The 57,671-nt window shown below is 39.4% G+C and carries 44 protein-coding genes and 1 pseudogene; 24 read left to right on the forward strand and 21 right to left on the reverse strand.

Features of this window, described 5'->3' with window-relative positions:
- Positions 1 to 841 precede the first annotated feature (841 nt).
- The 5 genes and pseudogenes from LI951_RS11365 to LI951_RS11385 all read right to left on the reverse strand — a co-directional run bounded on the left by LI951_RS11365 (position 842) and on the right by LI951_RS11385 (position 7,368).
- Positions 842 to 2,224 (reverse strand): glycoside hydrolase family 32 protein, encoded by a 1,383-nt coding sequence (locus tag LI951_RS11365; RefSeq protein WP_229442259.1) that lies wholly within the window; start codon positions 2,222 to 2,224, stop codon positions 842 to 844.
- Positions 2,225 to 2,247: 23 nt separating this feature from the next.
- A pseudogene (locus tag LI951_RS11370) lies at positions 2,248 to 3,633 on the reverse strand (sucrose-specific PTS transporter subunit IIBC); the annotation flags it as partial.
- Between the two features lie 167 nt (positions 3,634 to 3,800).
- Positions 3,801 to 4,790, reverse strand: coding sequence for a LacI family DNA-binding transcriptional regulator (locus LI951_RS11375; RefSeq protein WP_229442261.1), 990 nt, complete (start codon positions 4,788 to 4,790; stop codon positions 3,801 to 3,803).
- Positions 4,791 to 6,245: 1,455 nt separating this feature from the next.
- A complete protein-coding gene (locus LI951_RS11380) occupies positions 6,246 to 6,917 on the reverse strand; it encodes an MBL fold metallo-hydrolase (protein ID WP_202066217.1) in 672 nt (223 codons plus the stop codon).
- Entirely contained in the window at positions 6,904 to 7,368 is a 465-nt protein-coding gene (locus LI951_RS11385; RefSeq protein ID WP_202066219.1) for a MerR family transcriptional regulator, read from the reverse strand. Before LI951_RS11385 ends, LI951_RS11380 begins: the two co-directional genes overlap by 14 nt.
- Before the next feature lie 174 nt (positions 7,369 to 7,542).
- On the opposite strand from LI951_RS11385, the gene LI951_RS11390 reads away from it, so the two are divergent.
- From LI951_RS11390 to gor, 5 genes are all read left to right on the forward strand, one after another.
- Positions 7,543 to 8,010: a CtsR family transcriptional regulator gene (locus LI951_RS11390; RefSeq protein ID WP_202066221.1), complete on the forward strand. Its 468-nt coding sequence runs from the start codon at positions 7,543 to 7,545 to the stop codon at positions 8,008 to 8,010.
- 3 nt (positions 8,011 to 8,013) lie between these two features.
- Entirely contained in the window at positions 8,014 to 10,503 is a 2,490-nt protein-coding gene (locus tag LI951_RS11395) for an ATP-dependent Clp protease ATP-binding subunit (protein WP_202066223.1), read from the forward strand.
- Positions 10,504 to 10,779: 276 nt separating this feature from the next.
- A complete protein-coding gene (locus LI951_RS11400) occupies positions 10,780 to 11,700 on the forward strand; it encodes a peptidase U32 family protein (protein ID WP_229442262.1) in 921 nt (306 codons plus the stop codon).
- 132 nt (positions 11,701 to 11,832) lie between these two features.
- The gene (locus LI951_RS11405; protein ID WP_202066227.1) at positions 11,833 to 13,074 is read left to right on the forward strand and encodes a peptidase U32 family protein; all 1,242 of its coding nucleotides are present in this window, start codon (positions 11,833 to 11,835) and stop codon (positions 13,072 to 13,074) included.
- A 752-nt stretch (positions 13,075 to 13,826) separates the two neighbouring features.
- Positions 13,827 to 15,179: a glutathione-disulfide reductase gene (gene gor, locus LI951_RS11410; protein ID WP_202066230.1), complete on the forward strand. Its 1,353-nt coding sequence runs from the start codon at positions 13,827 to 13,829 to the stop codon at positions 15,177 to 15,179.
- A 287-nt stretch (positions 15,180 to 15,466) separates the two neighbouring features.
- Here the strand turns inward: gor and LI951_RS11415 are convergent, their stop codons facing one another.
- The 4 genes from LI951_RS11415 to LI951_RS11430 all read right to left on the reverse strand — a co-directional run bounded on the left by LI951_RS11415 (position 15,467) and on the right by LI951_RS11430 (position 20,060).
- Positions 15,467 to 16,453: a polyprenyl synthetase family protein gene (locus LI951_RS11415; RefSeq protein ID WP_229442263.1), complete on the reverse strand. Its 987-nt coding sequence runs from the start codon at positions 16,451 to 16,453 to the stop codon at positions 15,467 to 15,469.
- A gap of 22 nt (positions 16,454 to 16,475) precedes the next feature.
- Complete coding sequence (locus tag LI951_RS11420) at positions 16,476 to 17,030, reverse strand: Gx transporter family protein (RefSeq protein WP_202066234.1); 555 nt, start codon at positions 17,028 to 17,030, stop codon at positions 16,476 to 16,478.
- Between the two features lie 17 nt (positions 17,031 to 17,047).
- On the reverse strand, positions 17,048 to 17,464 hold the full coding sequence (locus tag LI951_RS11425) for a NusG domain II-containing protein (RefSeq protein WP_202066244.1): 417 nt from the start codon (positions 17,462 to 17,464) through the stop codon (positions 17,048 to 17,050).
- A 667-nt stretch (positions 17,465 to 18,131) separates the two neighbouring features.
- Entirely contained in the window at positions 18,132 to 20,060 is a 1,929-nt protein-coding gene (locus tag LI951_RS11430) for an NAD(P)/FAD-dependent oxidoreductase (protein ID WP_202066246.1), read from the reverse strand.
- A gap of 293 nt (positions 20,061 to 20,353) precedes the next feature.
- Here LI951_RS11430 and pplA point away from each other — a divergent pair, with 293 nt between their 5' ends.
- The 3 genes from pplA to menA all read left to right on the forward strand — a co-directional run bounded on the left by pplA (position 20,354) and on the right by menA (position 24,135).
- The gene (pplA, locus tag LI951_RS11435; protein ID WP_202066247.1) at positions 20,354 to 21,289 is read left to right on the forward strand and encodes an extracellular electron transfer flavoprotein PplA; all 936 of its coding nucleotides are present in this window, start codon (positions 20,354 to 20,356) and stop codon (positions 21,287 to 21,289) included.
- 797 nt (positions 21,290 to 22,086) lie between these two features.
- Positions 22,087 to 23,163, forward strand: a complete 1,077-nt coding sequence (locus LI951_RS11440; RefSeq protein WP_229442264.1) for an FAD:protein FMN transferase — start codon at positions 22,087 to 22,089, stop codon at positions 23,161 to 23,163.
- 12 nt (positions 23,164 to 23,175) lie between these two features.
- Complete coding sequence (menA, locus tag LI951_RS11445; RefSeq protein WP_202066251.1) at positions 23,176 to 24,135, forward strand: 1,4-dihydroxy-2-naphthoate polyprenyltransferase; 960 nt, start codon at positions 23,176 to 23,178, stop codon at positions 24,133 to 24,135.
- Positions 24,136 to 24,139: 4 nt separating this feature from the next.
- On the opposite strand, the gene LI951_RS11450 is transcribed toward menA, so the two are convergent.
- The gene (locus LI951_RS11450) at positions 24,140 to 25,117 is read right to left on the reverse strand and encodes a biotin--[acetyl-CoA-carboxylase] ligase (protein ID WP_202066253.1); all 978 of its coding nucleotides are present in this window, start codon (positions 25,115 to 25,117) and stop codon (positions 24,140 to 24,142) included.
- 194 nt (positions 25,118 to 25,311) lie between these two features.
- Here LI951_RS11450 and LI951_RS11455 point away from each other — a divergent pair, with 194 nt between their 5' ends.
- Positions 25,312 to 25,524: a zinc ribbon domain-containing protein gene (locus tag LI951_RS11455; RefSeq protein ID WP_229442265.1), complete on the forward strand. Its 213-nt coding sequence runs from the start codon at positions 25,312 to 25,314 to the stop codon at positions 25,522 to 25,524.
- A gap of 54 nt (positions 25,525 to 25,578) precedes the next feature.
- Here the strand turns inward: LI951_RS11455 and LI951_RS11460 are convergent, their stop codons facing one another.
- The 3 genes from LI951_RS11460 to LI951_RS11470 form a co-directional block, all read right to left on the reverse strand.
- The gene (locus tag LI951_RS11460) at positions 25,579 to 26,382 is read right to left on the reverse strand and encodes an ABC transporter ATP-binding protein (protein WP_202066263.1); all 804 of its coding nucleotides are present in this window, start codon (positions 26,380 to 26,382) and stop codon (positions 25,579 to 25,581) included.
- Positions 26,382 to 27,329: an ABC transporter permease gene (locus LI951_RS11465; protein WP_229442312.1), complete on the reverse strand. Its 948-nt coding sequence runs from the start codon at positions 27,327 to 27,329 to the stop codon at positions 26,382 to 26,384. Before LI951_RS11465 ends, LI951_RS11460 begins: the two co-directional genes overlap by 1 nt.
- Positions 27,330 to 27,435: 106 nt before the next feature.
- Positions 27,436 to 28,422, reverse strand: a complete 987-nt coding sequence (locus LI951_RS11470) for an ABC transporter substrate-binding protein (RefSeq protein ID WP_202066265.1) — start codon at positions 28,420 to 28,422, stop codon at positions 27,436 to 27,438.
- Between the two features lie 779 nt (positions 28,423 to 29,201).
- On the opposite strand from LI951_RS11470, the gene rpoB reads away from it, so the two are divergent.
- The 3 genes from rpoB (at position 29,202) to msrA (ending at position 37,916) form a co-directional block, all read left to right on the forward strand.
- Positions 29,202 to 32,819, forward strand: a complete 3,618-nt coding sequence (rpoB, locus tag LI951_RS11475; RefSeq protein ID WP_202066267.1) for a DNA-directed RNA polymerase subunit beta — start codon at positions 29,202 to 29,204, stop codon at positions 32,817 to 32,819.
- Between the two features lie 426 nt (positions 32,820 to 33,245).
- Complete coding sequence (gene rpoC, locus LI951_RS11480; RefSeq protein WP_267491396.1) at positions 33,246 to 36,899, forward strand: DNA-directed RNA polymerase subunit beta'; 3,654 nt, start codon at positions 33,246 to 33,248, stop codon at positions 36,897 to 36,899.
- A gap of 489 nt (positions 36,900 to 37,388) precedes the next feature.
- Positions 37,389 to 37,916 (forward strand): peptide-methionine (S)-S-oxide reductase MsrA, encoded by a 528-nt coding sequence (gene msrA / locus LI951_RS11485; RefSeq protein WP_229442266.1) that lies wholly within the window; start codon positions 37,389 to 37,391, stop codon positions 37,914 to 37,916.
- Between the two features lie 92 nt (positions 37,917 to 38,008).
- Here the strand turns inward: msrA and LI951_RS11490 are convergent, their stop codons facing one another.
- Entirely contained in the window at positions 38,009 to 38,719 is a 711-nt protein-coding gene (locus LI951_RS11490) for a prepilin peptidase (RefSeq protein ID WP_229442267.1), read from the reverse strand.
- A gap of 434 nt (positions 38,720 to 39,153) precedes the next feature.
- Here LI951_RS11490 and LI951_RS11495 point away from each other — a divergent pair, with 434 nt between their 5' ends.
- Both LI951_RS11495 and LI951_RS11500 read left to right on the forward strand, forming a co-directional pair.
- Positions 39,154 to 39,978 (forward strand): DUF5105 domain-containing protein, encoded by an 825-nt coding sequence (locus tag LI951_RS11495; protein ID WP_229442268.1) that lies wholly within the window; start codon positions 39,154 to 39,156, stop codon positions 39,976 to 39,978.
- Positions 39,979 to 40,092: 114 nt separating this feature from the next.
- Entirely contained in the window at positions 40,093 to 40,581 is a 489-nt protein-coding gene (locus LI951_RS11500; RefSeq protein WP_202066275.1) for a Dps family protein, read from the forward strand.
- A 109-nt stretch (positions 40,582 to 40,690) separates the two neighbouring features.
- Here the strand turns inward: LI951_RS11500 and argH are convergent, their stop codons facing one another.
- Positions 40,691 to 42,076, reverse strand: a complete 1,386-nt coding sequence (argH, locus tag LI951_RS11505) for an argininosuccinate lyase (RefSeq protein WP_229442269.1) — start codon at positions 42,074 to 42,076, stop codon at positions 40,691 to 40,693.
- Positions 42,077 to 42,398: 322 nt separating this feature from the next.
- Positions 42,399 to 43,604 (reverse strand): argininosuccinate synthase, encoded by a 1,206-nt coding sequence (locus tag LI951_RS11510; RefSeq protein WP_229442270.1) that lies wholly within the window; start codon positions 43,602 to 43,604, stop codon positions 42,399 to 42,401.
- 386 nt (positions 43,605 to 43,990) lie between these two features.
- Here LI951_RS11510 and LI951_RS11515 point away from each other — a divergent pair, with 386 nt between their 5' ends.
- Together LI951_RS11515 and LI951_RS11520 are read left to right on the forward strand one after the other, a co-directional pair.
- Positions 43,991 to 44,770: a helix-turn-helix domain-containing protein gene (locus LI951_RS11515; RefSeq protein WP_202066281.1), complete on the forward strand. Its 780-nt coding sequence runs from the start codon at positions 43,991 to 43,993 to the stop codon at positions 44,768 to 44,770.
- Between the two features lie 382 nt (positions 44,771 to 45,152).
- On the forward strand, positions 45,153 to 45,767 hold the full coding sequence (locus tag LI951_RS11520) for a DUF1054 domain-containing protein (protein WP_229442271.1): 615 nt from the start codon (positions 45,153 to 45,155) through the stop codon (positions 45,765 to 45,767).
- A 227-nt stretch (positions 45,768 to 45,994) separates the two neighbouring features.
- On the opposite strand, the gene lepB is transcribed toward LI951_RS11520, so the two are convergent.
- Together lepB and LI951_RS11530 are read right to left on the reverse strand one after the other, a co-directional pair.
- Entirely contained in the window at positions 45,995 to 46,537 is a 543-nt protein-coding gene (gene lepB / locus LI951_RS11525) for a signal peptidase I (protein ID WP_229442272.1), read from the reverse strand.
- Positions 46,538 to 46,582: 45 nt separating this feature from the next.
- Positions 46,583 to 47,140: a biotin transporter BioY gene (locus LI951_RS11530; protein WP_202066300.1), complete on the reverse strand. Its 558-nt coding sequence runs from the start codon at positions 47,138 to 47,140 to the stop codon at positions 46,583 to 46,585.
- Positions 47,141 to 47,317: 177 nt separating this feature from the next.
- On the opposite strand from LI951_RS11530, the gene LI951_RS15135 reads away from it, so the two are divergent.
- Both LI951_RS15135 and LI951_RS15245 read left to right on the forward strand, forming a co-directional pair.
- Complete coding sequence (locus LI951_RS15135) at positions 47,318 to 47,449, forward strand: hypothetical protein (protein ID WP_267491730.1); 132 nt, start codon at positions 47,318 to 47,320, stop codon at positions 47,447 to 47,449.
- A 22-nt stretch (positions 47,450 to 47,471) separates the two neighbouring features.
- The gene (locus LI951_RS15245; protein WP_324254788.1) at positions 47,472 to 47,603 is read left to right on the forward strand and encodes a hypothetical protein; all 132 of its coding nucleotides are present in this window, start codon (positions 47,472 to 47,474) and stop codon (positions 47,601 to 47,603) included.
- Positions 47,604 to 48,339: 736 nt separating this feature from the next.
- Here LI951_RS15245 and LI951_RS11540 read toward each other — a convergent pair.
- The gene (locus LI951_RS11540; RefSeq protein ID WP_202066302.1) at positions 48,340 to 48,666 is read right to left on the reverse strand and encodes a hypothetical protein; all 327 of its coding nucleotides are present in this window, start codon (positions 48,664 to 48,666) and stop codon (positions 48,340 to 48,342) included.
- A 233-nt stretch (positions 48,667 to 48,899) separates the two neighbouring features.
- On the opposite strand from LI951_RS11540, the gene LI951_RS11545 reads away from it, so the two are divergent.
- Positions 48,900 to 49,085, forward strand: coding sequence for a hypothetical protein (locus tag LI951_RS11545; protein WP_202066304.1), 186 nt, complete (start codon positions 48,900 to 48,902; stop codon positions 49,083 to 49,085).
- A gap of 143 nt (positions 49,086 to 49,228) precedes the next feature.
- On the opposite strand, the gene rpsD is transcribed toward LI951_RS11545, so the two are convergent.
- The gene (rpsD, locus tag LI951_RS11550; protein WP_229442273.1) at positions 49,229 to 49,840 is read right to left on the reverse strand and encodes a 30S ribosomal protein S4; all 612 of its coding nucleotides are present in this window, start codon (positions 49,838 to 49,840) and stop codon (positions 49,229 to 49,231) included.
- Between the two features lie 399 nt (positions 49,841 to 50,239).
- Between rpsD and LI951_RS11555 the strand changes: the two genes are divergently transcribed.
- The 3 genes from LI951_RS11555 to LI951_RS11565 all read left to right on the forward strand — a co-directional run bounded on the left by LI951_RS11555 (position 50,240) and on the right by LI951_RS11565 (position 52,379).
- Positions 50,240 to 51,037: a formate/nitrite transporter family protein gene (locus LI951_RS11555; protein WP_202066313.1), complete on the forward strand. Its 798-nt coding sequence runs from the start codon at positions 50,240 to 50,242 to the stop codon at positions 51,035 to 51,037.
- 218 nt (positions 51,038 to 51,255) lie between these two features.
- Positions 51,256 to 52,032, forward strand: a complete 777-nt coding sequence (locus LI951_RS11560) for a Cof-type HAD-IIB family hydrolase (protein ID WP_229442274.1) — start codon at positions 51,256 to 51,258, stop codon at positions 52,030 to 52,032.
- Positions 52,033 to 52,223: 191 nt separating this feature from the next.
- Positions 52,224 to 52,379: a hypothetical protein gene (locus tag LI951_RS11565; RefSeq protein WP_229442275.1), complete on the forward strand. Its 156-nt coding sequence runs from the start codon at positions 52,224 to 52,226 to the stop codon at positions 52,377 to 52,379.
- Between the two features lie 698 nt (positions 52,380 to 53,077).
- On the opposite strand, the gene def is transcribed toward LI951_RS11565, so the two are convergent.
- Complete coding sequence (gene def, locus LI951_RS11570; RefSeq protein ID WP_202066319.1) at positions 53,078 to 53,641, reverse strand: peptide deformylase; 564 nt, start codon at positions 53,639 to 53,641, stop codon at positions 53,078 to 53,080.
- Positions 53,642 to 54,080: 439 nt separating this feature from the next.
- On the opposite strand from def, the gene rpsO reads away from it, so the two are divergent.
- Positions 54,081 to 54,350, forward strand: a complete 270-nt coding sequence (rpsO, locus tag LI951_RS11575; protein ID WP_202066327.1) for a 30S ribosomal protein S15 — start codon at positions 54,081 to 54,083, stop codon at positions 54,348 to 54,350.
- A 640-nt stretch (positions 54,351 to 54,990) separates the two neighbouring features.
- A complete protein-coding gene (gene pnp / locus LI951_RS11580; RefSeq protein WP_229442276.1) occupies positions 54,991 to 57,105 on the forward strand; it encodes a polyribonucleotide nucleotidyltransferase in 2,115 nt (704 codons plus the stop codon).
- Positions 57,106 to 57,671 lie beyond the last annotated feature (566 nt).

The raw sequence follows: 57,671 nt of genomic DNA on the forward strand, positions 1-57,671 counted from the left end.
TTCCTTTCTAGTTGGTTTTGTGGTGATTCTATTCTAGCGGAAATGTTGTGTGTCTTCCTTGTTTTTTAATGAGAAAATAGGACCGATAGATTTTTTTCTATCAGTCCAATAAATTATAGAGCCCTTTTTTTAGTGAAACCAATTATATAAAAGTATTTTTCGCCTCAATCTTACCATTTGAATAATGGGACTATGGGACTGATGAATCATCTCTGGTATGCGCTACCTCTCTAGGACAATAAATGGTCGTTACCAGCGAAAATTACAAGTGTTGACACCAATAGAATACCATAACCAGTACTACAAAGCAGCTTAAGTTCTTGTATAAGTTTTATCTGATAAATTGAACTTATTTATCAGATAAAACTTATACAACAGTCAAATGATAGTGCGACAGTTGTTTCTTCAAATAAAGCAAAAAACTACCCTTCATAAATCGAAGAGTAGCTTTCAAAATCTTTAATTATTTCACTGTCCTCTTGACGGGTAGTTCACCACTCTGGCTCATCAGTTCCATAAATTATAGAGCCGAAAAAAAGAGTGTTCAGCCATACCTTGGCTTAAACACTTCTTTTCTCTCTTCTCTTTTTCTGGGAAACATTTGTTGTTTTATACGGTACCAGTGATTTAATATAGAGCTAAACCAATGACAGTTATTTTCTTCATCTCAAAACAAGTGTAGATGATTTTTTTCATAAACTGACTGAGATGGATTCTGTACTGGTAGTTGTCGGAAAACCAATCCTTTCCAGTAGCTTAAATTTTTCATCGTTAACCATGAAAAATAATTTAGTAGTACCAGCTTCTATTAAACCATACATATGCTATCACTTTCATATTTTCACATTACTTTTGCCAACTCATAAATCAAGATTTCATTTATCTTTTCACTGGAGAAGGTAATAGTTGCTGCTGATGTTTTTGGAAAAAAGCGGGCACTAGCAACATGCTTTCCTTCATTCAAAAACAATTCACTGGAAGTAGATTCTAAATACCATTGATACTGGTATAGAGGCTCATCCAGAATTAGTTCCCTAACTTCAATCTCTCCATTGAACCAATTTAAACGGTTTAACTGTACCTTTTTTTCGGATGCATCATAGTTAAAATATAGATTGTCATTTATACAATAAGAAAAGTTTGAGAACCCCTGATAATTTTCTGAAAGCAGCTCTAATCGGCAATTTGGAAATGTAAAGATTTCATTTTGAACATTAAATTTTGTTTCTGCAGTTCTTAGCTGCTGCAACTCTGCAACTGGTCGCTGAATCAAGTGATCGTCTTTAACCGTCAGCTCTCTGGGAATTGTCAGCATATGCAGCCACCCCTCTTCTATCGTAGGTACCGTTGTCTCCTGTTCAGGAAACATTGAACCCATCCAGCCCAAAGAAAGTACTCGCCCATCTGCTTTAAAGCTTTGAGGAGCATAATAATCAAATCCCCAGTCAATCTCGCGCATGTCCATGTCTGTTGAAAATATGCCGTTTTCAAATTTTCCACTACGATAAACAGTCTGATTCAAATTTTTATAGTGTATGTCACCTTCTTCAATTCCTTGAGGTGAATAAATAAAGATATCCTGCTCCTCAAAGTGAAGCAAATCAGGACATTCCCACATATACCCGTTTTGTTCAAGGATACGTTCATCACCGGCTCTCAGAAATAGTCTAGGTCCCTCCCACTCAATTAAGTCTTTGGAAAAGTAGACTAATGCTTCTCCTTGTTTTTCATTGGTTTGAGCACCCAATAACAGGTACCAGCCCTGTTGTTCAGGATCGTACCAAACCTTCGGATCACGAACATGACGTGTGTAGCCTTTAGGGTGAGGGAAAATCGGGCCAATTTTTCTAAATGTAAAACCATCCTCTGATACAGCCATACATTGATAACTGAGATTTATTCCGGTAGCATCAATCACATTTCCTGTATAAAACACATATAATTTTTCCTGATATTCAACTGCACTTCCCGAATAAACACCATCTTTATCAAACCATTTGTCAGGGAACAGAGCGATTTCCGCTTGTTGCCAATGAATTAAATCAACTGAATAAGCATGCCCCCAGCATTTATTTTCATGTGTTGTATTTTGAGGGTTTAGCTGATAAAACACATGGTAGAATCCTTTAAATTTGATTAAACCATTTGGATCATTTAATAATCCTTTCTTTGGGAAAATATGATAGCCTAATGAATAGTCTATTTTTTCAGTTTGTTCATCCAAAAATTCAACACCCCCAACTTTTCTTCTCTTAATTTATCACTATATCCAAACATGTAAGTTAATGCAAAGGCAACTCCTATTGAAACCAAATTAGCCAATACATACTGAATTAATTGACCATTTAAATAAAGCAATGTTCCCGGAATTACAGTTATTGACATGCCTGTTCCGGCTAAGCTCATTAAGCTTGCTGTAAAACCACCTGCTGCCCCTCCTATCAGTCCCATGATAAACGGTTTTACATAACGAAGATTCACACCAAAAATAGCTGGCTCAGTAATCCCCAAAAATGCAGATAAAGCGGATGGAAACGCCAAAGCTTTTAATTTAGAAGAGTTGGTTTTAACAGCTACAGCCAGAGTTGCTCCCCCCTGTGCTGCTATTGCACAGGTTATAATCGCATTAAATGGATTAGCACCTGTATTTGCCAACAGCTGCACTTCTAAGAAATTAAAAATATGATGGATTCCTGTTACTACAATTAGCTGGTGGGAGAATCCGATTATTAATCCTGCCAAACCAAATGGCAAATCTAAAATCCACTCAGTAGCATTCAACACCACTGTTTCCATTGAATGGAAAATCGGTCCTATAATCATTAAAGACAGCAGACTCATTACTAGTAATGTAAGAACTGGTGTTACTAAAAGATCCAATGTATCAGGAATTACTTTTCTTAATGATTTTTCAAATTTAGCACCCAGAACACCGGCAATAAATGCAGGTAAAACAGTCCCCTGATAACCCACAATTGGAATAAAGCCTGCTATTATGAGAGGGTCAGCTGATCCGTCGGCGATTGCATATGCGTTAGGCAGAACCGGATTTACCAGCATCAGACCCAAAACAATCCCAATAACAGGACTTCCTCCAAATACCTTAAATGTTGACCAGGCAATTAATGCTGGTAAAAAGGCAAAAGCTGTATCTGTCAAAATTTGTGTATATAATAAAAAATTTGGATTAATTGCTTCAGGTGTTGTACCCAAAACAGCCAGTATCTGTGGTTGTGTCAATAACCCTCTCAAGCCCATAAACAAACCGGTTGCAACTAAAACAGGAATAATCGGTACAAAAACATCCCCAAAAGTTCTCAACATTTGCTGGAACCAATTTCTGGATTCAACAGCTTCATCTTTTATTTCAATCTTTGATGATTCATTGCCCCCTAATTTAGTTATTTCATCATAAATTTTATTTACCGTTCCTGTTCCAAAAATAATTTGATACTGTCCCGAATTAAAAAATGCTCCCTTTACCTTGTCAATTGACTCCACCTTTTCTTTATTAATCAACGATTCATCATTCACCATAAGCCTTAAACGTGTCGCACAATGAGCGGTGCTCCTGATATTTCCAGCCCCTCCTATTGCTTCAATAACTGCTTTTGCAATCTCACGATTTTCCATCTTTCTTTCTTCCTCCTTAATATGGAACCGTTCCCACATTCGATTCAAAGATGTGGAACCGTTCCCTTTTTCATCAGAATAACTGCTTTTCATTAATATGTCAATCAAAATTTTGAAGCGATAGGTACCGCAGTTTCTCCTGCAGTTGCTTATCGCTTCTGATCCATCTATTTATTTTTAAAATAACCGACACTATCCCGATACAACAAGTCTATAGGAATTTCAGGAATAGAGTCTATTGTTTCTCGATAAATCAGCTTTTCCATACAATCTGAAGCAAGTGCTCCCAACCTCTCATGATGTAAGTCAATGGTAGTTAAAGATGGATAAACATAGTCTCCAATAGAATACCCCCCAAAGCCAGCAACTGAAACTGTTTCCCCTATCGTTATTCCCAGCCTGTGTGCCGCTTTCATCAAACCAATGGCTATATTATCTGTAGCCGCAATATAAAGACTTCCCTGTGGAGCTTGAAACTCTTCATATCCCAGATGAAATGCATCTTCCACTTCAAAACCTGTCTCCAGAAAAGTGAGCTGTATTCCCTTTAGTTGAGAGAATCCGGCAATTACTCCTGATTTTCTTTTCACACCAACCTCGATATCCTGTTCAGTAACTCCCACGTAAACAATCTTCTGATGTCCAAATTGAAGTAAGCCTTCAGCTAAATATATACCCGCCTGATAATTATCATGAGTTAAAGAAGTAATTCGTTCATCTTCTTGTCCTAAAACCAAAACCGGTACTTTTAAAGTCTTAATTGTTTCTATATGCTTTTCAGTAATAGCTGTTGCCATTAAGATAATGCCGGCAACTTTATTCTGCTCCAGATTATGTAAACTCTCAATTTCCCGATTTATATTTAACTCTGTATTAACCATCAACAGCTGGCGACCATACTCGCGCTCTTTCCGCTCAAGACCAACTAAAGTGCTGATAGCTGATGGAGAATTAATTCGTGGTAAGATAACACCTGTAAAATTACTTTTCTGTGATTTTAGATTACGGGCGAATTCGTTCGGACTATAATTATGTTTTTGTATAATTTTTTCAATTTTTTCAGCAGTTTCTTTACTTACATAGCCGTTATTGAGATAGCGGGAAACTGTACTTTTTGAAACCCCGGCTTCTTTTGCAATTCCTTTAATAGTAATCATAAATTACCTCCATAAAAGTAGCTTATCTTTACAATAATTCAAAAGTCTGGGTAAATCAACAAGAATACAATTTTGAATTTACCTATTTTTCACTAAATGCTCTATTATATCAGTAGTTACAGAAGCTGTCTTCTAAACAAATGAAATACATTTCAAAATACTGTTAGTTCAATGATTTTCTGTATTAGTTTCAAAAATTAGTGAACGTTTTGTTTTACAGATTGAGGAGGAGGGGATCAACGTTTATTGTTACGTATTTATGTTTGAGAACAATGAAATGGGTGAGTCTGAACAGGCAATGGACTTTGAAGTGAATAGGGGAAGAATGATTAATATGATTCCAATTCCATTGGAAAATGGTTAAATGAATGCATTTATGACTAATCTTCCAGCAACAATCATGAGAGAATAAATTCTTGAACTCTATAATAAGTACTGGGAAATCGAGAAACTCTGGCAGATAATAAAAAACAAATTAAAAATGAAACAGGTTTCGGGCAGAGGCTTAACTTGTGTCTATCAAAATTTTTTAGCCTGAGGATTTGTTTACAATATGGTTCAGGATATGAAGAGTCATTTAAATCAGAGTCAGAAAGAGACAAAAGAGAAAATCAATGAAAATATAATGATTGGGTTGTGGAAAGATCAGTTGATTGACATTATCTTTGAAAATGACAGCAAGGAAAAAAGGCTTCGGTTCAAAAAGTTGGCAGAAGACATTCTGCTATGCTTCGAGTAATTGGAGAAGCCCTTGTACTATGACTTGAATTGAAATGAGTGTTCCACGATAAAACACCTATTTTTTATAAAATAGTAATTATCAAAAATTTCATCTTATTGTCAAAGAAATTTCTTTGACGGTTATTTGAGACATACAAACATTGCTCCTGAGATTACTCGTTGCACTGGAAGGTTCTAAAATGTACCCAGTAACCGCAGGTAACAAAAAGCTTGTCGCTTCCATGTCTATATTTTTCACTGCACTATACTTCGTTCTGATCTCATCACTTTCTAAATGGCAAAGCCATTAAGAATTGAAGGACTTCGTTCCGATCCTCGAAGCATGTCTGGGGGGCATGTATGAACTTGCTCCTACGCTTCTTCGAATGCTCGAATCATACAAAGACTGGAACACCGTTTATTCGGTTTTAAGGATCTCAGACATACTTTTGTCACAGTCCCTTGAAGGATTCCGTTCTGATCCTCGAAGCAGTTATTGTTCGCCTCAAGTTGTCAGTTCCACTTTTGTCAGATTTTTTAGTAGAAGGATATACGTATGATAGTCAAATGAATTAGCGAGTATTCATTCCAGAAAGAGAAGCCATTAATATAAAGACTGGAAGACTGTTTATTCGCTCTTAAGGGTTCAGGACATATGAATGCCACAATCTCTCCTTATATTTTTCTTGTTCAGAGGCTAAATCCTTTCATATTGTTAGTTTAAAAAAAGCCAAATTACAGGTTGTTTTCTGCCCGCTGAATAATCGATTCGAATATCGCTTCATTATAAGTAACCGCTGCTCCGTGTCCGCAAAAAATTTGTTTCAGCTGAGTCTGTTGGGTTAATTTTTTTACAGATTGAATTGCTTCCTTTCTATTGTTCGTTGCCAACGCAGGGAATGGAAAGAGCCAGCGTGTATCACCTGAAATTGCCAGTCCTCCCCTTGTCTGAAGAAGGTCCCCAACATAGGCAGAATCATTTCGTCTATCAATTAAAGAGATAGAACCGTTAGTATGACCGGGTGTTTCATATATTGACAAAGAGCCGATGCTGCTGCATTCATCCAGCAGAAGATCTGGCTGAACCGGCATATTTATATTTTTTACATGATTAGAACTATCCTCAAATTCTTTTCTGCCAATACATATTTTTGCTTGGGGGAAATGATCTTTTATTTTGGTGAGGTCCCCCGTATGATCCGAGTGAGCATGGGTAATGACGATGTATTTTAATGGCAAATTGGTTTCTTCAATGGCTTTAATGATGGACTTCGCTTGTCCGTTTTTGCTGCAGTCAATCAGTGTGCAGAAATCGTTTTCCAGGATAATATAACAGTTTATTGGAAATATCCTGGGCATAGTAATCAGTTGAAGTGAGTATGTCTGCGGGTACCTAATAATTTTCATCAGCTTCCTCCTTAATCTCTTCAAAAACAACCTCAATAAAATGATCTAAAAAATGAACAGCATTGTTCTTTTGCCAATACTTGAGTAGCTCCTGAAAATTTTCCGGATAAGGAATCTGTTTTAAAAGATCCAGAATTGACTGATAATGTACAATGGTTTTTTCCAGATCAGTGATTTTCTTTTTTAGAAGCTTCTGACCTTCCAAGTTGCATGCTTCTGATAGCTCCTGATCAAAAAGAATTAGAAAGGCTTTGATTTCTTTTAGTGAGAAATGAGCGTATTTCATAACAACAATGTATTTTAATTTTAACAAATCATTTTGGGAGTAGAATCTGTAATTATTATCTTTTCTTTCAGGAAAAATCAGTTTTTCTTTTTCGTAGTAACGGATTGTGTCCTTTGATAAATGAGTCATTTTAGCCGCTTCATTAATTGTCCACATAGTCTTCATAGTAAATCCTCCTTGCATTTATCATAACATTGAAGTAAACTCCACAGTCAACAGAGAAAATAATTTGTCAGGAAAAGCTTTATTTTCAGTAAAGTATAAGCTTTCTTCTTTATTTACTGTTTCAAATTCGATATAATTATGGTCAGTAATAGTCAAGGGAGAAGGATGGATATGATGAATAATCAGAACACTTCTGATTTGATTGAGGCGTATTTGAAAAAGATTTTAGAGGAAAGCAATAAAATTGAAATTCGTCGTGCAGAAATGGCTAACTTGTTTAACTGTGTTCCCTCCCAGATAAATTATGTAATAAACACTCGTTTTACGATTCAGCGTGGTTATGCGGTTGAAAGTAAGCGGGGCGGAGGCGGATATATTCGGATTGCTAAGGTTCATTTGTCAGACAGTACACAACTGTTGGATCAGATTGAAAAATTTATCGGTGATCAGCTGTCAGAGAAAGATGCACTGACTTTTGTGCAGAAATTATATGAGGAAGAAGTTATTACAAAACGGGAAGGAAATATTATGCTTGCCGCTTTAGGAAAAAATGTGCTGGGAAAATTTGGTGCAAATGAAGAATTTTTACGGGCTCAGTTAATGTGTTCTTTTTTAGAACGTCTGAGCTATGAGGAGGAATAAACTATGGATGAGTTATTTACAGAAAGTGCCAAGGCTGTTTTAGCTATTGCACAGGAAGAAGCAAAATATTTTCGGCATCAGTCGGTAGGTTCAGAGCATTTGCTGTTGGCGTTGATCATTGAATCGAATGGAATTGCAGGAAAAACACTGCGCCAGTTAAATGTTGATAAAAATGAAGTGAGAGAAGAAATTGAACATCTGGTAGGTTATGGGGTTGTAAAATCTTATCCCAAAGGTATCTATTTACCTTATTCTCCTCGTTCAAAACAAATTTTTGCTTACTCAGGTGAAGAAGCAAAGCGGTTGGGTGCTCCAAATATTGGTACGGAGCATTTACTGCTGGGTTTGTTAAGAGATGAAGATATTCTAGCTTCACGAATTCTGGTAAATCTAGGCTTAAGTCTGGTTAAAATTCGCCAGCTGCTGATGAAAAAAATCGGAATCAATGATCCGCAGATGGCCATGTCCGGCAACAAGCGAAAAAATCAAAAAGGCGGATCGGTTCAAAAAGGCGGAACTCCGACTCTTGATTCATTGGCGAGAGATTTAACGAAGCTGGCGAGAGAAAACACTCTTGACCCAGTTGTTGGGCGATCAAGTGAAGTGAGAAGGCTTATTCAGATTTTGAGTCGACGTACAAAAAACAATCCAGTGCTGGTCGGTGAGCCCGGAGTTGGTAAAACGGCAATTGCAGAAGGATTAGCTCAAAAAATTGTGAACGGGGAAGTTCCTCAGACGATGCAGGATAAACGACTGATGATGCTTGATATGGGCGCACTGGTAGCTGGAACAAAATATCGCGGTGAATTTGAAGATCGACTGAAAAAAGTAATTGATGAAATCTATCAGGATGGTCAGGTTATTCTATTTATTGATGAGCTGCATACCTTGATTGGTGCCGGAGGAGCAGAAGGAGCAATTGATGCATCTAACATCTTAAAACCTGCTTTAGCTCGTGGAGAATTACAGACAATTGGGGCAACAACATTAGATGAGTATCAGAAGTATATTGAAAAAGACTCTGCTTTGGAAAGACGGTTTGCCCGTGTTCTTGTTGATGAACCCACACCGGAAGAAGCAGTTGAAATCTTAAAGGGACTGCGTTCCAGATATGAAGCACATCATGGCGTGGAAATTACAGATGGTGCACTGCATGCAGCAGTTCAATTATCTGTTCGTTATATTAATTCGCGTCAATTACCGGATAAGGCAATTGATTTGATGGATGAATCTGCTGCCAAAGTCCGTTTGGATTTGACAGATGAACCGTCCGCAGTCAATGCGCTTCGCAGTGAGATTCAGGAACTGGCAGATGAAAAGGAAGAAGCCATTCAGGAGCAATCCTTTGAAAGTGCAGCCCGTCTGCGCCAAAAAGAGAAAAAACTGATGCAAAAACTGGAAAACCTGCTGCTTCTTGAACAAAAAGAAGCGTCCGGCTATACGAATAAGGTGACGGAAGAAGATGTTGCTTCGGTAGTTTCTCAATGGACAGGGGTACCTTTACAGCAGCTGGAGAAAAAGGAAAGCGAGCGGCTGATGGAGTTGGAAGCTATTCTTCATAATCGGGTTGTGGGACAGGATGATGCAGTGCGTGCTGTTTCAAGGGCAATTAGAAGAGCAAGAAGCGGGTTAAAAGATCCAAACCGTCCAATTGGTTCATTCATGTTTTTAGGCCCAACTGGGGTTGGTAAGACTGAGCTGGCAAAAGCTCTGGCTGAGACAATGTTCGGCAGTGAGGATGCCCTAATTCGAGTAGATATGTCCGAGTTCATGGAAAAATACAGTACCAGTCGTTTAATCGGTTCGCCTCCAGGCTATGTAGGTTATGAAGAGGGCGGCCAGCTGACAGAAAAAATTCGCCAGAAACCTTACTCAGTAATTCTTCTGGATGAAGTGGAAAAGGCCCATCCTGATGTTTTCAACATTTTGCTTCAGGTCTTGGATGATGGTCACTTGACGGATTCAAAAGGCAGAAAAGTTGATTTTAGAAATACCATTTTGATTATGACATCAAATATTGGTGCAACAGCTATCCGTGAAGAAAAAAATGTAGGTTTTAATGTAGCTGATTTGACGAAAGACCACAATGCTATGCAGAAACGAATTTTGGAAGAGCTTAAGAAAGCATTCCGTCCGGAATTCCTGAATCGGATTGACGAAACAATCGTTTTCCGTTCGCTGGATCAGGAGGAGATTCACAAAATCGTTAAAATTATGAGTAAGGCGATTATTACCCGAATGGCTGAGCAGGATGTTTATCTGAAGATTACTGCTGCTGCAATCGATGCCATCGGAAAAGTCGGCTTTGATCCTGAATATGGTGCAAGACCTATCCGTCGGGCACTGCAGAAAGAAGTGGAAGATCGCTTAAGTGAAGCGTTGCTGTCTGGTCAGGTGCACTTGGGTGATAAAGTAACGATTGGTGCAAGCAAAGGAAAAATTACGTTAAGTGTGAAAGCCCCGAAAGAAAAGAAAGAATTACAAACAATTTAAGAATAAAAACAGATGGAGCAGAAGTTAACTGTTCTATCTGGAGAAATAAGCTGGATTAAGGGGCACAATCTCTTATTTCGGCTTTTTTCTGAGCGGATAGAATCAATACCAGTATTTAAAGGCTGGAAAGTTTTCAGGGAAATATAGAGGATTTATGTATATACGTTTTTCCGGCAATTTAAAATTCTTTGTGAAAAGAGGAAGAAAACGCTGAGCTCTATTGGAAAGTTTGTGAACCTGTGATACTATGAAACAGTCGTTGAAGGAGGCAGCAAAATGATTGAAATTATAGCAACAGCAGAGTCTGTTGAACAGGCGGAGTTACTGTTGAAAGCAGGCGTGGATACATTATATATTGGTGAGGAGACATTTGGGTTGAGACTGCCGGCTTCGTTTTCACGGGAGGAACAAAAAGAAATTACAGAATTGGCACATACCGCTGGAAAGCGCCTGATAGCAGCAGTTAATGGAATTATGCATCCGGATAAGATGAAGCATGTTCCTGAGTATTTGCACTTTCTGGCAGAAATAGGGGTTGACCAGCTGACTGTCGGTGATCCGGGTGTGATTTACACGCTGCAGAAAGAAAAAATCGATATTCCATTTATTTATGATGGGGAAACAATGGTTACAAGCTCAAGACAGATTAATTTCTGGGCAAAAAGAGGAGCTGCAGGTGCAGTTCTGGCTCGGGAAGTTCCTTTTGAAGAGATGATGAATATGTCGGAACAGTTATTGGTTCCTGCGGAGGTTTTGGTATATGGTGCAACTTGTATCCACCAATCTAAACGGCCTCTTTTGCAGAACTATTACAATTATATTCAGGCTTCAGAAGAAAAAGGGAAAGAGCGGGGCTTGTTTTTATCCGAACCTAAAAAAGAAGAAACCCACTATTCGATTTATGAAGATAGTCATGGTACGCATATTTTTGCAGATAATGACATCAGTATGATATTAGAGCTGGATAAATTATATGACTATGGGTACAAAACATGGAAGCTGGATGGAATTTATGCCCCGGGAGAAAATTTTGTTAAGGTTGCAAAGCTGTTTGTAGAGGCGAAAGAAGGTTTAGAAAGCGGAAACTGGACAATAGAGAAGGCTGAACAGATACAGGAACAAATTCAGCAACTTCATCCTGAAAACAGGGGACTTGATGAAGGCTTTTTCCACTTAGATCCGGATGCTATCAGATAAAACAATTGCAGTCAGCGTAATTAAAGGATTCACAATAAAGCACATAGCTAACTGGCCATTCACAGAGCGATCAGCAGAAACACAGCGGTCAAATTAATTATTAAGATTAAGAGAAATGAGGAACAGAGGAAGATGGAAAAAGAACGAACATTGAAGCGTCCCGAGGTGCTGGCACCAGCCGGGACGCTGGAAAAATTAAAAGTTGCAATCCGTTATGGAGCGGATGCTGTATATATCGGTGGAAATGCGTATGGGCTCAGAAGCCGTGCCGGTAATTTCACCTATGAAGAGATGCAGGAGGGTGTGGCTTTTGCCGGAGAATACAATGCCAAAGTGTATGTGGCAGCAAATATGGTCACCCACGAAGGAAATGAAGAAGGAGCTGGAGAGTTTTTCCGTGAGCTTAGAGACTTGGGAATCTCTGCGGTAATTGTTTCCGATCCGGCATTAATTGAGATATGTGCAGAAGAGGCTCCCGGATTGCCGATCCATCTTTCAACACAGGCTTCCGCTACAAATTATGAGACACTAGAATTTTGGAAAAATGAAGGGCTGGAGCGTGTAGTTCTGGCTCGGGAAGTATCCATGGCAGAAGTTGCTGAAATTCGTAAAAATACAGATGTGGAAATTGAAGCATTTATTCATGGTGCGATGTGCATTTCTTATTCAGGACGCTGCACTCTGTCGAATCATATGTCAATGAGAGACGCAAACAGAGGCGGCTGTTCACAGTCTTGCCGCTGGAAATATGACTTGTATGATATGCCCTTTGGCACAGAACGTCGAAGCCTGACCAAGAGCGGTGCAGTTGAAGAAGAATTTTCAATGAGTGCGGTGGATATGACCATGATTGAGCATATTCCAGAGCTGATTGAGAATGGTGTAGACAGTTTTAAAATCGAAGGACGCATGAAGTCTATTCATTATGTGTCTACTGTTGCTAATGTATATAAAAAGGCGGTGGATTCCTATATGGAAGACCCCGAAAATTATGAATGCAAACAGGAATGGGTGGATGAGCTATGGAAAGTTGCACAAAGGGAGCTTTCCACAGGATTTTATTATCATACCCCCAGTGAAGAAGAGCAGTTGTTTGGCCCGCGCCGAAAAATTCCTGAATATAAGTTTATTGGTGAAGTAATGGGCTATGATTCCGAAACAAAAACAGCGACAATTCGACAACGTAATCACTTCAGTGTAGGAGATGAGATCGAATTTTATGGCCCGGGGTTCAATCATTTCTATCAAACGGTGGAAGTAATGTACAATGAAGATGGTGAGTCAATTGACAGGGCACCGAATCCAATGATGCTTGTTACGATGCCTGTTGCTCAGCCGGTTTCAGTTGGAGATATGATTCGGAAAAAGAAATAAGAGAATATGCTGGGATCAGCGGACATAATTATTGTATTTTAGGTGAATTATGAGGAGATTGTCCCAAAGCTTCTCCATGTGACGAGTAATCGCAGAAGCAGTTATGGTAAGAATTTTTGTAAATTCTTACCCACAAGAGCTTGCTTCTACACTTTTTCGAATGCTCGTCATATATCCTATGGTCATTGTAAGATATGCTGACGCTTTTCCAAATAGACGCGTTTATATTGAAAATCAAACATGGTCCTTCGATTCTTAGTGGCTTTGCCATTTAGAAATTGATGAGATCGAAACGAAGTGTAGTGAGACTTGTAGATACAAGAATTTTTCCGTAATAGAAAGTCGGTTATCAGAATGGTATGCAGTGCTCCGGTGGGAAATTTTGTCAGAATTTATTCCATATACAAAGAGATAGATAACCGCAGAGGCATATAAAGACTGGAAGACCGATTATTCGGTATCAAGAGGTTGTGACAGAAGTGTTCTGTCTCAAGAACCAGGTAGGTAACATGCATCATCTACTCTGACGAGTCAATCGTAGTGATTTATGTCAATAAGTCGGACTATACGAAAATTGTCAAGGAACACTAGTCATAATATGACTAGCTGTGAATTGATACCTCCCTGGAGCTACTCATATTTTCAGTATAGTCCGACTTATTTCCGAAGAGACAACTTCTGGAACACCGTTTATTCGGTTTTAGGGATCTCAGACATACAGACCCTTTTTCTTAAGCAGAGGAGGATAAAAAATGGTTAAAGAATATGATTATATTGTGATTGGCGGCGGAAGCGGCGGTATTGCTTCTGCAAATCGCGCCGGTATGCACGGAGCAAAGGTACTGCTGCTGGAAGGCGGAGCGATTGGCGGAACTTGTGTAAATGTCGGCTGCGTACCGAAAAAAGTGATGTGGCAGGCCAGCAGCATGATGGAAATGATGACTCGGGATGCAGCGGGCTACGGTTTTGATGTAGCCTTGCGTTCATTTGATTTTTATCAGCTGGTTCAGCATCGTGAAAAATATATTGAATTTCTGCACACCGCTTATCAACGTGGATTGGACAGTAATCATGTAGAGCGTATAAAAGAATATGGCATCTTTGTTGATAAGCAAATAATTAAAGCAGGTGGTGAAAGATATACAGCACCCAATATTTTGATCGCAACAGGCGGACGTCCGAGTAAATTAGGAATTCCCGGAGAAGAATATGCCATTGATTCCAATGGATTTTTCGCTTTGGAAGAATTACCTAGACATATAGTGGTGGTGGGTGCAGGATATATTGCCGCTGAACTTGCTGGAACAGTACTTGGCTTGGGCAGCGAGGTTCACTGGGCATTCAGAAAAGATCACCCTTTACGCAGTTTTGATGAAATGCTTTCTTCAAAAGTGGTTGAGCACTATGAAGCAGATGGGATGAAGCTGTATCCTAATTCTGTGCCTAAATTTATTGAAAAGAAAGATTCAGGAGAGCTGGAAATAGCTTTTGAAAATGGGCAGACGATTATAACTGACTGTGTTCTTTTTGGAACAGGCAGAGAGCCCAATACGGATCAATTGGGATTAGAAAATACTTCTATTGAACTGGACGAAAAAGGGTACGTTAAAGTAGATAAATATCAGAATACAACTCAGAAGGGGATCTATGCTGTTGGAGATGTGATTGGCAAAATTGATCTGACTCCGGTTGCAATCGCTGCGGGCAGACGGTTGTCAGAGCGTATTTTTAACGGTAAGACAGATGAACACCTGGACTATGAGACCATTCCTACTGTGGTATTTACGCATCCAACTATTGGAACAGTAGGACTTACTGAGCGAGAAGCAGTAGAAAAATATGGTCAGGACCAAATAAAACTTTATACATCCAGCTTTACTCCAATGTATTTTGCTTTGGGTGAATACCGTCAAAAATCTGATATAAAAATGATCTGTGTCGGCAACGACGAAAAGATTGTCGGTCTGCATGCAATTGGCCTAGGTGTTGATGAGATGCTGCAGGGCTTTGCCGTTGCAATAAAAATGGGGGCAACAAAGAAGGATTTTGACAATACAGTTGCTATTCATCCAACAGGAGCAGAAGAATTTGTTACGATGAGATAATTGTTGTCTCAATAAAAAACAAAGTAATGCAGTATCCAAGATAATTCTGGATGGTGACATTTACTATGGTACGAGTATTAGAATTGTCAATCCTGAAACCTTTCATATTCAAATATTCGTACCAATACTGGAATATGAAAGTTGTACTGACATAGAACCAATGAATGTTAACTAAAAAAGGCTCAATCGAAAGTTATATGAAGTGCCCCCAAAAAGTCTAACTTTTTGGGGGCACTTCAATATCTAAACTTCCAATTGGGTCTCTTTCAGTTATAAAAGTATTTTTCTTATGATGTCCGCACCAAGATTTTCTCCGTAATTTCCAATAGTATTCTTTTTGTCTGTTTTTCTGTATCAGGTAGTTTCTGAATGTTTTTCAGTGCTTTTTTTGTATAGGCGTCAGCAAGCTGTTGTGCTTTCTTTACACCGCCAGACGTATGTACAAGCTGATACACGGCTTGTGTATCTTCTGCGGATAATTGATCTTTTTTCTTCAAGTATGGCAGCAGTTCTTTTTTGTTTTTCTTCAGTGCATAGAGCAGCGGTAGTGAATAAACACCTTGTTTCATGTCTTCCAGAACAGGTTTTCCTATATGTGAAGAAGACTGTGTGTAGTCAAGGATGTCATCAATAATTTGAAATGCCAACCCAATATTTTTGCCAATCTCTTTGCATTTATTGGCAAACTGAAGTGAACAGCCGCTTTCATAGGCACCAATAAAGCAGCTTAGGGCAAAAAGTTCGGCAGTTTTTCCAGAGATATTTTCAATGTATTGATCAACAGTCATTTCTGTGTCATATCGAGTATCCATCTGTCCCAATTCTCCTGACAGAATTTTATCGATACTTAAGGAGTTCAACTGAATACTTTTCAGTGAAGAGGAGTAGTCAGCTAAAAGCTTAAAACAGCAAATCAGAAGATAGTCTCCAGCATAAACAGCAGTTTGATTACCGAATTGTGAGTGTATTGTCGGCAGGTTTCTGCGGATATCCGCTTCGTCAACAATATCATCGTGAATCAGTGTCGCAGTATGCAGCATTTCAAGGGACGCAGCCAAGGCGACTGCCCGTTCTTGATTTTCTTCTTTTCCGAATTGAGAAAACAGCAGCTGATATGCCGGTCTTAGCAGCTTTCCCCCCGAACGAATCATAGATAAGATTGCCTGCTCAATCTCTTCATTTTTTATTTGAATATTCCTCTCCATTAAAGACAGTGTAGTTTCCAGTTCTTTGGCTAAAGAGGGATAGGGTTCCCACATTTGATGGATCTTCATAGAATAGCTCCTTCAGTTCGTTTTAAAAAATCTCCCATTTTTGTTTCGTACTCTGTTCGTAATCCAATTGAAATTTGCGAAGAGTCTGCACATGTTTTAATAAGTAATTTGCTGCGATGCCAATGGCGATCCCTGACAGTAATCCAAAAAATGACAGAAATGGCAGATAGAGCATTGGAGCCCATGACTGAGCAAAAAATGACGTTGTAAAAAGTTGTCCGACATTATGCAGGAAACCGCCAACAGCACTGATTCCGATGATGCTGACGCGTTTAGGACCAAGCTGCTTGACCAGAATCATTCCCAAGTAGCTGAGTAAAGCTCCGCTTGCACTGTAAAAGAACGTGGAAAGCGTTCCACCTAGAAGCGTGGATAAAACAAGGCGCATACAAATTAAAAACAATACCTGATTTCTCTTCATCGTAAAAATCGCAATAATTGTGATTAGGTTCGCCAGCCCCAGCTTTGCTCCGGGAGCAAAAGAAAAAGGGTAGGGGATCATGTTTTCCAATAGAGAAATAATCACACCTTGCGCAACCAGCATGGAAATATAAATTTCTTTTTGTAATTTCGTCATATATTTTTCCGGCAATCTTAGTAAATCAGACTGCCGTCCTCATTTCCGTCTGAAGCTTCGACTGTAATAAATAAATTATGCGGCAGGCAGGCGATTGGTGTTTCTCCAGGTTTTGAAATCCAGCCACGGCGGACACAAGCCAAATCACCGCAGTTTGCTTCTTTTATTCGTATCCTGCTGCCGTCCACTTCTATCAGGTTATAATCCCCGTCAGGATCTTCGTATTTATATGTATAAGAAGGAGTTCCTTCCTTCAAATCAAATGTTTTGACTATTTTGCCATCAACTTTTAAAACAGCCTGCAAGGTAACGTCTTCATTGCTTTGTATACCGAATACAACCAGAGGGAGAAAAGAACTGACTGCTAAAATAATAATAATAATAACATCCCAGGGACGTAAGTAGCTTTTTTTGATGAAGTCTTTTACGTTCATAATTCTCCTCCTTAGATATACAGTCTCTGTCTCTTTTATTAATGATAATCTAAATCTTATTTTTTCAATAGGAATAAACTTAAAGTTAGTGTGCTAATTCTTCAATTAGCCAGTTAAAAGGTTGATAAAAATCAGTCCTCATTATTCGAGGTTGTGACAGAAGTGTTCTGTCTCAAGAAATAAGTCGGAATATACGAAAATAGCTACTCATATTTTCAGTATAGTTCTACTTATTTCCGAAGAGACAGCTTCTGGAACACCGTTTATTTGGTTTTAGGGATCTCAGACATACTTTTGTCACAGTCCCAATTTTCTGCAGTTAAATCATCGTAAGCTGACTTTTTTGCTTCAACTGTCATCCGATCAGTAAAATAAGCTTAGATATCCCAGCCTGTTTTAGCTTCTTCGGCTTTTTCAGCTACATAATAAAAATACTTATTCATTCGTTTCAGGCAGCGGATAAAGAGATTAAAGACTGCTCGCTGCGGTGAATGACGGGTTTGTAAACAGAATCCAGTTTTAGGTGCGAGAATCCGAGGTTCTTAGCACCTAGGTATTGTATGCGGCTTTCCTTATTTTTATTGAAAGAAGAATGTATGCAGTAAATTGTATAAGTGAAAAGAAAGTTCTAGGCTGATCCCCTAGAACTTTCAATCGTTACCATCCTCTATTTGGTGCCGTATCTTGATTTCGGTGTACCGTACCACCATTTACCCAGTTTACGCTGCAGCCAAGGAATTACCCAGCGGTCCAGCCCAATTGCCCGACCGGAACCGTTCATCAAAGCAAGAGCAACGAAAATAAACCAGATGTTTACCCAGTAAAACATTCCTGATAGACAGAAAGCTCCAACTAAACCAATTGTAACTGCACTTGATAACCAAGTGAATAAACCTGCAATTAGTGCCAAAGCAATTAATACTTCAACAATTGTCATGAATTTTTGGAAGAACAATGCCACTTCCTGATTCGGCATCATGAATTTCATTACGCTTTCGAACCATTTTGGCATGTGCTCAAAGACCATCATTGGTTCTTCACCATATGCATAGCTCAGACCAAAATGAGCTGTTTGAGTCACTGCCTCCGCAGCTGTATCAGCTGCTCCGCTGGCTGCCGTTGTTGCTTCAGCTACTTCTGAAGCTCCGGATGTTACTTGTTCCTGAAGCCAAGGGAATGGGAAGACAACTTTGTCAGTAAACCATGATCCTTCACCAAACCAAGTACTTGGGTTCAGATAATCGCCGGTACCGACAATTTTTTTCATTGATTCCACCAGCCACATCATTCCGTAGAAAATACGCAGGGGAACACTCCATAAGACATTTCCATAACGTGAAGAATGTCCTCTGGTAACATTTCGATCATCTTTAATGTGGAAGAATTCATGCATCATATACTGGAACATGTAGTATCCTGAACGAATATCAAAGAAATACTTCAAGTTGACAATATGTTTCATGATGATAGCAAGGAAGCCGCTCAGATGAATCTTGTCAAAAAGATTCGCCACACCCCATTTTGCACCAATTGAAACCATGAAGCCTTGATAATTCCCTTTAAATTTATGTTTTTCTCCGCCTTTAATGCTTGCTACAATGTTTGCAGCAGCAGTATGACCAGTTTGTTCAGCAGCCTGAACGATTTGCGGTGTCGGAGTATCAGGGAATTCTTCGTAATACACCAAATCTCCAATGATATAAATATTTTTATCTTCGTATCCTTTTGCCTGCATGTATTCGTTAGCGATCAAACGATTTCCGCGGGCAGCTTCCAAACCGAAATCAGCAGCATCAGAAGTTGCTTTTACACCTGCTGTCCAAATCAGTGTGTGTGTTGGTACTTCTGAGCCGTCTTCTAATTTAATGTGATCTGCTGCAACTTCAACGATAGGAGAGCTTTTCAGTAGTTTTACCTGTTTTTTCTCCATGTAGCGTTCTGCCTTGGCTGCATCATTACGAGTCAGCATATTAAGGATAGTCGGCATTGCTTCAACTACCATTAAAGTAAATTCACTTGGATCAAGTTTTGAATCTTTTGCCAGACGATCTTTCCAGTCAATCAGCTCGCCAATCATTTCAATTCCTGTAAATCCTGAACCGCAGACAACAAAGGTCAGCATTGCTTTACGAACTTCAGAATCTGGTTCGATGGCAGCTTTTTCTACTGTTGCTTCAATATGTTCACGAATTTTCAAAGAGTCCTCAAATGACCACAGAGTAAAGCCGTTTTCTTTAACACCGGGAGTGCCAAAATCGTTTGGTTCTCCTCCCATACCGATAATCAGTTGATCGAACTCGTAAGATCCTAATTTTGTTTTGACAATTTTGTTGTCTTTATCAATTCCAGTGACTGTATCTGTAACTAGATGAACATTCTTTTTACGTGAGAATAACCGCTGCAAGTCGTATTGAATAGCTGTTGGTTCTACACGTCCTCCTGCTACTTCGTGCAATTCTGTCATCATAGTGTGGTAAGAATGACGATCGATCAATGTGATCTCAACATCGTCCTTTTTCAATTTTTTTGCTAAAAATTTAGTTGCTGAAACTCCAGCATAACCCGCACCTACAACGACAATTTTTTGCTTTGTCATTGATAATCCGCTCCTTAACCATAATAAAAGTATAATATTGATCATAATTTCGCAATCGTGTTTAATTATATAGCGACTTTAGTCATTTGTCTAATAACAATTCACAGATTTTGAGAAATAAGCGAATTTACATTAGAAACTTGTGAAAAACTGATAAATATTTGCTTTTATTTCGTCCGGATATTGACATAGATGGGGAATTAGTTAGAATGTTAATTAAATCACAATCTTTTGTTGTGACTAGTTTTTACAACTAGGAAAGTAGTATAAAAAATGAAAAGGTGGACCAAAAAATGAGAACAGCAAAATTTGTAAAAGGCTTTACAGCTATTGCATTGTCAACATTAGTATTGGCAGCTTGCGGATCAGACAATAAAGATACTGGAGCTTCATCATCAAGTACTGCAACATCAGAAACTTCGGCTGCAACTGAAGAATCCTCAACTGAAGCAGTGAAAGAGGCAGGAGCTGATTTACAGGATGGCACGTATAAATTAGAAGAAAAGAATTACTCTAATGGTTACCGTGTGTCTTTTGAAATTACTGTAAAAGATGGAAAAATTACAGAGTCTAACTATGACAACGTGAATGAAGACGGCAAATCAAAAGTTGATGATGCTGACTACAACAAAAATATGAAAGATAAAGCAGGTACAAACCCTGAAGAGTTTATTCCTAAATTTAATGAAGAGCTGGTTGCCAAACAATCTCCATCAAGTATTGATGTAGTATCAGGTGCAACGCATTCATTTGATTCATTCCAAAACTATGCACAACAATTGATTCAAGCAGCTCAGGCTGGAAATACAGATACAATTGAAATCGATAATGGTGCTGACCTTAAAGACGGCACATATACGTTGAAAGAAAAAAATAACTCTAATGGATACCATACAGAATTCTCTATGGTTGTAAAAGATGGGAAAATTACAGAGTCAAATTATGACAACGTAAATGACGATGGCGAATCTAAAAAAGATAATGCTGACTACAATGAAAGCATGAAAGAAAAAGCTGGTACTAATCCAGAAGCATTCATTCCTGCATTCAATGAGGCGTTTGTTAAAGCTATGGGTGAAGAGGATGGAACTCCTGCTGATATGGATGTAGTATCAGGCGCAACTCACAGCTATCACAGCTTTGTAATTTATGCTGAACAATTAATCAATGCTGCTGAAAAAGGCGACACTGCTGAAATCATCGTTGACAACATTGTAATGAAAAAATAATTTCTAAATGAGCAGCATACGATTCTGAGTTTGGGACAGAAATAAAGTTCCAAACTCTCTTCATATCTACACCCGAATAAACGGCGGTACAAAAGCAAAAATTCTTTTTGCGACGAGTAACCGCAGGAGCAACTCCTTCGGAATTAAGCCGAACGATCCTGAAAATATGAGTAGCTCCAGGGAGGTATCAATTCACAGCTAGTCATATTATGACTAGTGTTCCTTGACAATTTTCGGATATACCTTCTTAATTCTCGGAGCTGATCGTTTTTGTCCCGACCTCTTTCTTAACGGAAAAAGTCTGTTATAAAAAATGAACATAAAGTTTTATCGGATTCTTGATTACAAGATTCACATATAAATAGGAAGACTTTGGAAAAATGAAGACGGTGTGTTGTGATACAAGCTGTCTGCATGTGTTTGGTATACATATAAATAAAATAGAAAACTTTAGGTGGCTTCAATTTTGCTTTATGATTACATACTGCTGAACAGAAAATAGCAGTATTTTGTTGTTTTTGAAAAACGTGCAAAAATTAATATGATCAGCAGAGATAAATCAAACTGATTTTAGTAAGTATTACAAAGAAGATGAAACTGGAGCTGACAAAATAGGTAGTTGGGGGATATAGTTCAGAAACGGCTTCAGCTTGGAGGGGATCTCTCGTATCAGTGCAAGGTGAAAAAACATTTTTGTCAAAAAAATTATTTTACTAGTTAAATCAGAAACACTGCATTATACTTGAAGATGGTTTTAGTGTTAACTTATAGACAGTGTTATACAGGAGGCAGAGTGTATGAGAAACAAAAGATTATGGGCTGGTGTTGCTCTTGTTTTTTTATTAGTGATCGTTACAGGCTGTGGTACCGGTAAAAAAGAAGAAGCCAAGGTGAATAAAGAGCCTTATTCACAAAAGGAATTACTATTGGGCACCTATGTAGAGTTGAGAATTTATGATGATGGAAAAGAAGCTGTACTTGATGAGGCTTTTGATCGAATCAAGGAGCTCGGTGATAAAATTACAGTAAATGAGGAAGGTTCAGAGATTGATGAGGTCAATAAGAATGCAGGCGTTAAGCCGGTAAAAGTCTCTGATGATGTTTACAGTTTGTTAAAACGTGCGTATGAATACAGTGAAGATTCACAAGGCGGCTTTGACATGGCAATCGGTCCGATTACAGAACTGTGGCATATTGGCTTTGATGATGCCCGTAAACCCTCCCAGGATGAGATTGATGAGGCACTGAAATTTGTCGACTACCATAAAGTAATTTTGGATGATGAAGAAAAAACTGTTTATTTGGAAGAAAAAGGGATGGCACTTGATCTGGGTGCGATTGCTAAAGGATATATTACAGACGAAGTGGTTAAAGTCATGGAAGATAATGGTGTGACTACAGCTATTGTTGATTTAGGCGGAAATGTTTATGTTCTTGGGCACAGCCCAAGAGGTGAAGACGAGGATTGGACGGTTGGGATACAAGACCCGAATAAAGCTAGAAACACGGTAATTGGCACTGTAAAAGAGCGGAATATGACGTTAGTTACTTCCGGTATTTATGAAAGATATTTGAAAGTCAACGGAGAAACCTATCATCATTTATTTGATTCTGAAACAGGCTACCCCTTTGATAATGATATTGCAGGAGTCACTATTATCACTAAAAAATCAATTGATGGTGACGGTCTTTCTACAGCAGTCTTTTCAATGGGTGTGAAAAAGGGCTTGGAATACGTTGAAAGTTTGGAAGATGTAGATGCTGTTTTTGTTACAAAGGATGATAAGGTTTATATCAGCGAAGATATTGAAGGAAACTTTGAACTGGGAGAAGACTCAGGTTATACTATGGGGAACAATTTAGAACTAGAATAAGGAGCAGAAAAAATGTCGCTAAAAGTGTTTTTAGAAGTTGTGGAGATTCGCACAAAATTGGCCAGCTTATTTCCATTTGTAGTAGGTGTGTTGTTCTCAATTACTTATTTTCACCAGTTTTCGCTTATGCATACACTACTGTTTTTTGTAGGTATGATTGTTTTTGATATGGCTACAACAGCAATCAATAACTATATGGATTATCAGAAGGCAAAATCTGAGACTTATAAATACAAGCAAAATATTATCGGCAGATCAGGTATTTCTCCAACGCTGGTACGGAACATGATTTTCGGCATGATAGGCTTTGCAGCAGTTATTGGAGTGACACTGGCTGTTCAGACCGGCTGGATGCTTCTGATTATGGGCGGAATCTGCTGCTTAATAGGAATTTTCTATACTTTTGGACCTGTTCCATTATCTCGAATGCCGTTGGGGGAAATTTTCAGCGGCATAACAATGGGGTTAGGTATTTTTGCAATAGTAGTCTATTTAAACACAACGGAACATCCGCCTTTTTATCTGGCTGTGGATTTCGATAAAGGAACGTTTTCTCTGGACGGAAATTTCTGGCAGGTTCTGGCAATTGTTTGGGCCTCTTTGCCGTTAGTATTGACAATTGCGAATATTATGCTGGCAAATAATTTGAGGGATCTTGATACAGATATTGAAAATCATCGCTATACGCTGGTTTATTATATTGGCAGAAAGCAGGGAGCTTTATTGTTTCAGCTGCTGATGCTGTCCTGCTACGCAGTGATCTTGCTGGGGTTTGTTTTCGGAATTTTCCGTTGGCCGATTTTAATTGTTCTTGCCGCATTTCCAAAAATCCGCAAGAATCTGCTGCAGTTTCGAAAAGAACTGCCGGAGCCAAAAAGCTTCCGGCATTCCATCAATAATTTAATTATTTTTAACGGCAGCTATATCTTAGGATTGTTGTTGACAATTATACTTGAAAAAATCCAGAGCTGATTAATCAGCTCTGGATTTTTTTTAAACTTATTTCACCGGAAGAAAGAATTTTTTCAGAGCCGTCATGCAGCTGCACAATTAGTTCTCCTCGATTATTAATGGTTGCTGCATATCCCTGATATTCCTGATTGTTCTGAACAAACGTGACTTCCTTGCCAAGGACAAATGATTTTTTTCGGTAACGTTCCATATACTCAAGATTATCTTCGTTGAGTATGGTATAGAAATGGTTCCAGATTGCTGAAATTAGTTCATTTCTGGTAATTGTCGGCAGAGAACTGCTGAAGAGAGAGGTTGCTTTCTGTTGAATCTCTTCAGGGAATTCCTCCTGTCTGATGGAGAAATTAATACCCATTCCAATGATTATAGTAGTGATTTGACCAGATTCAACGTCACTAATTGCTTCGGAAAGAATGCCGCAGACTTTTTTTCCATTAATATATAGATCATTCACCCACTTTATTTCAGTGATCTGATCGGTCAGTTCCTCAATTGCTTCGGCAATGGCAACCGCCATAATTGTCGTATATTGAGCCATCTCTTCGAACACTTGATTTGGACGGAGAAGAATACTCATATAGATACCGCCGCCTTTTTTAGCGAAAAACGGTCGTCCGAACCGTCCTTTTGGTGCTTCCTGAGTGTCTGCGACGACCAAAGTATTGGCAGGTTCTCCCAGTATCGCTGATAGCTTGGCATCATCCATGGTGGAGGCTGATCCCTCCAGAATTTTGATGGAAAGCTTTGGCAGATCTGGTGCTAGATGAAGTTGAATTCCTTCAGCTGATAGAATATCAGAAGGCTGATACTGATAGCCTTTATTGGTACCGCTGTTGATGAGATGTCCTTCCTTTTTTAATTCATTTACGGCTTTCCATATAGCAGTTCTTGAAACAGACAGCTGCTGTGCCATCTCTTCTCCGGAGATGAAGTTAGGGGCTTTTTCCATCAGTAGTGTTAAAACATTGCTTCTTGTTGACATGGGTTTACCTCTCTATTCGATAAATGTATAGTTTATGCTTACAGATTATTTGAAATGTTCTTCCTGTTAATAATAGCATAGAAAACAATTGGAGATGGAGAAAAAAGAAGTAAAAATTCATTCCTTAGATGTATGTATCAGCTGTGCGGATTTGATATAATTTGGGCATGGATAAAAGAAATGAGGAAGAAGAAATGGAAAAAAAGCAATACATCTGTGAGAAATGCGGACACACACATTATGTTTCAGATCAGTTTCAGGCAACGGGAGGAAATTTTGCCAAGATTTTTGATGTTCAGAACAAGAAGTTTATCACAATCAGTTGTGCACAGTGCGGCTATACAGAACTATACAGAGGAGCAACATCCAGCGGTTGGGATATTTTGGATTTCCTGACGAATGGATGATAAAAGAAGAAGCAAAACCTGAAAAAAAGGCTTTGCTTCTTTTTAATATGTTTATCAAACCAACAGCAGCTGATCATCCTTTAATTCTGTTCCGCTGTTTTTATGGAACATGTCCATCAGCTCATTGACGGTCAAATCTTTTTTCTTTTCTTCGTCAATATCGACAACAATAGAACCCTGATGAAGCATAATTAGACGGTTGCCGTAACGAATAGCATCTTCCATGTTATGGGTAACCATGAAAGCAGTCAGCTGCTGTTCTTTAATCAATTTGTCAGTCAGCTCCATAACAGTAATCGAGGTTTTTGGATCTAGAGCTGCTGTGTGTTCATCCAGTAAAATCAATTCAGGACGAATAAGTGTAGCCATCAGCAAGGTAATTGCCTGACGCTGTCCGCCTGAAAGCAGTCCAATTTCAGCAGTCAGTCGATTTTCCAAATTAAGATTTAGTTTAGCCAGCTGCTCCTTAAAGAAATCTCTGTTGCTTTTACGAACGCCGCTGCCAAGTCCGCGCTTTTGTCCACGTTTCATTGCCAAAGCCATATTTTCTTCTACAGTTAACCGCACCGCTGTTCCCATCTTGGGATCTTGGAAGACTCGGCTGATTTCTCTGGAACGTACTACAACTTTTTGTTTGGTAATATTTTTTCCGTTCATTTCCATTCTTCCTTCTTCAATGGGAAGTGTTCCTGCAATGCTGTTAAGCAAGGTGGATTTTCCGGCGCCGTTTCCGCCGATAATCGTAATGAATTCGCCTTTGTTAATGGTTAAGTTAATCCCTTTCAGTACATGATTTTCATTGACAGTTCCCCGTTCAAAATACTGATGAAGGTTCTCGATGGTCAATACAGCTGACATTAGCGGACCCCTCTTTTCTTAGGTAATTTCAGTTTTTTCTGAATAAGCGGTGAAGATAGACAGATGACCAGAATAATAGCCGAAAACAGTTTAAGATCTGCTGCATCTACATTCAGTTCCAGCACGCAGGCTAGGATAAATCGGTACACAACTGCACCAATTACAATCGTAATCATGCGGAACATCAGCGGTTTGTTTTTGAATAACACTTCAGCAATAATAATTGAAGCCAGACCAATAACAATTGTACCGATTCCTGAGTTTAAGTCAGCAAAGTTGTTATTTTGCACTAGAAGAGCACCTGACATGGCAATACAGCCATTGGAAAGCATATAGCCGATAGTTTTCATCCGGTCCGTATTGATGCCGTTCGCCTGACTCATTTCAATATTGTCGCCGGTTGACCGTGTCGCCAATCCAATTTCAGTTTTAAAGAATAATGTCAGTAATGCTATAACCAGAATAACCACGATCAGTCCAACAAAAATGACACTGTAAACTTTATTCATGCCCATTGCCTGAGCCTGAGTGAAAATGGTCTGTGTACCCAGCAGTGAAATATTAGGCGCACCCATGATGCGGGAGTTAATACTGTAAAGTCCTGTCATCGTAATAATTCCGGCAAGCAATGCAGGAATTTTTAGTTTTGTGTGGAGAATGCCTGAAACAAAACCGGCTAATGCTCCTGAAATAAAAGCAAAGATAAGAGCTGTAACAGGGAGTACCAGCGGATGGCTCTCAAATACAGGCTGCAGGAAAGCAGGCCAAGAGTCCATGTCTTTTGTTAAGGTGACAGCAGCTGCTGCACCGCCTAAAGGAAAGCTTCCTTCCGTTGTTAAATCAGCGATGTCCAAAATACGGTAAGTAAGAAAAACACCGATTGCCAACAAAGACCACAAGAGTCCCTGAGCTGAGGAAGAAAGGAAAATAGTTATCAGATTGGATATCAAAAAAAATCAGCTTCTTTCAAGTAAATTGTGTAGGTGTATCGCCTGGAACCTGCAGAGGCTGCTTCATGTATATTACAGACGCTACAGGCTTCCGATTTTGTTATTATTTAGGTGCCTTAATACTGTCAGGGTCAATTCCCAGAGCTTTTGCCATCTCTTCGTTAATGACTAATTCCAGCTCAGATGCGCTTTCCACAGGCATGCTTGCAGGTTCAGCTTCGCCCTTTAGGATTTTAGCAGCCATTTCCCCTGTTTGTTTTCCGAGAGAACGGTAATCAATACCGATTGTTGCCAATCCGCCTTCAGTTACCTGGTCAGTAGATGCAGGAACGATCGGCACTTTTAATTCTTTTGCCACATCTCCGATTACTGCAGAAGCAGAGGCAAAGGTGTTATCTGTCGGGATATAAATGCCGTCAACATCTTTTGCCAGACTTGTTGTTACCTGCTGCACATCATTTGTAGAATTGGCAGTCAGAACTTTTGTTTTTACGCCGGCTTTAGTTAATGCTTCTTCGGCTAAATCTGCCTGAATTTTAGAGTTTGGTTCTCCCGCGTTATACATAATACCGATTGTTTCAGCATCAGGTACGATACTTAATAATAATTCGATCTGTTTATCGATAGAAACCATATCAGTTGTTCCAGTAACGTTGCCGCCGGGTTCTTCAAGTGAAGCGACTAATTTTGCATCCACTGGATCAGTAACAGCGGTGATGACCATTGGAATCTCTGTTGTTTCGTTTAATAATGATTGAGCTGCCGGAGTACCGATTCCCAATAATAAATCTGGGTTTCCTTTTACCAGTTTTTCACTCATGCTTTTCAGCTGAGCCTGATCATTTTGAGCATTGCTGTACTCAAATGTGATGTTTTCTCCTTCTGTATAACCGTTTTCCGCCAGCCCCTCCTTGAAGCCTTCATAAGCAGCATCTAAAGAGCCATGTTCTACGGGCTGCAAAACACCAACAGTAACAGTATCTTTATTTTCGCTGCTGCCTGATCCGGAATCTGTCGCACCGCTTCCGCAGGCTCCCAAGGTAAATGCCGCAGCTGTTAGTATACTTAAACCAATTAATTTCTTTTTCATTATTGTTCTCCTCCATTTTCTTTTATCTATCTGATAGAACAAAAAAATCCATTCAGACAACATTGCCTAAATGGATATAGATGATAAGAGTAAAAAGATACTTTTATAGTCTAGCCACTTAGAAATATCGTCTACGCGGCTGTTTGTTCAATACAAAGCGCTCTAGCCATCATAGATACAAAAACGAGTTTGCCGTTTGTATCCATGAAAGTATGAATACAAACCTATCTAAAATAGCTAAAGTAGTAACTATTCAATTGTGCGTGAACGGATAATTTATTCATAAAAAAGCTCCTTCGCAAGATTGAATTGTTTTTAGTATAAATAGAGATAAGGAAAAAGTCAACCGGTATTTAGAATTTTCTGACGATTGAGACAATTTTTTCCAAGACTTTTTAGCAAAGAAAAGAATAGTTTTGGATAAATGAGAAGTGACCGTTACAGACGAATGATTTCGTCTTATTATTCAAGGAACTATTCTAAGAAAATTACCATCCAGCTCTTGACTTTTACTATAGAAAGAAGTAGAATATGTAGATGCAAAAACTATCTATAAAAATGATAAGGCAGAAACGAAATATTGTCCGTTTCGGTTTTAAATAGGGAAACAAAAGTAGAAACACTTGATTTTTTTAATTATGTGTATGTTCTATTTTTGGTTTTTTTTTGCCTAAAAACCGCAAAAAATGCTTTTTGTTACGTAAAAACAATATTTGTAACGTAAATGAAATCATTTTGGGTAGAGTTTTGACAGACTTATATCTAGAGGGGTGAAGAGCTTGGCTGGACACGTAGTAAAATACGGAAAGCATCGCGAACGTAGAAGTTTCGCGCGTATCAGTGAAGTGTTGGAGTTACCAAATTTAATCGAGATCCAAACAGACTCTTATCAGTGGTTTTTAGATGAAGGGTTACGTGAAATGTTTGAGGATATTCTGCCAATTGAAGATTTTCAAGGAAATCTGTCCCTGGAATTTGTAGACTATGAATTGAAAGAACCTAAGTATACGGTAGAAGAAGCCCGTGCACATGATGCGAATTATTCTGCTCCGATACATGTTACACTGCGTTTGACAAATCGTGAGACTGGAGAAATTAAATCTCAGGAAGTTTTCTTTGGTGATTTTCCACTGATGACTGAGATGGGAACATTTATTATCAATGGTGCGGAACGAGTTATCGTTTCTCAGCTTGTGCGTTCTCCTGGTGTTTATTTCCATGGGAAAGTAGATAAGAACGGAAAAGAAGGCTTCGGTTCAACCGTTATTCCGAACCGCGGTGCATGGCTGGAAATGGAAACTGATGCGAAAGATATTTCGTATGTCCGAATCGACCGTACCCGTAAAATTCCTTTGACTGTTCTAGTTCGTGCGCTGGGCTTTGGTTCAGATGATACAATTTTTGAAATTTTTGGCGAAAGCGAAGGACTTAGGAATACAATTGAAAAAGATCTGCATAAAAATGCAAGTGATTCTCGTACAGAAGAAGGATTGAAAGATATCTACGAGCGTCTGCGTCCGGGCGAGCCTAAAACGGCTGACAGCTCACGTAATTTACTGACAGCTCGTTTCTTTGATCCAAAACGTTACGATCTTGCAAACGTGGGTCGTTACAAAGTAAATAAAAAACTGGATTTGAAAACACGTCTGCTGAATTTAACACTGGCAGAAACGCTGATTGATGCAGAAACTGGTGAAATCCTTGTTGAAAAAGGAACAGTTTTAACGCATCAGGTGATGGATACATTGGGTGAGCATATCGACAATGGGTTAAACAGTGTTACGTATTATCCAAGTGAAGATGGTGTTGTGACTGAGCCAATGACTGTTCAGGTAGTTAAGGTGCAGTCACCAAAAGATCCTGAGCGCATTGTAAATGTTATTGGCAACGGCTATCCGGGCGATAAAGTGAAAACCGTGCGTCCTGCTGATATCGTAGCATCTATGAGCTATTTCTTTAATTTGATGGAAGACATCGGTAATGTGGATGATATTGACCATTTGGGAAATCGTCGTATCCGTTCAGTCGGTGAGCTGTTACAGAATCAGTTCCGTATTGGTTTGGCTCGTATGGAGCGTGTGGTTCGAGAAAGAATGTCCATTCAGGATACAGAAACTCTGACACCGCAGCAGTTGATTAATATTCGTCCGGTAGTGGCAAGCATTAAAGAATTTTTCGGTTCTTCTCAGTTGTCGCAGTTTATGGATCAAACGAATCCATTAGGTGAGCTGACACATAAACGTCGTCTTTCTGCGTTGGGACCTGGCGGACTGACCCGGGATCGTGCCGGTTATGAAGTTCGGGACGTTCACTATTCCCACTATGGTCGTATGTGTCCGATTGAAACGCCGGAAGGTCCGAACATCGGCTTGATCAACAGTTTGTCAAGTTATGCCAAAGTGAACAAATTTGGTTTTATTGAAACACCCTATCGTCGTGTGGACCGGGCAACCAGTAAAGTAACCAGCGAAGTAGATTACTTAACTGCCGACACGGAAGACCATTACATTGTTGCTCAGGCAAACTCAAAACTGAATGATGACGGTACTTTTGCTGAAGAGCTGGTTATGGCTCGTCTGCAAAGTGAAAACCTGGAAGTTTCAGTTGACAAGGTCGATTACATGGATGTATCACCGAAACAGGTGGTTGCAGTAGCGACCGCATGTATTCCCTTCTTGGAAAATGATGACTCCAACCGTGCATTGATGGGTGCGAACATGCAGCGTCAGGCTGTTCCGCTGATTCAGCCTCGTTCTCCTTTTGTGGGAACCGGGATGGAATATAAAGCGGCTCATGACTCAGGTGCTGCGCTTCTGTGCAAACATGATGGCGTCGTTGAATATGTTGATGCTTCTGAAGTCCGTGTCCGTCGCGACAATGGTGCTTTGGATAAATATATGGTAACAAAATTCCGTCGTTCAAACTCTGGAACAAGCTACAACCAACGTCCAATTGTTACATTAGGTGAAAAGGTTGAGCAGGGGGATGTACTGGCAGATGGACCTTCAATGGAAGAAGGAGAAATGGCTCTAGGACAAAATGTACTGGTCGGCTTCATGACTTGGGAAGGATACAACTATGAAGATGCGATCATTATGAGTCGTCGTCTAGTGAAAGATGATGTCTATACCTCCATCCATATTGAAGAGTATGAATCAGAAGCCCGTGACACAAAATTAGGACCTGAAGAAATTACACGTGAAATTCCAAACGTCGGCGAGGATGCTTTAAAAGATCTTGATGAGATGGGAATTATCCGTATTGGTGCAGAAGTAAAAGATGGTGATCTGCTGGTTGGTAAAGTAACTCCTAAGGGTGTGACAGAGCTTTCTGCCGAAGAACGCCTGCTGCATGCCATCTTTGGAGAAAAAGCTCGTGAAGTTCGTGATACTTCATTACGTGTACCTCACGGCGGAGGCGGTATCGTTCATGATGTGAAAATCTTTACCCGCGAAGGCGGCGATGAGCTGTCTCCAGGTGTAAATATGCTGGTTCGTGTATATATCGTTCAAAAGCGTAAAATTCACGAAGGGGATAAAATGGCCGGACGTCACGGAAATAAAGGGGTTGTTTCCCGAATTATGCCGGAAGAAGATATGCCGTTCTTACCAGATGGGACACCAATTGATATCATGCTGAATCCATTAGGAGTTCCGTCACGGATGAATATCGGACAGGTTCTTGAACTTCACTTAGGTATGGCAGCCCGTCAATTAGGTATTCATGTTGCGACACCGGTATTTGATGGCGCAGATGATGATGATGTTTGGGACACTGTTCGTGAAGCCGGTATGGCGAGTGATGCAAAAACAATTCTTTACGATGGACGTACAGGTGAACCGTTTGATAACCGTATTTCTGTTGGGGTTATGTACATGATTAAATTGGCCCACATGGTTGATGACAAACTGCATGCTCGTTCAATTGGACCTTATTCACTGGTTACACAGCAGCCTCTTGGAGGTAAAGCTCAGTTTGGCGGACAGCGTTTCGGGGAAATGGAAGTATGGGCACTGGAAGCTTACGGTGCTGCTTATACACTTCAGGAAATACTGACATACAAATCAGATGATGTTGTAGGTCGTGTGAAAACATACGAAGCAATTGTTAAGGGTGAACCAATTCCAAAACCAGGCGTGCCGGAATCATTCCGTGTGCTTGTAAAAGAATTGCAGTCCCTTGGTCTGGATATGCGTGTTCTGGATATTGAAGAGCAGGAAATTGAATTGCGTGATATGGATGATGATGATGACGATTTGATCACTGTTGATGCACTGACCAAATTTGCTGAACAGCAGTCTGCAAAGCAATTGGAAAAAGAAGCAGCGGAAGCCAAAGCAGCCGCAGAAGCTGATGTTGTTCAGAGTATTGAAACGGCAGAAGACAGACAAGACTAAGAAGTCGGCAGAATTGCCGTGTGCTATCGGTAATGTCTGTTAGAGCTGTTTGATAAAAATAGTAGTAATAACCATTTGTTTGAGTAGTTTTTCAACTCAGACAATTAGCAGATAAATTTGGCATCCAGCTTTATAAACTGATTTTATGACAGTGATGATTCTGTCTAGTCTGGCTTTGTGAACAGGTTTCGTGATGACAGCCGACGGTTTCTACTGATAAAAATATCGGGGGAAGCGGTTGGACTGTCTCGGGAACTGAATGTGTCCGCTAAGCTTTTCATTGTCTAGCTTCACGAGTCAACTCAATCGACGATAATTCAAACAAACCTCATGATAAAGAGCATCATGTGTTTCGTTTGTTCTTATCGCTCATGAGTTAGACGACTCGTTCAGCTTTTCTTAATTAAGAAATGGAGGGAACCCCTTTTGATCGATGTAAATAAATTCGAGAGTATGCAGATCGGTTTAGCTTCACCTGAGAAGATCAGAAGCTGGTCGTATGGGGAAGTAAAGAAACCGGAAACGATTAACTATCGTACCCTGAAGCCTGAACGTGAAGGCTTGTTCTGTGAGCGTATTTTTGGTCCTACAAAAGACTGGGAATGTGCATGTGGTAAATATAAACGTATTCGTTACAAAGGAATTGTATGTGACCGATGCGGAGTAGAAGTAACCCGTTCTAAAGTTCGTCGTGAACGTATGGGACATATTGAATTAGCTGCACCTGTATCTCATATCTGGTATTTCAAAGGCATTCCTTCTCGTATGGGACTGGTTTTGGATATGAGTCCCCGGGCGTTGGAAGAAATTATTTATTTTGCTTCCTATGTTGTGATTGATGCCGGCGATACAGGTCTGGAAAAGAAACAGCTGCTGACTGAACGTGAATATCGTGAAAAACGCGATCAGTACGGACAGGGCTTTTCAGCTGCAATGGGTGCTGAAGCAATTAAACAACTACTTGACAGCGTGGATCCTGATGGCGAAGTAGCTAGTTTGAAAGAAGATTTGAAAACTGCACAGGGTCAAAAGAGAACTCGTGCTATTCGTCGCCTGGATATTTTGGAAGCTTTCCGTTCTTCAGGCAATCAGCCGAGTTGGATGGTAATGGATGTTATTCCAGTTATTCCTCCGGATCTGCGCCCGATGGTTCAATTAGAAGGCGGACGTTTTGCGACAAGTGACTTAAATGATTTATACCGTCGTGTAATCAACCGTAACAACCGTCTGAAACGTTTGCTTGATTTAAATGCACCAAGTATTATTGTTCAAAATGAAAAACGTATGCTGCAGGAAGCTGTGGATGCGTTGATTGATAACGGTCGTCGCGGGCGTCCGGTAACCGGTCCTGGTAACCGTCCGTTGAAGTCTCTTTCTCACATGCTGAAAGGGAAACAAGGTCGTTTCCGTCAGAACCTGCTGGGTAAACGTGTGGATTACTCTGGTCGTTCCGTTATCGTAGTAGGACCAAACTTGAAAATGTATCAGTGCGGTCTTCCGAAGGAAATGGCTATTGAGCTGTTCAAACCATTTGTGATGCGTGTTCTGGTACAGCGTGAGATCGCAACAAACATCAAGAATGCTAAACGTAAAATTGAACGCGGTGAGGATGAAGTATGGGATATCTTGGAAGAGGTTATTCAGGAGCATCCAGTATTACTGAACCGGGCACCTACATTGCACAGACTGGGAATTCAGGCGTTTGAGCCTGTTCTTGTTGAAGGACGTGCAATCCGTCTGCATCCATTGGTGTGTGAAGCATACAATGCCGATTTCGATGGAGACCAAATGGCGGTCCATGTACCTTTGAATGAAGAAGCACAGGCGGAAGCACGTATGCTGATGCTGGCGGCTCAAAATATCCTGAATCCGAAAGATGGTAAACCAGTTGTTACGCCTTCTCAGGACATGGTCTTGGGTAACTACTATCTGACGATGGAAGAAGAAGACCGTGAAGGTGAAGGAATGATCTTCCGTGATATGAATGAGGCTGTATTGGCTTGGCGAAATGGCTATGTCCATTTGCATTCACGTATCGGGGTTCAGACGACACTATTGGGTGACAAGCCATTTACAGACTGGCAAAAAGAACGTATTTTAATTACAACAGTCGGCAAAATTATCTTTAATGAAATTATGCCTGTTGAGTTTCCTTATTTGAATGAACCGACAGACTATAACCTAACTGTTCAAACACCTGATAAATATTTTGTTGAAGCAGGAACAGATATTCCGGCTTATATTAAAGAGCAGGAATTGGTTTTGCCGTTCAAAAAGAAAAATCTTGGAAATATCATTGCAGAAGTCTTTAAGAGATTCCATATTACAGAAACTTCTAAAATGCTTGACCGCATGAAAGATCTTGGATACAAGCACTCGACTCATGCTGGGATTACCGTAGGGATCGCAGATATCATGGTTCTTCATGAGAAACAAGCGATTATTGATGCAGCCCACAAACAAGTAGACACGATTACAAAACAATTCCGTCGTGGTCTGATTACAGATGATGAACGTTATGAACGTGTTATCAGTGTTTGGAATGGTGCTAAGGATGAAATTCAATTGAAATTGATTGAAAGTATGGATGCAAAGAATCCGATCTTCATGATGTCTGATTCAGGAGCCCGTGGTAATATTTCCAACTTTACCCAGCTTGCCGGAATGCGTGGATTGATGGCTGCGCCAAATGGACGAATCATGGAATTGCCAATCATTTCCAACTTCCGTGAAGGACTTTCTGTTTTGGAAATGTTTATCTCTACCCATGGGGCTCGTAAAGGAATGACCGATACAGCCTTGAAAACAGCCGATTCAGGCTACCTGACTCGTCGTCTGGTTGATGTGGCACAGGACGTAATCATTCGTGAAGATGACTGTGGAACCGACCGTGGACTTGAAATCGCAGCGATTAAAGAGGGCAATGAAATTATTGAGTCTTTGGAAGAGCGTCTGATTGGGCGTTATACTCGTAAAGCAGTTCACCATCCTGAAACAGGTCAGGTTGTGATTGGTGCAGACGAGTTGATTTCAGAAGATACTGCAAAGGAAATTGTCGATGCAGGAATTGAGAAAGTAACTATTCGTTCCGTATTTACATGTAATACGAAACATGGTGTATGTAAACACTGCTATGGTCGTAACCTTGCGACTGGTTCAGATGTTGAGGTTGGGGAAGCAGTTGGTACAATTGCGGCTCAGTCTATCGGAGAACCAGGTACGCAGTTGACTATGCGTACGTTCCATACCGGCGGGGTTGCCGGAGACGATATCACTCAGGGTCTTCCTCGGGTTCAGGAAATCTTTGAAGCGCGTAATCCGAAAGGTCAGGCAGTGATCACAGAAGTAACCGGTGAAGTCATCGATATTTCAGAAGATCCTGCAACTCGCCAAAAAGAAGTGACAATTAAAGGGAAAACAGATACACGTACGTATACAGTTCCTTATACTGCCAGAATGAAAGTGGCAGAAGGAGATACGATTCATCGTGGCGGACCTTTAACAGAAGGATCGATTGATCCGAAACAATTGCTGCAGGTACGTGATGTTCTGTCAGTGGAAAATTATCTGCTGCGTGAAGTCCAACGTGTCTACCGTATGCAGGGGGTTGAAATCGGCGACAAGCATATTGAAGTAATGGTACGTCAAATGCTGCGTAAAATCCGTGTAATGGATCCGGGTGATACAGAAATTCTTCCGGGAACATTGCTGGATATTGCTGAGTTTAAAGACCGCAACTATGATACTTTGGTAGCCGGCGGGGTTCCTGCAACAAGTCGTCCAGTATTACTGGGTATCACAAAAGCTTCTCTGGAAACAAACAGCTTCTTGTCAGCTGCTTCCTTCCAGGAAACAACACGTGTGTTAACAGATGCTGCCATTCGCGGTAAGAAAGATCCGCTTCTTGGGTTGAAAGAAAATGTTATCATTGGTAAAATCATTCCTGCTGGTACAGGTATGGCTCGTTACCGTAACATGGAACCGAAAGAAGTCAAAGTAGCTAGTGAAAATGTGTACAGTATCTCTGATATTGAGGCACAGATGGCTGCGGAAGATGCATTAAATGAACTTAACAAATAAGCCGGCATTATTAATTAGTGCTGACAGCTAAAATAAACACTGGAAGCCAGACAACAATAATCCGTTGTCTGGCTTCTTGCAATCAAATCCTAAATTAATCCTGATTGTAATATGTTTAAAAGTCTGGGACAGAAATAATCCTCAGACTCTTAACTTTTGGAAAGTCCAAATAAACTTTGGGATAGAAGCAAGAGGCTCCTTTGTACCTGCAGTTACTCGGTGCATACAAAGACTGCGACAAGTAATCGCAAGAGTAGTGTCTGTGTGCCTTAAGCAACCGCAGAGACAGCTTCTTCGACAATTTGAATGCTGCAATGAAATACTAGGGGAATTATACTTGATGAAAGATGAAACAGTTATCATATTAAGAGAAAGTACAAGCTCTTTGTTAGTGAAATTTTTCAAAACGGTATTTTATACTTAGAGAGCAAAACAGTGTCTTTCCTGATAAAAGACGATTATTATTAGGGGAAAAGGGGGAATAAAACAATGGAAGAGAAGTATGAAAAAGCGATTTTTGCCGGCGGCTGTTTCTGGTGTATGGTTCATCCGTTTGATGAGCAGCCGGGAGTCATTTCAGTTATCTCCGGTTATACTGGCGGGGATGTGGAGAATCCGACATACAGCCAGGTGACTACAGGAACTACAGGACATACAGAAGCTGTGGAAATTACATTTAATCCTTCTATTTTATCCTATAAAGAGCTGGTGGAAATTTATTGGAAGCAAACAGATCCGACTGATGCGCTGGGACAGTTTGCTGACCGTGGAGATTCTTACCGTCCGGTGATTTTCTATATGGATGATACACAGAAAGAGATTGCTGAAGCATCTAGAGCTGCTTTACAGACAAGCGGTCGTTTTTCAAAGCCTATTGTAACGGAAATTGAACCTGCACAGCCCTTCTATCCGGCTGAAGACTATCATCAGGATTATTACAGAAAAAACCGTATGCACTATAATTTATACCGAAGAGGCTCTGGACGTTCAAAATTTATAGCAGATAACTGGAAATAAATATTAGGTAAATATGAGTGTTTGTCCTGCTGTTTATTCGGGGTTAGGCACGAAGAGAGTTTGGAATTTTATTTCTGTCTCACTCTCTATCTTTATGAGAGTTTCAGATTTGTAAGAATGATATGTAAAAGGAGACCCCAAAAAAGAAAGGGAACAAATGGGATTTGTTTTATTTTTTTGTGATAAAAAAGAGGATAGACGAGCGCATAAATCAGAGCAGAGCTGCTGGCGATAAAAACAATAAATAAAATGACATTCATCCCCAGAAGAAGCCCCCAGCAAGATAGAAGCAGAATATCTCCGCCTCCGATAGCTTGATTGAATAATCTGTTAAGGATAGTCAAAAGGATAAAAATTATCAAACCAGTAAAATAGTAAAGAGGAAGTGAAAAGCAGAGATGCCATATAAACAGAATGAATGTCAGGAAGAGCAGCAGTTTAGGTTCTACAATCAGATAAAAAATATCTGTCAAAGAAAGTAAGCCTCCCATACTCAGGAGTAAAAATGAATGAAAGGGAGCGGCATACACTCCCTCAAAAAAGCAGAGAACACAAATCATACCGCCTGCGAGTTCACTGAGTAAATAAATAAAAGGGATTTTTTTAGAGCAGTATCTGCACTGAAACCGTTGAAAAGTAATCGAAAGCAGCGGAACCATCTCAAAGAAACGCAGCTTTTGAAAACAATGAGAACAGTGAGACGTGGGAAAAAGAATGGACTCGCCTCTGGGAATACGCTCTGCGGCCAAACAATAGAATGATCCCAGACAAGTTCCAAGAATAAACAGCAGGATGGTTGACATGTTGTTCTCTCCTTTCAAAATAATATACGCAAAAATAAAGAAAGTTTTTATTTCAGCTAGACTTTTTTTGTTCTTTTAGGAATAATAGAACTAGGGCCTGTCTGAAAACTATGGAGGAAACGAGTTGCCAATGTTTTTCTAAGTAGATACAAGGATTTTCTGCTAATATAGGAACTTTTAGTAGGCTGGCATGTGAAAATTTGATGGAAAGAACAATATGCACAGTTTCAATAAGGATTTCTTAAAAAAATAATTCTGTTTACTTTGATGGAGATGTAGAAAGAAACGCTGTTATAGGCTGCCTAAGCGAAGCTTTATGACGTCAAACATCATAAAAATAACGAAAGTACTCGCCACTGGAGTTTTCAGACAGGCTCAAGAGTATAAAACATAAAAGTAAAGACGCATTCAATGCGATGATGGGGGAAGTACATATGAGAAAAGCAATGGTGATATTGCTGGTAGTAGTCGGTATTTTTCTAACTGGCTGTAATAAAGCGATTCCGGCCGAAGAAGCAGGAGAATTACTGATCGATCGATTAATTTATCAGGAGCGTGTTGATGAATTTGCTTCAGCTTTCAGAGATGGTGAGCAGTCAGGCAGGAAACTGGATGCAGTCAGTGATGATTTTGAAGACAATTTTATTTCAGGATTATCTGCAACAGGAGCAAGTGTACCTGAAGCCGAAGCAGGCGAGTTGACGCAGGAATTGCTGAATCAGATGAGGAATAAAACCAGTTATAAAATTGTAGGTATTGATGAAAAAAAAAATGGTGCAACAATCAGTTACTTCATAACAGGTCTGGATTTAGTTAATGCAATGAAAGAAATGACCAGAACATTGGTTAAGGATTCTATAGAAAATGCAGAGAAGGAATTAACGGATCAGGAGATACTTGAGTCTACCATTACAATTTTAACTGAGCGGATTAAGGTTATAAAAATTGAAAATGAGACAATTGAACTGTCTATTAAACTGGAAAAAGAAAACGGGAAGTGGTTTATCCCAACGGATCAGGAAGAGGCTGTCTCTAATTTGTTTATGGCCTTTATTTCCGGAACACAGGATGATGAAGAACTAGATGAAGCGCTAAATGAAGTGGTCGATGAAGTGATGAATGAAATGCTGGATTCTTTATACAGTCAGCCTGCACTGGATGAAAATCTTACAGATGATGAGCTTCAGCAGGCAGTTGATGATCTGCTGAATGATATAGAAGGCAGCTCCACAGAACAAAATACTAGTGATTCTGAATAAAATATAATTATTATTAAAAAAGAAATATTCTAAAATTGAGAGATTTTATTGTACTTTTCTTTCATTTCATAATACAATCATAGTGTAGACTAAATTTTAGGAGGATGTATAATAATGAAATTTGAACAGACAAAAGAAGTTTTGAATCAGTTGGTAGCAGACTTGAGCCAGTTTTCAGTGGTTATCCATCAGGCACACTGGTATATGCGCGGACCTGAGTTCCTGACACTGCATCCATTAATGGACGATTACATGGATGAAATCAATGATCAGCTGGATGTTATCTCAGAGCGTTTAATCACATTGGATGGTTCTCCGTATTCAACATTAAGAGAATTTGCTGACCATACCGGTATTGAAGATGAAATCGGAAGTTATGATCGTACTATTCCAGAACGTATGGAAAAACTGGTGGAGGGCTACCGTTATTTAGCTGACCTGTACCAAAAAGGGATTGATGTTTCCGGTGATGAAGGTGATGACTCTACTCAGGATATCTTTATTGCCAATAAAACAGATATCGAAAAGAAAATCTGGATGCTGCAGGCTAAATTAGGCAAAGCACCTGGAATTGATGCCGATACACGTACAAAAACAAGATAATCAGCAGAATAATTAATCGTCCCGGAACGAACTGAGCAGCAGTTGTCGTTCCGGGACGATTTTTTAGAGATTCAGATTATTTAGCTAAGCAAAGCGAGATACTTTTATCCTACGTATTGCTGTCTGAGAGTTCTTTCAGAGCGTGATTTACAGCTTTCCGTACTTGTTCAAAGCCAGTTCCACCCAAAGAATTTCTACGTTTTACTGCTGTTCGGGAAGCCAAAGCATCATAAATGTCTGCCTCAATTAATGGGGTAACGTTCTGATACTCTTCTAGTGGTATGTCTTGTAAGTAGATGCCTTGTTTTGTGCATTGGAGAACCAGTTTGCCGACTATTTCATGTGCCTGACGGAAAGGCATTCCTTTGCCGGCAAGATAGTCAGCCAGCTCAGTGGCATTGGAAAAGTCTTTTTCAGTTGATTTCTCCATAATATCTGTATTGATTTTCATGTTTTGAATCATTCCGGCCATTATTTCCAGACTGGTTAAAATGGTATGAGCGGTATCAAACATTCCTTCTTTATCTTCCTGCAGATCTTTATTGTAAGCCAGAGGCAACCCCTTCAGGACGGTTAGCAGACCGAATAGATTTCCAAATACCCGCCCAGATTTTCCGCGGATTAATTCCGCCATATCCGGATTTTTCTTTTGAGGCATGATGGAACTTCCTGTAGAGAAAGTATCTGTCAGTTCGATAAATTGAAATTCATGACTGCACCATAAAATCAGCTCCTCGCAAAAACGTGAAAGATGCATCATCATAATCGAGCTGTTGCTTAAAAACTCCAAAATAAAATCCCGATCACTTACACCATCCAAGCTATTTTCATAGATGGCAGAAAAGCCTAGTTCTTTAGCTGAATACTCCCGATCAATCGGAAATGTTGTTCCAGCCAAAGCGGCACATCCTAATGGAGAAATGTCGATTCTTTTAAGGCTTTCTTCAAACCGTTCCTGATCCCGTTTTAACATGCCATAATAAGCCATTAGATGATGGGCAAAAGAAATAGGCTGTGCGTGTTGTAAGTGAGTATAACCAGGCATAATTGTCTCGATGTGCGCCTCTGCTGTTTTTACCAGCACCTTTCGGAAAGTTCGGATTTTTTTGATGGTTTCCTGAACAATATCTTTTAAGTACAAATGCATATCTGTAGCAACTTGATCATTTCGACTTCTGCCTGTATGTAGTTTACCGGCAACTGCACCAATCTCCTCATGAAGAAAGGTTTCGATATTTAAATGAATGTCCTCGTTTTCAATACTGAATTGCAAGTCACCCTCTGTCAGTTTTTTTTGAACAGCAAGCAGCCCTGTTTGTATATCAGTTGTTTCCTGCTCGGTGAGAATTCCTGTATGGCCCAGCATCTTTACATGTGCCAGACTACCTAGGATATCCTGTTTTGCCAAAGCCTGATCAAAGGAGATGGATGCGCCGAATTCATCGATCCAATTTTCACTTTGACCTTCGAATCTTCCGCCCCATAATTTTGTCATAATGGTCACCTCTGTAGTTAATCAATTTTTTTCAATAAATGAAAGAAGCGGTTTATCTTCGGATTGTAGATAAACCGTCTGCTTATCCTGAAAGCAAAACTGGAGCATCATGCTTTAGTTTAAAGTATATAATCATGCTGCTGTTTGACACTAATGTAATCAGTCAAAAAAGCTGAACATGATTATGAATAAAACTTCTTGCAGGACTCATTATTTTTATTCCACAGAATGAAAAGGAGCCTCTCTGAATGCAAGTATCGAAAAGATATGTTGGATAACATTATTTACAGCGCACTGCAAAGGTTACCTCGCCGAATAAATCTTATTCTTCTTTTTGCAGTTTTGCCTGTACCTCTGCATTTACTTTTGTTGGCAGACCCCATAGCTTGATAAATCCTACAGCAGCATCCTGATCAAAGGTATCTGCGGAAGTATAGGTTGCCAATTCTTCGTTGTATAAGCTGTTTGCAGATTTTCTTCCCTCGACGATTGCATGTCCCTTGAAAAGCCTAATGCGGACAACACCATTAACATACTTTTGTGTCTCTTTTAGGAAAGCAATCAATGCATCTGTTAATGGATTGAACCAAAGACCATCATAAATAACTTGTGATAGTTGATTCTCGATGATTGGTTTAAAATGAGCAACCTCACGAACAAATGTCAGATCTTCCAATTCTTTATGAGCAGTCATTAAAGTAATTGCTGCAGGACATTCATATACTTCTCGGGATTTGATTCCTACCAGACGATTTTCCACGTGATCAATACGACCGATTCCATGTTTTCCGGCTAACTCATTCAAATGTAAAATCAGCTCTGATAAAAGCATATTTTCACCATTAATTGCTGTAGGTACACCTTTAGCGAAAGTAATTTCAATAATATCAGCCTGATCGGGTGCATTTTCCAGACTGGCAGTCAGCTCGTAGGCTCCTTCAGGCGGTGTTGCCCAGGGATCTTCCAGTATGCCGCATTCATTTGCCCGTCCCCAAAGATTTTGATCGACAGAATAGGGGTTGTCTAAATCAGCTGGAATAGGAACCCCTTTTTCTTTTGCATAATTAATTTCTTCTTCTCTTGACCATTTCCATTCCCGAACAGGAGCAATTACTTTTAGTTTGGGGTCCAGCGCATTGATTGCAACTTCAAAACGAACCTGATCATTTCCTTTTCCTGTACAACCGTGAGCAATAGTCGTTGCCCCTGTTTCATGAGCCAGCTCAACCAGTTTTTTTGCAATGAGCGGTCTGGACAGAGCGGATACCAATGGATAAGATTGTTCATAAAAAGTGTGTCCTTGTAACGCAACTAAAACAAACTCTTGAGAAAACTCTTCTTTTGCATCAATGGTATAGGAAGCAGAAGCCCCCAATTTTACTGCTTTATCTTTAATAAAGTCCAAATCCTTTTTTTCGCCTACATCCAGGCAGCAGGCAATGACATCATATCCTTCGTCCACCAACCATTTCACTGCAACGGAAGTATCCAATCCTCCAGAATATGCTAATATTACCTTTTCTTTCATCTAAAACGACTCCTTTATTAATATCAAAATGAATTGTTTTTATCATATCAGATTAAAATTCAAAAATCAACAATTTTATATAATAAATATGCAATAAAATGCTCGAAAACAATAAAATATGCATTTTATATCAGTGGTTGAAAAAATAAAGGATTTTTTCTCCGTAATGTTTAGAAATACCAAGACTTAAGTGGAGACAGATTTTATTTACATAGAATGAAGTGCATTTTTCTTGAAAATCAGCTGGATTACTCTTTTTCTATCCGCTGAAAATGTTGATATGTCAACATGCTTAGAAAGTTTGCGTGATGATCATCCATTTGCTTATTTTCTTTTCTTGTGAAAATGGTATGCTTTTTCTATAGTGAAAACAGAAGGAGAAAAGAATGGATTTAGGAAACCGATTAAAGGAAAAGAGAGCAGCATACAATTTTACACAGCAGGAACTGGCAGACAAAATGCATGTCTCCAGACAGACGATTTCTAACTGGGAAGTAGGTCGGAGTTATCCGGATATTGAAAGCCTGATTCAGCTGAGTGAATTGTTTTCTATCTCTTTGGATGCATTATTGAAGGGAGATAAAAAAATGGTTACTAGTTTAAAGAGAAAAAACATATGGGAAGTCCTGTATATGGTTGTAATCAGTTCATTGGCAATCAGCAGCATTATTTGTGCGGGGCTTGATTTTATTTATACTCAGGAACTGACATGGTCTCTCATTGTTTTCAGCGGATGCTTAATTGTCGGAGGAGTTGCAACGGTGCTAAGATATGCAGGAGAAAACCGACTGATTAAATGCGGCGGCATCGTAACTGTTTTGATTGTACCGCTGCTGCTGGCAATCGCAGGAATTAACCCTCATATAGATCTGACTCAATTATTTAGAGTCACAGCTGTTTGGGTAGTTTATGTATGGATACTGATTGCTTTGTGGAAATACACGTCCATAGGCTTTTGGTGGTTAATTAGTGCTGTACGGTTGTTAAGCTTTGCCGGAGAATACGGAATGCTTTTATTAATTAAGGACAGTTTGACACTTGTTGAATTTCTGATGAGTAATATCGTTGAAATTGCTTTATTTGGTCTTTGTGCTGTTTGCGGGCTGATAAAAGTTGATGGTGGAAGAATGGATAAAGCTTTGAGAGAATATAGGTACCGGCATTAAATATACCAGCGGAAAATACGAGTTTTGTCTATCCAATTGCTTGAAAAGAAATCAACAGCTAGCTGAAAAATAGCATGTTGGTTTCTTTTTGTGCTGGATATACGCTTTGGTGAAAAGTTAACCTTCTTTGTATAGAAGAAACTTCAAGTGAAAAATACAAATGCCGAATAATAGTTTCTCTGCATTTTTTTTGCCTTCTAAGAATATGTTATACTTTTATACGAATGTGGTAAGAAATGATTGAATCCAAGATAAAAGCAACGGAATACTGTAAAAATGAGAATAAGTTTTGCTGCAGCATACATTTATTTGTTGATTAATCGCTGGTAAGGCTAGCTGTATTGAAAAAGTGATTGCAGAAAAGAAATGGAGTGCAAGTTAAATGTTTATAAAAAAAGATTTTACTGTTTTTGAAGTTGAAGGTCTGGATGAAAGAATGGTTGAGATTCGCAGTCGGATACAACCGAAATTCCAGAAGCTGGATGACTACTTTGCTGCTGAGCTGGGAAAAGATCTGGATACAACATTTTATGTTCATATTGCACAGCATCGTCGTCGGACGGCATATGCACCTGAAAATACATGGTCTGCGCTCAGCCGGAAAAAAAGAGGCTATAAAATGGAGCCGCATTTTCAGCTGGGTATATGGCCGGATTATTTATTTATGTGGTTGTCTCTGATTGACAATCCGAAAAATGAGCAACAGATTGCTCAGGCATTTTTAGATAGTTCGAAGTTGTTTGATCTGCTGCCGGATGATTTTTATATTTCATTGGATCATACACAGCCGAATGTCGAAAAGCTAGGAGAAGCTGATCTGGAAAAAGGGCTGGTTCGGTTTAGGGACGTAAAAAAGGGCGAATTTCAAATTGGGCGAATTATCAGGAAGGATGATCCTCTGTTGAAATCTCCAAAGGAAGCACAGAGGTACATGCTTGAGACCTATAAAAAGCTGCTGCCGTTGTACCAGCTTGCTATGGAACAACATTGCAAATGAAAAAGCACTTAAAGATGAGACAAGATAACGAGTCTGTGAAAACCCAGGTTTAGATAGTTATAACGCAGACTGGTTATTGTTGATTCTAGTTAAACTGTTTTGTTGGAAAAACCAGCTTTTAGCTGAGCTGTCTTGTATCTTTACAAGGGGTTGACATGACATAAAAGAAGAAGCACAAAGAAATCTACTGTTTGATTTCTTTGTGCTTCTTCTGGATTAGTCACTGGTTATTGCAGCCCAATTTTATTTAATGGAAAGAAACGGAAGAAAATTACACCTTTAATATCATCCTGATCAACAAAGCCGAAATAACGGCTGTCGTCAGCGATCTGACGGTTGTCACCTAGAACAAAATATTTTCCTTCAGTAACAGTGCTTGTTTGGGTTGCTGTCAGAGTTTCCAAAGAAAAATCTGGAGTTAATGCTTCTTCGTCAGGCATATCTACCTTAAATTCGTCTAAATAATCTTCATCATAAGCTTTATCATTGATATATAACTGATCATTTTCATAACGAATTGTATCACCGGGAAGACCGATCACTCTTTTTACCAGCATTTTTCCATTTCTGGGACTGATGAATGTCACATTATCAAAACGGCTGGGCTCGACAAATGTCATCTGCCAAAGACGATCTGATTCATGATAAGTGGGCTCCATTGAATTTCCCAACACTTCGACTGGATTAAAAATAAATATTCTTAAAAGGAAAACGAGACCGAATAGGACTACGAGTTCTATTATAGTACGCAATATTTTATGCTTCTTCACTACTATCCCTCCATGCTTTTCCTCTTAAGTATACCCTCTTTTTTACTATCTGTGAACCGATTTTTCAGAATTCAGCATGGCAGCCGGTAATCTGTTTCGTATTAAAATACCAAGATAGGCTGCAAGTACAGCTTTTATTATCCCTGGAATAATAAAAGGGATAAAGCCGCCTTGAAAGGCTGGAAGCCAGTCTGTTCCTCCATATATTTTCAGCCATAATGTACCGAAAATAAGTGTGACCATAGCCCCGATAATATTTCCTAAAACTGCCCACGTATAATTGAAGGACTTGCGTTCCATCACTGTTCCTGTAATAAGACCATTGAAAATAAAACCAATTAAATAGCCTCCTGTAGGACCAAGTAATGCTGCAACACCGGATTTCATTCCAGCAAAAACAGGCAAACCGATTAAGCCTAGGAGCAAATAGATTAAAATAGCGTAGGTGCCAACACGTCGACCTAAAACGGTTACTGCCAAACCTACTGCTAATGTTTGCCCTGTAAGAGGAATAAGACCTGTTGGAATAGTTAGTTGTGAAAATATAGCGATAATAGCAGCGAACTCTGCAGCCAGAATCATGGAACGTAAAGAAGAATTCATAATACACCTCATCGTCAACTTATTTTTTATATTGGTTAACGAAAATTATATAGGAAAGTTAGAATAATGTAAAGCCCAATCTTGTAAAAGAAATAAACTGGTTTTTTAAGGTGAATAATTATCCCATTGTATTGAATAGATAATTTTAACGGAAGAGAAGGAGAAAGAGGGAGCGACATGCGTTTAGTATGGAATGAAATTGTTCATTATAAACTAAGATGCAGCTTGATTGTTAAAGTGATATTTTTAATAGACTATCTGGTGTCCTTTTTAACCGAATCGGCTTATGGACTTACTCAGGACTATTGAATGGTACTTGATAAAAGGGTGAGTGAAGGCAATAGCGTTTAAACAAGCCGGAAAAAGCTTTTTAGATGGAGATGCTGCAGTTACAGCATTGAAAAAGACAGAGTTTTTTCTGGAAAAAAGGAAATTTACTGCAGTGATTGGTCTAAGCGGCTGAAGCCGGTTGATAAAGTAAAAAGGAAAGAGGCGGCAACAAGGAGATTCAGGAATTGCTGGATCAGCTGGGAGTAGGTAATTTGGGAAATGAATATCCTGACGAAATGAAATAGCTGGCGAAGGGCATCTACGGAGGACAATTGCAATAGCCCTTTATAACGTCCCTTTGATTGTTTTGGCGGATAAACCAACCGTCAATCTTGATTCTGAAAAGGTGCTTGAAATTATCAAAATTCTTGCAAAGGAAAAAATAAAGCAACAATTATAGTTACCCATGACGATCTGCTTGAACAGCGTGATCAATTCGTTGTAATAAAGGCTGGTGTCCTGTCAGCGTGCAATGAATAAACACTGAAAAAGAGATATAAAAAATAGACGTGTGCAGGGACAGCGGTAAATGGTTGTGGTCTTCTCTGCATGTGTCTATAAATTTTTTACTAAAAAATTATTCTCAGTACTTGCTTCCAACCGTCCATTTAAAAGAGCAGTATTGATGGCAGCTACGCTGAGTAAATGGATTGCTGAAAAAAGAATTTGGGTATCTGTCAGGCTGTTTACCTGAAGCAGTTGGGTCGCCTGACTCGTATCTTTCAGAGATCTTCAGAGAATTAAAATGACTGTATCTTCTAAATGTTTTAAATGCTGAACGTTTGCTTGAAGCAACTCATCTGTCAGTAGACCTGTTTGCTTTTTTGAAGCAATGCACAAATTTTTTTCATTCTGCAGCTCTTTATATATTAGGCGAAAATAAGCGATTTCAGCTTGGAAAACGGTAGCCAGCCGATTGTCCCGTGTTGATCTTTTACCAGCGCCCATTCATAAACAACTTCGATTAATTCGACGATACTGTTTTCTGTTGCTATCAGCTCTGTCGGGTTATATTCTCTGGTTAAAGTATCACCATCAATATAGTCCACAGGGAAATATGTATCATAGCCTTCAATTGTTCCACCTGTCCAATTATGATAATGCTCGCAGAGTGTAAGGTTTGTCACTATGGTTCCTTCCGAAAATGTCGGGAATACCCCTTCTCCCAAGTGCCTTTCAGTGACCACCAGTTTCATATAATCCTCTCCTGTCTGTTTTTACATTCATTACCATTATAGGAACGTACGTTCTTTCTGTAAAGGTCTTTAGAATAAAAAATTCAAAAAATGAATAGAAAGTTATCTTAAATGGAAGAAGCTATCCTTTATTTTGGGATGTCTAAGGCTTTATGGAATATTTCTACTCGATATTTTAATGTGTGTCCTTTCGGTGTGTAATGAATAAAAAAACAGAAATAGAGGATTTTGTAATGAAAATAAGTGTAACCATGCTGGCTGCTGGATTTGGTTTGATGGTATATGGCGGATCAGCGGAAGTGCAGGGACGGAATGTTCAGCTACCTAATTTAACTTTAAATAATTACCTGAATCATAAGCTGTTGGAAGCATTTGTACGGAAAATCCGGAAGAAGACGGACGATATGGCAAGGTTCTAAACTATCTTTTCAATCAAGAGCTTACATTATTTGAGGTGAATACAAGCATTTATGATTTTGCCGGTCTGGAAGGTATACAGTATCTTCAGACTAACAAGAAAAACCTTGCCAAAACGGCAAGGTTTTTTGAATATTGTAAGATATTATAGAACTTGGTTGTAGAATTCAACGACAAGTGCTTCGTCGATTTCAGGATAAAGCTCTTCACGTTCTGGTAAACGAGTTAGGCTTCCTTCTAATTTTTCAGTATCGAAGCTCACAAATGCCGGACGGCCAAGAGTTGCTTCTACTGCTTCTTTAATTGCTGTATTGCTTTGAGATTTTTCACGGATAGAAATCACTTGACCCACTTCAACGTGGTAAGAAGGGATGTCTACACGTTTGCCATCCACTAAAACGTGACCATGATTTACTAACTGACGTGCTTGACGACGAGTAGTTGCAAGACCAAGACGGTAAACAACATTGTCTAAACGTTGTTCTAACAGGATCATGAAGTTAACCCCGTGCTTACCTTCTTTAATTTTGCTTGCTTTAACGAAAAGTGTACGGAATTGACGTTCGTTCATACCATACATATGACGCAGTTTTTGTTTTTCAGTTAATTGCATACCATATTCAGATACTTTTCCACGGCTGTTTGGTCCGTGTTGACCTGGTTTGTAAGGGCGGCGTGCCAATTCTTTACCAGTTCCTGATAGAGAAATACCTAAACGGCGAGAGATTTTCCAAGATGGTCCAGTATAACGTGACATTAAAAATTCCTCCAATAAATAATTTTTTTGGAGTAAAATAATCTTCTGAAAAATTCATATTCGTTCAGTTCATTCTTCAACCTTCACCTTTGCAGCCGCGGTTACGCAGTTGAACCCAGATCTACTGATCAAAATCATTAATGATGATTTGAGGCAACGAACTGTTGACGAACTATTATCCTTCTGCTGCATTATTTTACACGAATGATATTATACCTCAATAAAACCTGCTGCGTCAATGATTATCAACAGATTAGAAAGAAACTAGACAGAAAGAATGGCTAATTTATGAAATAAATCCACAAAAATCACTGGACAAATGGTTTCTATGTAATTAAAATGGGAGAGGATATTCTGAAAAGAATGATTGAAAATTATTTGAAAAGGAGCAGTAAATTGATGAAACCTGTATCTCCATTATTTGAACAGATCGATAAATCCATCAGTAAAAAAATGAACTTATTTGAAAACAGTTTCGTTCGTTATGCGTTTCGGGCAGTCCTTGCGTGTATGTTTTTATCTCTTGGAACAGCTGTAGCATTTGCTATCGCGATGAAAGGCGAGGATATTGCACACGGCTTGGGGAAAATTTTGTACGCATTTATGTTTAGCTGGTCTTTAGTAATGATACTTTATATGAATGCTGAACTTGGGACATCAAATATGCTGTATATGACTGTTGGTGTTTATCGTAAAAAAATCAATGTTTCATTTGCTGCAAAAATTTTATTTACTTGTATTTTCTTTAATTTAGTTGGAGGGGTAATTTTTGGTTTCTTAGTCTCTCAAACAGTTCCTTTTCAAGAGTTAGCGCCAGATAATTATATGCTGACTTCGATTTCCGGAAAATTAACTAAGGGTACAATGCAAATTTTAGTAGAAGGTATGTTTGCGAATATTGTGGTCAACACGGCAGTCTTGGTTAGCATGCGTATGAAAGATGATGCAGGTAAAATCGGCGCAATTATCTTCCTGATATTTATTTTTGCTTTCTTGGGATATGAACACGTTATCGCCAATTTCCCTGCGTTCACATTAGCGTACTTTGCTTCTCATGGAACGATGGCGGCGATGACTGTCGGAAATGTTGCGCATAATCTGTTTTTTGCCTTGATTGGGAACTTTATCGGCGGCGGTCTGGTTATGGGACTTGGCTATGCATGGCTGAACGATGTAGATACAAAATATTTAGATTAAAATAGAATGAAAGCTGGAGCTGAGATGAATTTTTGCTTCGGCTTTTTGTGTATTTTCTTGATATTTTGGGAATTTTAATGGTTAAAGGACAATCTGAATGAAATCCGTATAATTGATAAACAGTCTTTAATATGCTAAAAATGATGAGAGGCACCAGGCGAAATTGTTGGAGCTTTTAAGGATTAAAAATGAAAGAAAGCAGGCGGGACTAAAACTCCATGAAGAGAAAACTTTTTGCATTTGATATTGACGGGACGTTGTTGGGAACAGACAAGCAGGCGCTGGACAGTACAAGGGAGGCTTTGCACCAGCTTAGAAAACAGGGGCATTTAGTGACAATAGCCACTGGAAGAAGCCGATACATGGCACAGAAGGTTATTCTTGATTTAGAATTTCCTAACTATATTCTTTGTAATGGAGCAGCTGCTTTTTTAGATCATGAACAATACTATCAAAATCTGTTGGATGAAGAAGAACTGGTTCGTTTTTCGAAGGAACTGGAAGAGCAGGAATTAGGTTTAGCATATGTTGGGCTGGATGCAGTGAAAAAGACCAACAGTCATCGGCCGCAACAAGTTGTTGAAGCGATGCGCTCCATTGATTTTCATGATCTGGATTTTGATGAGCATTTTAATCAGTCGGCAGATATTTATCAGGCGCTTGCATTTTATGATCAATCATTGGAAGGCTCGTTTGAAGAGCTGTTTCCAAAGTTTCGTTTTGTCCGCTGGCATCCTGAGAGTGTAGATATTCTTCCACAAAACGGCTCTAAAGCAGCAACAATTCTAAACCTTGCTGAACGGGTAGGGATCGAACGAGAAGATGTTATCGCATTTGGAGATGGCGATAATGATCGGGAAATGCTGCGGGAAGCGGGAATTGGTGTAGCAATGGGAAATGCTGAAGCGCATATACAGCAGGAAGCAAAAATGGTCACAGATACCAATGATCAGGACGGCATCTGGAAAGCCTTGAAAGAATTGAAATTTGTCTAGTGTATGTCTGAAAACTCAAGCAGCGAATATTTTGATGATTTTTATAGGACTCCTCGTCATAAATACTCGCTTATGAACCACATCACATAAGCTGTGTTTTCTTGCTTGATTTTAATAAAAATCATTGGAAAATTCGAAGCCCACTAACTTTTCAGACACGCCCTAGTAATTATCGAATATAAAAGAATATTATGAATACAGATACTTTATCAGTTTCAGCTGATGAGGGATCTGTTTTTTTTCAGCAGGCTGCAGCTGATTTAGATAAAGTGTTGTTTGATGATTTTATGAAAAATCAGGTGCTAATCCCTATTTTTATTATCAGTTTTGCAGATAGAAAGCATTAGTTTTGGAAAAACTTGCTGCAAAGTGAGGAATTTTCCTTTTTCGATTGTATTATAAGTGGCACATGAAAAAGAGGTGAGGGAATGAATGAGAAATGAAACTGGGCGTTCTGATGTATGAAGAATATCTTTTTGGCATAAAAAATCTGAGTTGAAAGACTATAATATTAAACTTGAAGACAGCAGCTATGAAGTCTATGAGCGTGGGGAACGGGTAATTAAATTTACAGACCCTTCTGAAATATCTGTCAGGGAATTAAAAAATCAAAAGGTAAAGCTTCAGGAAGTCTAAACTGAGATAAAAAATAGTAAACTATCTCCGTTGAGCTTTAGCTTTTCGTATGAAAGCAACAGTGGAAAAGACAGCCAGATTGATTCTCTGAAACTTGAGATAAAAATGAAAGATGGAAGTATGAAAATCTACATTTGAAGATATTTTTGCTTTCAGCTCGGTACAGGAAGATGGCTTGAATGATATTCGTGTTGAGGGCGAGTATTTAGAACTGAACGATGTAGACAATGACAGTAAATTATCTATACTTTGTCGAAGCTGGTAAAGAGATGAGGTGTCGGCATGTTTTCTTAACAGTCTTTTTACAGGAGACAGGAGTAATGATTATTTTTGATAAAAAAATCTGATTGACAGACTGTGAGAAGCGTGTCAATCAGATTATAAGTAAAAATATGAATTTGAATCGGAATTATTCGATAATCAATACGCCGTCTTTCAAATTGAAGGGACTGTTTTCATTGATATGATCATAGAACATAATCCCGTTTAAATGATCAATTTCATGTTGTACCACAATGGCTTCATAATTTTTTAGCCGTATTTTCTGTTTTTCACCATTTGCATCAAAATAAGTCAGCGTAATTTTGCTGTGGCGCACAACGTAACCGGGGACTTCCCGATCTACTGATAGACAGCCTTCGCCTTCCGCCAGACAAGCATCCTGAACAGAGTGGCTGATAATTTTTGGATTGTACATGACAGCACTAAGGACCGGCTCTGGATTTTCCATATCTGAACTGGGAACATGGACAGCAATAATTCTTTTAGAAATATCCAATTGGGGAGCTGCGAGACCGACGCCGCCTCTTAATTCCAGTTCTTCCGCTTTTTCAGGGTCCTGACTGTTTTGCAGAAAGGTCATCATTTCCTGTCCCAGCTTAATATCTTCTTCAGATAGAGGCAATGCTGTTTCTTCTGCGACTTTGCGCAGGGTAGGATGCCCCTCCCGAATAATGTCATTCATCAAAATCATTCAGATGATTCCTCCTTTTATCATTAAAACAGTAAAAAGATTTTACTGGCAGTTTGAACATTTTGCGTAATTAAGTGTATCACAAAACAGAAAAAAATGGGGACTTTTCTACAGAAAACAAGGGTTTTTGTTCAGGGGGGCAGACAGCAGAGCAAAAGAATCAGAAGCGACCTGAAAGGTCAGACATTGAACAGAAGTATCTGAATAGCACAGGTTAGGAACAGCAGGTCGGGACAATTTTTCCGAGATTTGCTGTCTGTCGAAAAAAGAGAGAGCTTTTCACGTGTTTACGGTGTTTTTCCTTCGTTTTGTCTTGCATTTTGACATGCTATCCTGTAAAGTATAATCTGTGTGGAAACATACCGTCTTTTACTTGGTTGTACGAGTCACCAACGTACTACTCAGTATTTAGATGATTTTTTAGAAAGAGGTGGAAAATATGGTAATGTCAAAAGAACAGAAAAACCAAATCATTAGCGAATATGCTTTGCATGAAGGAGATACTGGTTCACCGGAAGTACAGATCGCTGTATTAACAGCTGATATCAATCACCTGAATGAGCATGCACGCGTTCACAAAAAAGATCACCATTCTTACCGTGGACTAATGAAAAAAATCGGTCACCGTCGTAACTTGTTAGCTTACCTGCGTAAGACTGACATCCAACGCTACCGTGAACTGATCCAACGTTTAGGCTTACGTCGTTAATCCAAAATATGAAAGTGGGATTCACCAGAATCTCACTTTTTTAGTCTGAGGTTGTGACAAAAGCGTCTAGTTCCGAGAACCAGATAGGCATGCCCAGCATCGAAGCGAAGCAATAAGAAGGGGTATCCGAAAATTGTCAAGGAGCACTATTTATGAAATGAATGGTTGTGGATTGATACGTAGTATTTCCGAGAGGTTGCCTGCGATTACTCATCGCACAAAAAGATTTGCTTCTGCGGTTCTCACTACGCTACACTACACTTCGTTTCGATCTCATCAATTTCTAAACGGCAAAGCCATTAAGAATTGAAGGACTTCGTTTCAATCTCATCAATTTCTAAATGGCAAAGCTACTAAGAATTGAAGGGCTTTGTTCCGATCCTCGAAATATCCAAAGAATGGAACATCGTTTATAAATAGTTGGGACTTATCTCAGTTAATAAGCATAAGGGGCCTGCGATCAATTCTATCGCTGTATTCCCAACTGTTCAGAAATAAAGTATCAGGTGTACTTTAAATAAAACTGTACCTTGAAGAGCCGGCCAGAACTCTACTAACCAAATGAAAGGATCTAATCCATTGGGTTTTTCCATTTGTTTAGTAGTGTCCCGCTTTTCAAAGGACAAGAAGGAGATTCAACATGTCAGAGAAACAAATATTTAAAACAACATGGGGGGGACGTCCCCTGCAAATCGAGGTTGGTCAGTTGGCAAAACAGGCAAACGGTGCAGTATTGGTTCGCTATGGAGATACCGTTGTATTGAGCGCTGCTGTTGCTTCGAAAGAAGCAAAAGATGTAGACTTCTTTCCGTTGACAGTGAATTATGAAGAAAAAATGTATGCAGTCGGAAAAGTTCCCGGAGGCTTTATTAAACGGGAAGGTCGTCCAAGTGAACGCGCTACATTGACTGCACGCTTGATTGACCGTCCAATCCGTCCAATGTTTGCAGATGGATTCCGTAATGAAGTGCAAATTACGAATACTGTGATGAGTGTGGAACAGGACTGCACACCGGAAATGGCAGCTATGCTGGGTTCCTCTCTGGCATTGGCTATTTCAGATATTCCATTTGACGGACCGATTGCTGGTGTGAATGTTGGTCGTGTAGATGGAGAATATGTGTTGAATCCAACGATTGAACAATCAGAAAAAACAGATATTGAATTAAGCGTTGCCGGAACAAAAAAAGCGATTAACATGGTTGAAAGCGGAGCAAAAGAAGTATCAGAAGAAGATATGCTGGGTGCACTGTTGTTTGGTTTTGATGCAATCAAAGAATTGGTGGCTTTTCAGGAAGAAGTTGTGGCAGCAGTCGGAAAACCTAAGATGGAAGTATCCCTTCTTCAGGTGGAAGCAGAACTTAAAAAAGAGATTTTTGACGGCTATTACCAAACAATGAAAGATGCTGTTATGACTGAAGAAAAACTTGCTCGTGAAGATAATATTGATGCAGTGAAGGATCAGGTGAAAGAAGTCTATGCAGAAAAATATGCAGATTCTGAAGAGCTCGGCCGTATTAACAAAGAAGTAAAGCAGATTGCTGAAGATTTGGAAAAAGATGTGGTTCGTGAATTAATTACTATTGATAAAATCCGCCCAGATGGCCGTAAGCTGGATGAAATCCGTCCGCTTGCCTCTGAAGTGGGAATTCTGCCTCGAGTACACGGCTCCGGTTTATTTACCAGAGGTCAGACTCAGGCGTTGTCAGTTTGTACTCTTGCCCCATTAGGTGAGCATCAAATTATTGATGGATTGGGTGTGGAAGACAGCAAACGATTCATTCATCATTACAACTTCCCTCAGTTCTCTGTAGGGTCAACAGGTCGTGCCGGTTCTCCAGGACGTCGTGAAATCGGACATGGTGCTTTGGGTGAGCGTGCAATGGCACAGATTATTCCAAGTGAAGCAGATTTCCCTTACACAATCCGTATCGTTTCTGAAGTACTGGAATCAAATGGTTCTTCTTCTCAGGCAAGTATCTGTGCCGGGATTTTAGCTTTGATGGATGCTGGTGTGCCGATTAAAGCACCTGTTGCCGGAATCGCAATGGGCTTGGTCAGTGACGGAGAAAATTATACGATTCTAACAGACATTCAAGGATTGGAAGATCATCTTGGAGATATGGACTTTAAAGTTGCGGGAACAAAAGAAGGAATTACTGCATTGCAGATGGATATAAAGATTCAGGGGATTACGGAACAAATTCTGAAGGAAGCTTTGGAACAGGCGAAGAAAGCCCGTATGGAAATCTTGGCAGAACTGACATCAACCTTGAGCGGTCCTCGTGAAGAGCTTAGTCAATATGCTCCGAAGATTGAAATGATTCAAATCAAACCAGCTAAAATCAAAGATGTCATTGGTAAAGGCGGAGAAACAATCAATGGAATTATTGATGAGACCGGTGTTAAAATTGATATTGATCAAGAGGGTAATGTAAGTATTGCCTCGGCAGATGCTGATATGATTAAGAAAGCAATTAAGATTATTGAAGAACTGACAAAAGAAGTGGAAGTAGGTCAGGTTTATCTGGGGAAAGTAGTGAGGATTGAAAAATTCGGTGCGTTCATTAACTTAATCAAAGGAAAAGATGGACTGGTTCACATTTCTCAGCTGGCCAATGAACGTGTGGAAAAAGTTGAAGACGTTGTAAAGCTTGGGGATGAAATCCTTGTTAAAGTAACGGAAATTGACAAAATGGGACGCGTGAACGTTTCAAGAAAAGCGTTGCTGAATGAAGAGAAAAAAGACAAATAGTATGGTTGAATAGATGAGGGGTGACAAAGCCCTTCGTGCGACGAGTAACCGCAGGAGCAAAGCCCTTCGTGCGACGAGTAACCGCAGAAGCATAAGCGTTCTGTCTCAAGAACCAAGTAGGTATCATGCATCATCTACTCTGACAACAAGGCGAAATATATAAAAATTGTTAAGGAAGCTTGTAGGGACGTGTCGCTTTGTACCGCCGTTTATTCGGGTTTAGAGATGAAGAGAGTTTGGAATTTTATTTCTGTCCCAAGCTCACTTCGTTCCGATCCTCGAAGAATGGAGGGGCTTTGCTTCTACGCTTCTACGAATGCTCATCGCATGTCTGAGGTGATCCTACGCTTCTTACGGGTGCTTGAATCATACAAAGCCTGGAACACCGTTTATTCGGCTTTAGGGAACTCAGACATACTAATGTCACGATCCTTTCTGCAGCTGGCTGATTGTTTGTCTTATACGAAGAATACATCAGCTTCAATCTTTTTTTGGAAAGCGAATGGGTCGGTTTAATCAACCTGTTCGTTTTTCATCTATTAATTGATAAAAAAAGTTAAAGAGCA

The sequence above is a fragment of the Enterococcus sp. BWT-B8 genome, assembly GCF_020567625.1.
Classification (GTDB): Bacteria; Bacillota; Bacilli; order Lactobacillales; family Enterococcaceae; genus Enterococcus_L.

Coding starts and splice junctions, on each gene's coding strand:
- pplA (WP_202066247.1), top strand. CDS start 20,354: ATGAGAACAGCAAAATTTGTAAAAGGCTTTACAGCTATTGCATTGTCA.
- LI951_RS11420 (WP_202066234.1), bottom strand. CDS start 17,030: ATGACGAAATTACAAAAAGAAATTTATATTTCCATGCTGGTTGCGCAA.
- LI951_RS11375 (WP_229442261.1), bottom strand. CDS start 4,790: ATGATTACTATTAAAGGAATTGCAAAAGAAGCCGGGGTTTCAAAAAGT.
- LI951_RS11405 (WP_202066227.1), top strand. CDS start 11,833: ATGGAAAAAGAACGAACATTGAAGCGTCCCGAGGTGCTGGCACCAGCC.
- LI951_RS11545 (WP_202066304.1), top strand. CDS start 48,900: ATGAAAATAAGTGTAACCATGCTGGCTGCTGGATTTGGTTTGATGGTA.
- LI951_RS11510 (WP_229442270.1), bottom strand. CDS start 43,604: ATGAAAGAAAAGGTAATATTAGCATATTCTGGAGGATTGGATACTTCC.
- rpsO (WP_202066327.1), top strand. CDS start 54,081: ATGGTAATGTCAAAAGAACAGAAAAACCAAATCATTAGCGAATATGCT.
- rpsD (WP_229442273.1), bottom strand. CDS start 49,840: ATGTCACGTTATACTGGACCATCTTGGAAAATCTCTCGCCGTTTAGGT.
- LI951_RS11400 (WP_229442262.1), top strand. CDS start 10,780: ATGATTGAAATTATAGCAACAGCAGAGTCTGTTGAACAGGCGGAGTTA.
- LI951_RS11530 (WP_202066300.1), bottom strand. CDS start 47,140: ATGAATTCTTCTTTACGTTCCATGATTCTGGCTGCAGAGTTCGCTGCT.
- LI951_RS15135 (WP_267491730.1), top strand. CDS start 47,318: ATGCGTTTAGTATGGAATGAAATTGTTCATTATAAACTAAGATGCAGC.
- LI951_RS11385 (WP_202066219.1), bottom strand. CDS start 7,368: ATGAAGACTATGTGGACAATTAATGAAGCGGCTAAAATGACTCATTTA.
- LI951_RS11500 (WP_202066275.1), top strand. CDS start 40,093: ATGAAATTTGAACAGACAAAAGAAGTTTTGAATCAGTTGGTAGCAGAC.
- LI951_RS11495 (WP_229442268.1), top strand. CDS start 39,154: ATGAGAAAAGCAATGGTGATATTGCTGGTAGTAGTCGGTATTTTTCTA.
- argH (WP_229442269.1), bottom strand. CDS start 42,076: ATGACAAAATTATGGGGCGGAAGATTCGAAGGTCAAAGTGAAAATTGG.
- LI951_RS11395 (WP_202066223.1), top strand. CDS start 8,014: ATGGATGAGTTATTTACAGAAAGTGCCAAGGCTGTTTTAGCTATTGCA.
- LI951_RS11520 (WP_229442271.1), top strand. CDS start 45,153: ATGTTTATAAAAAAAGATTTTACTGTTTTTGAAGTTGAAGGTCTGGAT.
- LI951_RS11440 (WP_229442264.1), top strand. CDS start 22,087: ATGAGAAACAAAAGATTATGGGCTGGTGTTGCTCTTGTTTTTTTATTA.
- LI951_RS11380 (WP_202066217.1), bottom strand. CDS start 6,917: ATGAAAATTATTAGGTACCCGCAGACATACTCACTTCAACTGATTACT.
- msrA (WP_229442266.1), top strand. CDS start 37,389: ATGGAAGAGAAGTATGAAAAAGCGATTTTTGCCGGCGGCTGTTTCTGG.
- LI951_RS11540 (WP_202066302.1), bottom strand. CDS start 48,666: ATGAAACTGGTGGTCACTGAAAGGCACTTGGGAGAAGGGGTATTCCCG.
- LI951_RS11490 (WP_229442267.1), bottom strand. CDS start 38,719: ATGTCAACCATCCTGCTGTTTATTCTTGGAACTTGTCTGGGATCATTC.
- LI951_RS11470 (WP_202066265.1), bottom strand. CDS start 28,422: ATGAAAAAGAAATTAATTGGTTTAAGTATACTAACAGCTGCGGCATTT.
- LI951_RS11415 (WP_229442263.1), bottom strand. CDS start 16,453: ATGAAGATCCATCAAATGTGGGAACCCTATCCCTCTTTAGCCAAAGAA.
- LI951_RS11555 (WP_202066313.1), top strand. CDS start 50,240: ATGAAACCTGTATCTCCATTATTTGAACAGATCGATAAATCCATCAGT.
- pnp (WP_229442276.1), top strand. CDS start 54,991: ATGTCAGAGAAACAAATATTTAAAACAACATGGGGGGGACGTCCCCTG.
- LI951_RS11560 (WP_229442274.1), top strand. CDS start 51,256: ATGAAGAGAAAACTTTTTGCATTTGATATTGACGGGACGTTGTTGGGA.
- LI951_RS11450 (WP_202066253.1), bottom strand. CDS start 25,117: ATGTCAACAAGAAGCAATGTTTTAACACTACTGATGGAAAAAGCCCCT.
- LI951_RS11565 (WP_229442275.1), top strand. CDS start 52,224: ATGAATACAGATACTTTATCAGTTTCAGCTGATGAGGGATCTGTTTTT.
- LI951_RS11460 (WP_202066263.1), bottom strand. CDS start 26,382: ATGTCAGCTGTATTGACCATCGAGAACCTTCATCAGTATTTTGAACGG.
- menA (WP_202066251.1), top strand. CDS start 23,176: ATGTCGCTAAAAGTGTTTTTAGAAGTTGTGGAGATTCGCACAAAATTG.
- def (WP_202066319.1), bottom strand. CDS start 53,641: ATGATTTTGATGAATGACATTATTCGGGAGGGGCATCCTACCCTGCGC.
- LI951_RS11430 (WP_202066246.1), bottom strand. CDS start 20,060: ATGACAAAGCAAAAAATTGTCGTTGTAGGTGCGGGTTATGCTGGAGTT.
- LI951_RS11390 (WP_202066221.1), top strand. CDS start 7,543: ATGAATAATCAGAACACTTCTGATTTGATTGAGGCGTATTTGAAAAAG.
- LI951_RS11515 (WP_202066281.1), top strand. CDS start 43,991: ATGGATTTAGGAAACCGATTAAAGGAAAAGAGAGCAGCATACAATTTT.
- LI951_RS11455 (WP_229442265.1), top strand. CDS start 25,312: ATGGAAAAAAAGCAATACATCTGTGAGAAATGCGGACACACACATTAT.
- LI951_RS11425 (WP_202066244.1), bottom strand. CDS start 17,464: ATGAACGTAAAAGACTTCATCAAAAAAAGCTACTTACGTCCCTGGGAT.
- gor (WP_202066230.1), top strand. CDS start 13,827: ATGGTTAAAGAATATGATTATATTGTGATTGGCGGCGGAAGCGGCGGT.